57 protein-coding genes and 1 pseudogene (1 of these 58 running past the window's edge) are annotated in these 55,844 nt (G+C 72.8%); 22 read left to right on the top strand and 36 right to left on the bottom strand.

Annotated elements, in window-relative coordinates:
* A protein-coding gene (locus AB4880_RS09685; protein WP_367919135.1) for a heavy metal translocating P-type ATPase crosses the window boundary here: on the top strand, positions 1-849 show its final stretch. Its footprint begins 1,365 nt before the window's first position; the window shows 849 of its 2,214 coding nt (coding positions 1,366-2,214); its start codon lies off the left edge, out of view; its stop codon occupies positions 847-849.
* Between the two features lie 4 nt (positions 850-853).
* On the opposite strand, the gene AB4880_RS09680 is transcribed toward AB4880_RS09685, so the two are convergent.
* Positions 854-1,594, bottom strand: coding sequence for a DUF4241 domain-containing protein (locus tag AB4880_RS09680; RefSeq protein WP_367919012.1), 741 nt, complete (start codon positions 1,592-1,594; stop codon positions 854-856).
* Between the two features lie 344 nt (positions 1,595-1,938).
* On the opposite strand from AB4880_RS09680, the gene AB4880_RS09675 reads away from it, so the two are divergent.
* Entirely contained in the window at positions 1,939-2,610 is a 672-nt protein-coding gene (locus AB4880_RS09675; RefSeq protein ID WP_367919011.1) for a glyoxalase, read from the top strand.
* Between the two features lie 136 nt (positions 2,611-2,746).
* On the opposite strand, the gene AB4880_RS09670 is transcribed toward AB4880_RS09675, so the two are convergent.
* Positions 2,747-3,682 carry an aldo/keto reductase gene (locus AB4880_RS09670; protein WP_367919010.1) on the bottom strand — a complete coding sequence of 312 codons (936 nt, stop codon included), beginning with the start codon at positions 3,680-3,682 and terminating at the stop codon, positions 2,747-2,749.
* Positions 3,682-5,361 (bottom strand): 3-ketosteroid-delta-1-dehydrogenase, encoded by a 1,680-nt coding sequence (locus tag AB4880_RS09665; RefSeq protein WP_367919009.1) that lies wholly within the window; start codon positions 5,359-5,361, stop codon positions 3,682-3,684. Before AB4880_RS09665 ends, AB4880_RS09670 begins: the two co-directional genes overlap by 1 nt.
* A 97-nt stretch (positions 5,362-5,458) precedes the next feature.
* On the opposite strand from AB4880_RS09665, the gene AB4880_RS09660 reads away from it, so the two are divergent.
* The 8 genes from AB4880_RS09660 (at position 5,459) to AB4880_RS09625 (ending at position 14,103) form a co-directional block, all read left to right on the top strand.
* Entirely contained in the window at positions 5,459-6,040 is a 582-nt protein-coding gene (locus AB4880_RS09660; protein ID WP_367919008.1) for a TetR/AcrR family transcriptional regulator, read from the top strand.
* Positions 6,041-6,048: 8 nt separating this feature from the next.
* The gene (locus AB4880_RS09655; protein ID WP_367919007.1) at positions 6,049-6,492 is read left to right on the top strand and encodes a DUF5990 family protein; all 444 of its coding nucleotides are present in this window, start codon (positions 6,049-6,051) and stop codon (positions 6,490-6,492) included.
* Between the two features lie 156 nt (positions 6,493-6,648).
* Positions 6,649-8,298 (top strand): GMC family oxidoreductase, encoded by a 1,650-nt coding sequence (locus AB4880_RS09650; protein WP_367919006.1) that lies wholly within the window; start codon positions 6,649-6,651, stop codon positions 8,296-8,298.
* 11 nt (positions 8,299-8,309) lie between these two features.
* Complete coding sequence (locus AB4880_RS09645; RefSeq protein ID WP_367919005.1) at positions 8,310-8,711, top strand: gluconate 2-dehydrogenase subunit 3 family protein; 402 nt, start codon at positions 8,310-8,312, stop codon at positions 8,709-8,711.
* Position 8,712: 1 nt separating this feature from the next.
* Positions 8,713-10,167, top strand: a complete 1,455-nt coding sequence (locus AB4880_RS09640) for an aminobutyraldehyde dehydrogenase (protein WP_367919004.1) — start codon at positions 8,713-8,715, stop codon at positions 10,165-10,167.
* Between the two features lie 25 nt (positions 10,168-10,192).
* Positions 10,193-11,602: a purine-cytosine permease family protein gene (locus tag AB4880_RS09635; protein ID WP_367919003.1), complete on the top strand. Its 1,410-nt coding sequence runs from the start codon at positions 10,193-10,195 to the stop codon at positions 11,600-11,602.
* Positions 11,599-12,570, top strand: a complete 972-nt coding sequence (gene speB, locus AB4880_RS09630; protein WP_367919002.1) for an agmatinase — start codon at positions 11,599-11,601, stop codon at positions 12,568-12,570. The genes AB4880_RS09635 and speB overlap by 4 nt, the downstream gene beginning before the upstream one ends.
* A 9-nt stretch (positions 12,571-12,579) precedes the next feature.
* The gene (locus tag AB4880_RS09625) at positions 12,580-14,103 is read left to right on the top strand and encodes a PucR family transcriptional regulator (RefSeq protein WP_367919001.1); all 1,524 of its coding nucleotides are present in this window, start codon (positions 12,580-12,582) and stop codon (positions 14,101-14,103) included.
* Positions 14,104-14,130: 27 nt separating this feature from the next.
* On the opposite strand, the gene AB4880_RS09620 is transcribed toward AB4880_RS09625, so the two are convergent.
* The 14 genes from AB4880_RS09620 to AB4880_RS09555 all read right to left on the bottom strand — a co-directional run bounded on the left by AB4880_RS09620 (position 14,131) and on the right by AB4880_RS09555 (position 29,079).
* A complete protein-coding gene (locus AB4880_RS09620; RefSeq protein WP_379229244.1) occupies positions 14,131-14,355 on the bottom strand; it encodes a DUF4287 domain-containing protein in 225 nt (74 codons plus the stop codon).
* 2 nt (positions 14,356-14,357) lie between these two features.
* Positions 14,358-15,869, bottom strand: a complete 1,512-nt coding sequence (locus tag AB4880_RS09615) for an alpha/beta fold hydrolase (RefSeq protein ID WP_367918999.1) — start codon at positions 15,867-15,869, stop codon at positions 14,358-14,360.
* Position 15,870: 1 nt separating this feature from the next.
* The gene (locus AB4880_RS09610; RefSeq protein ID WP_367918998.1) at positions 15,871-16,548 is read right to left on the bottom strand and encodes a response regulator; all 678 of its coding nucleotides are present in this window, start codon (positions 16,546-16,548) and stop codon (positions 15,871-15,873) included.
* Positions 16,545-17,795 (bottom strand): sensor histidine kinase, encoded by a 1,251-nt coding sequence (locus tag AB4880_RS09605; protein ID WP_367918997.1) that lies wholly within the window; start codon positions 17,793-17,795, stop codon positions 16,545-16,547. Before AB4880_RS09605 ends, AB4880_RS09610 begins: the two co-directional genes overlap by 4 nt.
* A complete protein-coding gene (locus AB4880_RS09600) occupies positions 17,792-18,745 on the bottom strand; it encodes an acyltransferase family protein (protein WP_367918996.1) in 954 nt (317 codons plus the stop codon). The genes AB4880_RS09605 and AB4880_RS09600 overlap by 4 nt, the downstream gene beginning before the upstream one ends.
* On the bottom strand, positions 18,742-19,677 hold the full coding sequence (locus AB4880_RS09595) for a D-alanine--D-alanine ligase family protein (protein WP_367918995.1): 936 nt from the start codon (positions 19,675-19,677) through the stop codon (positions 18,742-18,744). Before AB4880_RS09595 ends, AB4880_RS09600 begins: the two co-directional genes overlap by 4 nt.
* Positions 19,674-20,831: an alanine racemase gene (gene alr, locus AB4880_RS09590; protein ID WP_367918994.1), complete on the bottom strand. Its 1,158-nt coding sequence runs from the start codon at positions 20,829-20,831 to the stop codon at positions 19,674-19,676. Before alr ends, AB4880_RS09595 begins: the two co-directional genes overlap by 4 nt.
* Complete coding sequence (locus AB4880_RS09585) at positions 20,828-21,451, bottom strand: M15 family metallopeptidase (RefSeq protein ID WP_367918993.1); 624 nt, start codon at positions 21,449-21,451, stop codon at positions 20,828-20,830. Before AB4880_RS09585 ends, alr begins: the two co-directional genes overlap by 4 nt.
* 228 nt (positions 21,452-21,679) lie before the next feature.
* Positions 21,680-22,933: an HNH endonuclease signature motif containing protein gene (locus AB4880_RS09580; RefSeq protein WP_367918992.1), complete on the bottom strand. Its 1,254-nt coding sequence runs from the start codon at positions 22,931-22,933 to the stop codon at positions 21,680-21,682.
* A gap of 122 nt (positions 22,934-23,055) precedes the next feature.
* Positions 23,056-25,611, bottom strand: coding sequence for a DUF4153 domain-containing protein (locus AB4880_RS09575; RefSeq protein WP_367918991.1), 2,556 nt, complete (start codon positions 25,609-25,611; stop codon positions 23,056-23,058).
* Positions 25,608-26,312, bottom strand: coding sequence for a response regulator transcription factor (locus AB4880_RS09570; protein WP_367918990.1), 705 nt, complete (start codon positions 26,310-26,312; stop codon positions 25,608-25,610). Before AB4880_RS09570 ends, AB4880_RS09575 begins: the two co-directional genes overlap by 4 nt.
* An 84-nt stretch (positions 26,313-26,396) precedes the next feature.
* Positions 26,397-27,803, bottom strand: a complete 1,407-nt coding sequence (locus AB4880_RS09565; RefSeq protein ID WP_367918989.1) for a polysaccharide deacetylase family protein — start codon at positions 27,801-27,803, stop codon at positions 26,397-26,399.
* Between the two features lie 62 nt (positions 27,804-27,865).
* A complete protein-coding gene (locus AB4880_RS09560) occupies positions 27,866-28,198 on the bottom strand; it encodes a YnfA family protein (RefSeq protein WP_367918988.1) in 333 nt (110 codons plus the stop codon).
* A complete protein-coding gene (locus AB4880_RS09555; protein ID WP_367918987.1) occupies positions 28,189-29,079 on the bottom strand; it encodes a sigma-70 family RNA polymerase sigma factor in 891 nt (296 codons plus the stop codon). The genes AB4880_RS09560 and AB4880_RS09555 overlap by 10 nt, the downstream gene beginning before the upstream one ends.
* 156 nt (positions 29,080-29,235) lie before the next feature.
* Between AB4880_RS09555 and AB4880_RS09550 the strand changes: the two genes are divergently transcribed.
* Both AB4880_RS09550 and AB4880_RS09545 read left to right on the top strand, forming a co-directional pair.
* A complete protein-coding gene (locus tag AB4880_RS09550) occupies positions 29,236-29,712 on the top strand; it encodes a carboxymuconolactone decarboxylase family protein (RefSeq protein ID WP_367918986.1) in 477 nt (158 codons plus the stop codon).
* Positions 29,713-29,794: 82 nt separating this feature from the next.
* On the top strand, positions 29,795-30,382 hold the full coding sequence (locus AB4880_RS09545) for a HutD/Ves family protein (protein ID WP_367918985.1): 588 nt from the start codon (positions 29,795-29,797) through the stop codon (positions 30,380-30,382).
* Between the two features lie 7 nt (positions 30,383-30,389).
* Here AB4880_RS09545 and AB4880_RS09540 read toward each other — a convergent pair whose 3' ends face one another.
* Entirely contained in the window at positions 30,390-30,578 is a 189-nt protein-coding gene (locus AB4880_RS09540) for a hypothetical protein (protein ID WP_367918984.1), read from the bottom strand.
* Positions 30,579-30,644: 66 nt separating this feature from the next.
* On the opposite strand from AB4880_RS09540, the gene AB4880_RS09535 reads away from it, so the two are divergent.
* The 3 genes from AB4880_RS09535 to AB4880_RS09525 are packed head-to-tail and all read left to right on the top strand — an operon-like array spanning position 30,645 to position 33,405.
* Positions 30,645-31,256 (top strand): DedA family protein, encoded by a 612-nt coding sequence (locus AB4880_RS09535; RefSeq protein WP_367918983.1) that lies wholly within the window; start codon positions 30,645-30,647, stop codon positions 31,254-31,256.
* A complete protein-coding gene (locus AB4880_RS09530; RefSeq protein WP_367919134.1) occupies positions 31,256-31,942 on the top strand; it encodes a response regulator transcription factor in 687 nt (228 codons plus the stop codon). The genes AB4880_RS09535 and AB4880_RS09530 overlap by 1 nt, the downstream gene beginning before the upstream one ends.
* Positions 31,939-33,405 carry a sensor histidine kinase gene (locus AB4880_RS09525; protein WP_367918982.1) on the top strand — a complete coding sequence of 489 codons (1,467 nt, stop codon included), beginning with the start codon at positions 31,939-31,941 and terminating at the stop codon, positions 33,403-33,405. The genes AB4880_RS09530 and AB4880_RS09525 overlap by 4 nt, the downstream gene beginning before the upstream one ends.
* Before the next feature lie 85 nt (positions 33,406-33,490).
* Here the strand turns inward: AB4880_RS09525 and AB4880_RS09520 are convergent, their stop codons facing one another.
* On the bottom strand, positions 33,491-34,489 hold the full coding sequence (locus tag AB4880_RS09520; RefSeq protein WP_367918981.1) for an enoyl-CoA hydratase/isomerase family protein: 999 nt from the start codon (positions 34,487-34,489) through the stop codon (positions 33,491-33,493).
* Between the two features lie 48 nt (positions 34,490-34,537).
* Here AB4880_RS09520 and AB4880_RS09515 point away from each other — a divergent pair, with 48 nt between their 5' ends.
* Positions 34,538-35,182, top strand: a complete 645-nt coding sequence (locus AB4880_RS09515) for a hypothetical protein (RefSeq protein ID WP_367918980.1) — start codon at positions 34,538-34,540, stop codon at positions 35,180-35,182.
* 15 nt (positions 35,183-35,197) lie between these two features.
* On the opposite strand, the gene AB4880_RS09510 is transcribed toward AB4880_RS09515, so the two are convergent.
* The 6 genes from AB4880_RS09510 to AB4880_RS09485 form a co-directional block, all read right to left on the bottom strand.
* Entirely contained in the window at positions 35,198-35,644 is a 447-nt protein-coding gene (locus AB4880_RS09510; RefSeq protein WP_367918979.1) for a carboxymuconolactone decarboxylase family protein, read from the bottom strand.
* Between the two features lie 85 nt (positions 35,645-35,729).
* Positions 35,730-36,212 (bottom strand): RrF2 family transcriptional regulator, encoded by a 483-nt coding sequence (locus AB4880_RS09505; RefSeq protein ID WP_367919133.1) that lies wholly within the window; start codon positions 36,210-36,212, stop codon positions 35,730-35,732.
* A gap of 101 nt (positions 36,213-36,313) precedes the next feature.
* Positions 36,314-36,556: a hypothetical protein gene (locus AB4880_RS09500; protein ID WP_367918978.1), complete on the bottom strand. Its 243-nt coding sequence runs from the start codon at positions 36,554-36,556 to the stop codon at positions 36,314-36,316.
* A 101-nt stretch (positions 36,557-36,657) separates the two neighbouring features.
* The gene (locus AB4880_RS09495; protein WP_367918977.1) at positions 36,658-37,431 is read right to left on the bottom strand and encodes a MerR family transcriptional regulator; all 774 of its coding nucleotides are present in this window, start codon (positions 37,429-37,431) and stop codon (positions 36,658-36,660) included.
* A gap of 5 nt (positions 37,432-37,436) precedes the next feature.
* A complete protein-coding gene (locus AB4880_RS09490; protein WP_367918976.1) occupies positions 37,437-38,225 on the bottom strand; it encodes an ABC transporter permease in 789 nt (262 codons plus the stop codon).
* On the bottom strand, positions 38,222-39,010 hold the full coding sequence (locus tag AB4880_RS09485) for an ABC transporter ATP-binding protein (protein ID WP_367918975.1): 789 nt from the start codon (positions 39,008-39,010) through the stop codon (positions 38,222-38,224). Before AB4880_RS09485 ends, AB4880_RS09490 begins: the two co-directional genes overlap by 4 nt.
* A gap of 58 nt (positions 39,011-39,068) precedes the next feature.
* Between AB4880_RS09485 and AB4880_RS09480 the strand changes: the two genes are divergently transcribed.
* Positions 39,069-39,575 (top strand): hypothetical protein, encoded by a 507-nt coding sequence (locus AB4880_RS09480; protein WP_367918974.1) that lies wholly within the window; start codon positions 39,069-39,071, stop codon positions 39,573-39,575.
* Here the strand turns inward: AB4880_RS09480 and AB4880_RS09475 are convergent.
* On the bottom strand, positions 39,559-40,080 hold the full coding sequence (locus AB4880_RS09475; protein WP_367918973.1) for a VOC family protein: 522 nt from the start codon (positions 40,078-40,080) through the stop codon (positions 39,559-39,561). The genes AB4880_RS09480 and AB4880_RS09475 overlap by 17 nt on opposite strands.
* A gap of 85 nt (positions 40,081-40,165) precedes the next feature.
* Here AB4880_RS09475 and AB4880_RS09470 point away from each other — a divergent pair, with 85 nt between their 5' ends.
* From AB4880_RS09470 to AB4880_RS09460, 3 genes are read left to right on the top strand one after another with little or no spacing between them, the layout of a single operon-like run.
* Positions 40,166-42,007: a polysaccharide biosynthesis protein gene (locus AB4880_RS09470; protein ID WP_367918972.1), complete on the top strand. Its 1,842-nt coding sequence runs from the start codon at positions 40,166-40,168 to the stop codon at positions 42,005-42,007.
* Positions 42,004-42,978, top strand: coding sequence for an ATP-grasp domain-containing protein (locus AB4880_RS09465; RefSeq protein WP_367918971.1), 975 nt, complete (start codon positions 42,004-42,006; stop codon positions 42,976-42,978). The genes AB4880_RS09470 and AB4880_RS09465 overlap by 4 nt, the downstream gene beginning before the upstream one ends.
* Positions 42,956-43,627 (top strand): HAD family hydrolase, encoded by a 672-nt coding sequence (locus AB4880_RS09460; RefSeq protein WP_367918970.1) that lies wholly within the window; start codon positions 42,956-42,958, stop codon positions 43,625-43,627. The genes AB4880_RS09465 and AB4880_RS09460 overlap by 23 nt, the downstream gene beginning before the upstream one ends.
* Here the strand turns inward: AB4880_RS09460 and AB4880_RS09455 are convergent.
* The 7 genes from AB4880_RS09455 to AB4880_RS09425 form a co-directional block, all read right to left on the bottom strand.
* Entirely contained in the window at positions 43,578-44,750 is a 1,173-nt protein-coding gene (locus tag AB4880_RS09455; RefSeq protein ID WP_367918969.1) for a glycosyltransferase family 4 protein, read from the bottom strand. The genes AB4880_RS09460 and AB4880_RS09455 overlap by 50 nt on opposite strands.
* A complete protein-coding gene (locus AB4880_RS09450; RefSeq protein ID WP_367918968.1) occupies positions 44,747-45,934 on the bottom strand; it encodes a glycosyltransferase in 1,188 nt (395 codons plus the stop codon). The genes AB4880_RS09455 and AB4880_RS09450 overlap by 4 nt, the downstream gene beginning before the upstream one ends.
* A 20-nt stretch (positions 45,935-45,954) precedes the next feature.
* The gene (locus tag AB4880_RS09445) at positions 45,955-46,518 is read right to left on the bottom strand and encodes an acyltransferase (RefSeq protein WP_367918967.1); all 564 of its coding nucleotides are present in this window, start codon (positions 46,516-46,518) and stop codon (positions 45,955-45,957) included.
* Positions 46,515-47,771, bottom strand: coding sequence for a lipopolysaccharide biosynthesis protein (locus AB4880_RS09440; protein ID WP_367918966.1), 1,257 nt, complete (start codon positions 47,769-47,771; stop codon positions 46,515-46,517). Before AB4880_RS09440 ends, AB4880_RS09445 begins: the two co-directional genes overlap by 4 nt.
* Positions 47,768-49,093 (bottom strand): hypothetical protein, encoded by a 1,326-nt coding sequence (locus AB4880_RS09435; protein WP_367918965.1) that lies wholly within the window; start codon positions 49,091-49,093, stop codon positions 47,768-47,770. The genes AB4880_RS09440 and AB4880_RS09435 overlap by 4 nt, the downstream gene beginning before the upstream one ends.
* Positions 49,090-50,184 carry a glycosyltransferase gene (locus tag AB4880_RS09430; protein WP_367918964.1) on the bottom strand — a complete coding sequence of 365 codons (1,095 nt, stop codon included), beginning with the start codon at positions 50,182-50,184 and terminating at the stop codon, positions 49,090-49,092. Before AB4880_RS09430 ends, AB4880_RS09435 begins: the two co-directional genes overlap by 4 nt.
* Positions 50,185-50,630: 446 nt before the next feature.
* Positions 50,631-50,837, bottom strand: coding sequence for a hypothetical protein (locus AB4880_RS09425; RefSeq protein WP_367918963.1), 207 nt, complete (start codon positions 50,835-50,837; stop codon positions 50,631-50,633).
* Positions 50,838-52,270: 1,433 nt separating this feature from the next.
* Here AB4880_RS09425 and AB4880_RS09420 point away from each other — a divergent pair.
* Together AB4880_RS09420 and AB4880_RS09415 are read left to right on the top strand one after the other, a co-directional pair.
* Positions 52,271-53,380: a hypothetical protein gene (locus AB4880_RS09420; RefSeq protein ID WP_367918962.1), complete on the top strand. Its 1,110-nt coding sequence runs from the start codon at positions 52,271-52,273 to the stop codon at positions 53,378-53,380.
* 47 nt (positions 53,381-53,427) lie between these two features.
* Complete coding sequence (locus AB4880_RS09415; protein WP_367918961.1) at positions 53,428-54,414, top strand: hypothetical protein; 987 nt, start codon at positions 53,428-53,430, stop codon at positions 54,412-54,414.
* Positions 54,415-54,520: 106 nt separating this feature from the next.
* Here the strand turns inward: AB4880_RS09415 and AB4880_RS09410 are convergent.
* The 3 genes and pseudogenes from AB4880_RS09410 to AB4880_RS09400 all read right to left on the bottom strand — a co-directional run.
* Positions 54,521-54,660, bottom strand: a pseudogene (locus tag AB4880_RS09410) (phosphotyrosine protein phosphatase); the annotation flags it as partial.
* Between the two features lie 45 nt (positions 54,661-54,705).
* Entirely contained in the window at positions 54,706-54,768 is a 63-nt protein-coding gene (locus AB4880_RS09405) for a hypothetical protein (RefSeq protein WP_367919132.1), read from the bottom strand.
* Positions 54,769-54,835: 67 nt separating this feature from the next.
* Positions 54,836-55,615: a DUF8608 domain-containing protein gene (locus tag AB4880_RS09400; protein ID WP_367918960.1), complete on the bottom strand. Its 780-nt coding sequence runs from the start codon at positions 55,613-55,615 to the stop codon at positions 54,836-54,838.
* Positions 55,616-55,844 lie beyond the last annotated feature (229 nt).

Here is a 55,844-nt window from a genome sequence, read left to right as displayed (position 1 = left end):
GGCGCGCTCGAGGACGCCTCCGAGCACCCGATCGCGCGGGCCATCGCCGACGCCGCCCGCGAGGCAGGGACGCTGCCCGCCGTCGAGGACTTCGCCAATGTCGAGGGCCTCGGGGTGCAGGGCGTGCTGGTCGACGGCGACGCGTCGCACGCCGTCCTGGTGGGGCGGCCGCAGCTGCTGGAGGAGTGGTCGCAGCACCTCTCCCCCGCGCTCTCGTCGGCGCTGGAGGCGGCTCAGCGGACCGGCGGCACGGCCGTCGCGGTCGGCTGGGACGGTCAGGCGCGCGGCATCGTCGTGGTCGCCGACGCGATCAAGCCGACCTCGGCCACCGCCATCGCCGAGCTGCGCTCGCTGGGCCTGCGGCCCGTCCTGCTGACCGGCGACAACGCGGCCGTCGCGCGGACGGTGGCGGCCGAGGTGGGCATCGACGAGGCGGACGTGTTCGCCGACGTACTGCCGGCCGACAAGGTCGACGTTGTCAAGCGGCTGCAGTCCGAGGGCCGGGTGGTCGCGATGGTCGGCGACGGCGTCAACGACGCTGCCGCGCTCGCCCAGGCCGACCTCGGCCTGGCGATGGGCACCGGCACCGACGTCGCCATCGAGGCGAGCGACCTCACCCTGGTGCGGGGCGACCTGCGGGTGGCGGTCGACGCGATCCGGCTCTCGCGCCGGACGCTGGCGACCATCAAGGGCAACCTGTTCTGGGCGTTCGCCTACAACGTCGCCGCCCTGCCGCTTGCCGCCGCGGGCCTGCTGAACCCGATGCTCGCGGGTGCGGCGATGGCGTTCTCGTCGGTGTTCGTGGTGTCGAACAGCCTGCGCCTGCGGGGCTTCAAGGCGACGGCCTGACGCCTCACGCCGCACGACCCCTGCCCCGCGCGCCACGGCGTGCGAGGTAGGGGTCGGTCACGACCAGAAAGTCGGTGACCACGACCGCGACCTCGCCGGACGCGTCGCGCCCGAGCCAGGTCGGATAGCAGCCGTCCCCCCAGCCGGACGGGAACGCCGCGAGCGGCATCCCCGCCACCACCTCGACCAGGACGCCGCCCACCGGCTCCTCCTCGCCGAAGAGCGCCTGCGACAGCCGGTCCTGCAGCCGCCCGTCGTCGGCCTCCAGCACCGGCCCGATCCGCTTCGCCGACGGCATCCCCACGAAGCAGCCGGCGCCGCTGTCGACGCCGTACCCGAGGTAGGAGTCCCAGCGCAGCCCCGGCTTGGCGCCCGCGAACCCCGCCGGCTCCCACGAGACCACCGGTCCGTCGCCGCTGACCAGGAGCGCCGCGGCGGTGCGATGGTGGCCGAGACTGATCTCGACGTCGGCGGCCACGACGTCGTACGGCGTGACGCGCAGGGTCTGCGCCATCGGTCGCGGGTGCGCGCCGATCAGGTAGGGATCGGCCAGCACCAGCTGCCCGAACGGGAACACCATCCGCCCCAGCGGGTGCAGGGTGACCGGCATCGGCCCCTCGCCCGCGTGCTCGCGGTGGTCGGTGAGCTCGCCGGCGCAGAGGCCGTCGTACAGCCAGGCGGCGCGGCGATGCCACCACCGCCCCCGCCGCGCCCGGCGGACCTTGGCGTCCGGGAGCCTGGTCATGGATTCACGCTAGCGAGGCAAGGCGGGGTGCGTCATGGCGCAGAGAGGTGATCGGCGGGGATCCGGTGAACCTGATCGATGCAATCCGCGCCGATGATCGACCCGGCAGAAGTTTCCGCCGGGTCAGCGCGTTTCGCGAGCCAGTTTGTGACGGGTCGGCGACGTGGGCGGCCGACCAACCCCGCGACACACCGCCGCCAGCAGAGTCGTGTGCCTGAGAACCCGCCCACAGGCGTTCTCAGGCACACGACTCCCGCCCGACCAGCCCGGCACACCAACCCCGGCACACCAACCCGTCAGGAATCAAGAAGTCCCGACCCACCCACCCGGCCTACGGTCAAGACATGAGCAACATCAACACCCTCGTCCTCGAGGTGGCCGACCCGGCCGCCGCCCGCACCTTCTACACCGAGGCCTTCGGCCCCGACCTCCCGCTCGACTTCCGCGCCGGCAGCACGCCGTCCGAAGGGTTCCGCGGCTTCCACGTCTCCTTCGTCATGGCCCAGCCGGCGGACGTCGACGCGCTGGCCGAGTCCGCGCTGGCCGCGGGCGCGACGATGATCAAGCCGGTGAGTAAGTCCTTCTGGGGCTACGGCGGCGTGCTGCGCGCGCCCGACGGCGCGATCTGGAAGGTCGCCAGCTCGTCGAAGAAGAACACCGGCCCGGTGAGTCGCTCGTTCGAGAGCATCGCGCTGCTGATCGGCGCGGCGGACGTCGCCGCCAGCAAGCAGTTCTATGTCGACCGCGGCTTCGGCGTGGGCAAGAGCTTCGGCAAGAAGTACGTCGAGTTCACCGCCGGCACCGGCCGCGTCACGCTCGCGCTGCTCAGCCGCAAGGCGCTCGCCAAGGACGCCGGCGTCCCCATGGAGGGCAGCGGGTCGCACCGCCTCACCATCGTCGGCGGCGCCACCGCGGCCACCGACCCGGACGGCTTCCCGTGGGAGCCGGAGGGTCAGCGCCAGTCGTCGGAGACGACCTCGTCGAGCGCGGAGTCGATCAGCTCGAGCAGCGACTGATCGTCCGCGCCGAGCCAGCGGCGCTAGGCGTACTCGCCGCGCTCGACTGCGTCGGCACCCCCGGTCGCACCCGGCAGATCTGCTGTCGAATCGGCGAAATCGGAGCAGTATTGCCGGGTGAGACGGGGACCAGCCCCTAGGAGGCCAGCGCCGCCTCGACCGCGGCCAGGTCGTCGGCGTCGAGCTGCCACGCGGCCGCGGCGGCGTTGGCGGCCACCTGCGCGGGCATGGTCGCGCCGGCGATGACCGACGTGACGCCGTCCTGGGCGAGCAGCCAGCCGAAGGCGAGCGAGACCAGGTCCCGTCCGCGGTCGGCCGCGACCTTGGCGAGCCGCTCGACGGCGGCGAAGTTGGCGTCGGTCGCGACCGCCGCGAAGTAGGGCATCGTCGCGAGCCGCGAGCCGTCCGGGAAGGGCCGGCCGGCGGCGTACTTGCCGGTGAGCAGGCCCGACGCGAGCGGGAAGTACGGCACGACGCCCATCGACTCGGCGCGCGCGGCCGGCACGATCGACTCCTCGACCGCGCGGGCCAGCAGGTTCCACTCGATCTGGACGCCGGTGAAGGTCGCCAGCCCGCGCGAGCGGGCGGCGGCGTTCTGATCGACGATCTGGGCGGCGTCGACATTGGACGTCGCCACGTGCAGCACCTTGCCCGCCCGCACCAGCTCGTCGAGGGTCTCCACGACCTCCTCGACGGGCGCCTCGGCGTCGGGATAGTGCTGGTAGTAGACGTCGATCCGGTCGGTGCCGAGCCGGCGCAGGCTGCCCTCGGCGGCCTCCCGGATCCGGCGGGCGAGGGCGCCCGGGGCGAACTCCTCGCCGTCGGGGCGCGGGAGGTACTTGGTCGCGATGACGGCCTGGTCGCGACGTGCCCCGAGGGCCGCGCCGAGGAACTCCTCCGACTTCCCGCCGCCGTACATCTCGGCGGTGTCGAAGTGGGTGATCCCCTCGTCGAGCGCGGCGGCGACGACCTCGCGGGTCTGCTCGGCGTCGAGCTTCATGCCGAAGTTGTTGCCGCCCAGACCGACGACCGACAGCTCGGGGCCGCCGGCGCCCAGCGCACGCGTCCGCATCAGGCGACGCCCGCCGCGGCCTTCGCGCCGGCGGCGTGCCGCGCGACGATGTGGCCGAACACCAGGCCCTGGCCGATGGTCGCGCCGGCGCCCGGATAGCTGCGCCCGAAGACGTTGGCCGCCGTGTTGCCGATCGCGTAGAGACCCTCGATCGGGGTCCCGTCGGCGCGCAGCGGGCGGCCGAGCTCGTCGGACTTGATGCCGCCGCAGGTGCCGAGGTCGCTGAGGACGACCTTGACGGCGTACAGGTCGCCGCTGTCGAGCGGGCGCAGGTTGGGGTTGGGGCTGACCGTCGGGTCGCCGTAGTAGCGGTCGTAGGCGCTCTTGCCGCGGCCGAAGTCGTCGTCGATGCCGGACGCCGCGAGCGCGTTGAAGCGGGTCAGGGTCGCGGTCAGCTCGGCCTCGGGCAGGCCGGTGGCGGCGGCCAGCGCGGCGGCGGACGACGCCTTGTGCGCGATGCCGGCGTCGTACCACTCCTGCGGGATCGCCATCCGCGGGAACAGCGAGCCCGCGAGGACGTAGCTATTGCGGTAGGCCTGGTCGAAGAGCAGCCACATGTCGCCGACCGGCGTGCCCGCGCGGTCCTTGGCGAGCACGGTCTGGCCGAAGGTCATGTAGTCGGTCGACTCGTTGATGAACCGGCGACCGCTGCCGTCGACGATGATCGAGCCGGGCAGCGAGCGCTCGGCGAGCAGCACCTGCGGCGAGCCGCCGGGCAGCGGCGCGACGGCCGGGAACCACCAGGTCTGGTCCATCAGGTCGAGGTCGGCGCCGAGGCCGGCGGCGAGCTTGATCGCGTCGCCGGTGTTGCCGGTGTTGCCGAGGCTCCACTCCTGGAGGAACTCGGCCTGGTAGCGGTGGCGCATGTCCATGTCGTGGTCGAAGCCGCCCGCCGCGAGGACGACGCCCTTCCGGGCGAGAACGGTCTCCCGCGCGCCGTTGCGCTCGACGACGGCGCCGACGACGCGGTCGCCCTCGGTGACCAGCTCGACGAGCGAGGTCTCGCGCCAGATCGGGATGCCGGCACGCAGCGCGCCGGCGAACAGGCCGGCCGCGAGCGCCTGGCCGCCGGCCAGGTAGTGGCGGCCGATCAGCTTGCCGCCGATGCCCTGGGCCGCGCGGCGCATGATGAGCGGGACGCCGCGGCGCGGGACCCGGGCGACCAGGTTCATCCACTTGTAGTCGGCGCCGGTGACCGGCATCGGGACGGGCGCCTCGACGACGCCGGGCCGGAGCAGCTTGCGCGACTTGCCCAGCACCGACGCGTTGAACGGCCGGCTCTCGATGCTGCGGCCCTCGGCGTCGCCGCCGGGGAGCTCGGGGTGGTAGTCGGAGTAGCCGCGGGCCCACATCAGTTTGAGGCCGGTGGTGCGCTGCAGCATGGAGATGGTCTCGGGGCCGTGCTCGAGGAAGGCCTGCCAGCGCGCCTTCGGGGCGCTGTCGCCGACGACGGCCTCGAGGTAGGTCTCGCCGCGCTCGAGGGTGTCGGTCGAGCCGGCGGCGGTGAGCGCCGGGTTGGCGGGGATCCAGAAGGCGCCGCCGGAGCGGGCGGTCGAGCCACCGACGTACTCGGTCTTCTCGACGACGAGGACGTCGAGGCCCTGCTCGCGGGCGCTGAGCGCGGCGGCGAGGCCGGTGCCCGAGCCGATGACGAGGAGATCGACGGTGGTGTCGGACATGGGATCTTCCCTTCGGAGATAACTAGCCGTTCGGCTAGTTATTCTAAGCTTGCTGGCAGGGGAATCACGAGCATGAACGATGGGCGATGATGCGGGCATGACAAGTGCCGTTGTGCGGGAACGCGGGAGCCGTCCCGGTCGCGCCGGCATCCTGACCGCGGCGACCGGGCTGTTCGCCGTCCAGGGCGTCTCCGGCACCTCGCTGCAGCAGATCGCCGAGGCCGCGGGCATCACGAAGGCGGCCGTCTACCACCACTTCCCGACCAAGGACGACGTCGTGGCCGCCGTCCTCGCGCCGGCGCTCGACGCGCTGCGCCAGATCGTCCGCACCGCCGGCGCCCACCAGGATCCGCGCGGCCGGATCGAGGCCACGATCATCGGCCTCGCCAACCAGGCCGTGCAGCACCGCCTGGTCTGGTCGGTGCTCATGCAGGACGCCGGCGTCGCCGACCACGTCCGCAACGACCCCACCCACGAGGAGCTCTTCGACGGGCTGCAGACGCTGCTCTCCGGCCCCACGCCGTCGACGTCCGACCGACTCCTGGTGTCGGTCTTCCTGTCGGGGCTGCTCGGGCCGCTGCTCGACCCGCGCTGCGCCGACATCGGCGACGACGACCTGCGCGAGGGCATCGTCCGCGCCGGGCGTCGGCTGCTGCTCGACGCCACTGACGCGGCCTGAGGCCGGCGATGGCCGAGACCGAGATCGCGCTCGAGATCCACGGCCACCACCTGCCCGGTCGCACGTGGTGCCCCGCCGACGCGCCGCACGGCAACGTCCACGTCGGGATCCAGGTCGGCCGCGAGCCGGCCGAGCTGGTGCCGGGTGACACCGACGCGGCCCAGTGGTCGCTCACCGTACGACGACGCGAGCTCGCCGACGGCGCCGTCGACTTCCGGGGCCCGGCCGTGCAGGGCCGCCGCGGCGCCCGCTTCGTCTACCTGACCTGGGGCGACGTCGACCCGGACGGCGGGTTCCACATGTTCCGGCGGGCCAAGCTGATGCTCGACGACCTGCTCGCCGTCCCCGGCGCGCCGACCCGGATCGTGGCCGCCGTCCATCTCACCGACGACCGCGGCGGCCCCCGCTGCGCCCGGCTCGCGCCCCCGGCGCTCCAGCTCCGCCCCGCCTGACCCGCCCGGCACCCCGCGGACGGCGATCGTCCGACACCGTTGTGCGATTGCTCAACGCGCCCCGCCGCGGTTGTGGCGGATGGACCGGCGCGCGCCACCCCGGCCCGGATGCATGCTGACGAGGTCAACGTGATCCAGGGCACAGGGGGGAACGCCGTGAGCGTGCACGAGCAGCAGGAGCAGCGGCCGGACGACGGCCGGCCGGCCGACGTCCTCATCGTCGGAGCCGGGGCCTCGGGCGGCGTGGCCGCCCTCGAGCTGGCCGGCCGCGGGTTCCGCGTGGTCTGCCTCGAGCAGGGCGACTGGAACATCCCGGACGACTTCACCGGCAACAAGCCGGAGTGGGAGCTCACCAAGCTCAAGCAGTGGAACCCGGCGCCCAACGTGCGCCAGGGCGCGGCCGACTATCCGGTCGACACCAGCGAGACCCCGATCGAGCCGCTCATGTTCAACGGCGTCGGCGGCTCGACGATCATGTTCTCCGGCCACTGGGTGCGCGCGATGCCGTCGGACTTCAAGGTCCGCACGCTCGACGGCGTCGCCGACGACTGGCCGTTCACCTACGCCGACCTGGCGCCCTTCTACGACGAGGTCACCGCCCACATCGGCGCGTCCGGCCTCGAGGGCGACCCGGCCTACCCGGACCCGCACACCTTCCCCAACCCGCCACTGCCGCTCGGCAAGTACGGCCTCGCCGCCGCCAAGGGCATGGACAAGCTCGGCTGGCACTGGTGGCCGGCGCCCAACGCGATCGCGTCGAAGAACTTCCGCAACCGCCCCGCCTGCCAGCGCTTCGGCGCGTGCGAGTCGGGCTGCCCGACCGGCGCCAAGGCGAGCACCGACCTGACCCACTGGCGCGACGCCATCGACAAGGGCGCCCGCCTCATCACCGGCGCCCGGGTCCGCCGGCTGACCGTCGACGCCCAGGGCCTCGTCACCGGCGCCGAGTACGTCGACCGGGACGGCGTCGTCCGGCACCAGGCGGCGGGCGTGACCGTCCTCGCCGCGAACGGCGTCGGCACCCCGCGCCTGCTGCTCAACTCGACGTCGTCCCTCTTCCCGAACGGCCTCGCGAACTCCTCGGGCCTGGTCGGCAAGCGGCTGATGGTCCACCCGTACGCGTCGGTCTACGGCACCTACGAGGAGGAGATGGAGACCTGGCTCGGCCCGGCCGGCCAGGCGCTGCAGTCGCTGCACTTCTACGAGTCCGACCCGTCGCGCGGCTTCATCCGCGGCGCGAAGTGGAACCTGATGCCGACCGGCGGCCCGCTGCGCAACACGCTGTGGGAGCCCGGCCAGGACTGGCGGACCGCCTTCGGCCCGGCCTTCCACGACCGGCTGCAGAACACCTTCGGACACACCTCCGAGTGGGGCATCACCACCGAGGACCTGCCCGAGGAGCACAACGAGGTCGTCCTCGACCCGACGCTCACCGACGCCGACGGCATCCCGGCGCCGCGGATCCGCTACACGATCAGCGAGAACACGCAGCGGATGATCGACTTCAACGTCGCCCGCGCGGTCGAGGCGCACCAGGCCGCCGGCGCGATCCACGTCGACCCGATCCCGGTGGTCCGCGAGAGCGGCTGGCACCTGCTCGGCACGGCACGGATGGGCGACGACCCGTCGACGTCCGTCGTCGACCAGTGGGGCCGGGCGCACGACGTCCCCAACCTGTTCGTGATCGACGGCAGCGTCTTCGTGACGTCGACCGGCATGAACCCCACCGCGACCATCATGGCCGTCGCCCTCCGCGCGATGCGCCACCTCGCCGACCACCGCAGCGACCAGCAGTTCGCGGGCTGAAGGAGCGCATGATGAGCCTCACCACCGACCAGCGGGCGACCTTCGCGGCCGTCGCCGACGTCCTCATCCCGGGTGCCGGCACGCAGCCGTCGGCCACCGCCGCCGGCGTCCCGGAGCGCCTGGACTGGGCCCTGACCCATCGCCCCGACCTCGCGTCCCCGCTCGCCGACGCACTCGACCGGTGCGCCGCCGCCGGCGACCTGGAGTCCGCCCTCGACGCGCTCGCCGCCGACGAGCCGCACCTGCTCGAGGCGCTGACCGTGCTCACCGCGGGCGCCTACCTGACCACCCCCGCGGGCTTGGCGGGCCGGCCGTACGCCGCCGCGCCGCGCAATGTCACCGACGAGATCGACAGCTACGTCGATCTGCTCGAGGTCGTCGCCGAGCGCGACTTCGAGATCCGGGGCGTGTGACATGTCGGCACTTCCTGCGAGCAACGCTCCCCTGCTCCTGCACATGGTCGGCGGCCGCAGCGTCGCCGGCTCCGGCACCTCGACCCACCCGGTCGTGAACCCGGCGACCGGCGCCGTGATCGCCCGGGCCACCAACGGCACCGCCGAGGACGTCGACCAGGCCGTCGCCGTCGCGACCACCGCCTTCGCCGCCTGGCGCCGGACCACCCCGGCCGAGCGGGCCGACGTCCTGCTCCGGGCGGCGGGCGTCGTCGAGGAGAACGGCGACGAGCTGGCCCGCCTGGAGTCGGCCAACGCCGGCAAGCCGCTGGCCCTGGCCCGTGAGGACGTCGCCGGCACCGTCGACACGCTGCGGTTCATGGCCGGCGCGGTGCGCGCCCAGCAGAGCCTGGCCGCCGGCGACTACCTGGCCGGCAAGACGTCGATGATCGTGCGCGAGCCGGTCGGCGTCGTCGCCGCGATCACGCCGTGGAACTACCCGCTGCTCACCGCCGCCTGGAAGATCGGCCCGATCCTCGCCGCCGGCAACACCTGCGTGCTCAAGCCGTCGGAGCAGACGCCGCTCACCACGATCCGGCTCGCCGAGCTGCTCGCGGACGTCGTCCCGCCGGGCGTCCTCAACATCATCCTGGGCGAGGGACCCGTGGTCGGCGAGGCGCTCGCGACCCACCCCGACGTCGCGCTGGTCTCGGTCACCGGCAGCGTCCGCAGCGGCCAGGCCGTCGCGCGCGCCGCGTCCGACTCGCTCAAGCGGGTGCACCTCGAGCTCGGCGGCAAGGCGCCGGTCATCGTCTTCGCCGACGCCGACCTGGACGCCGTCGCCGACGGCATCGCGTTCGCCGGCTTCGGCAACTCCGGCCAGGACTGCGGCGCCGCCTGCCGGGTGCTCGTCGAGGAGTCCGTCCACGACGCCCTCGTGGAGCGACTCGTCGCCCGCGCCGAGGCGCTCGTCGTCGGCGACCCGGTCGAGGGTGAGGCCGTCGAGATGGGCCCGCTCGTCTCCGAGGCCCACCGCGACAGCGTCGTGGGCTTCCTCGAGCGCGCGTACGCCGAGGGCGTGCGCGCCGCGGCCGGCGGCGGAGCCCCCGACCGAAGCGGGTTCTTCGTCTCCCCCACCGTCCTGGTCGACATCCCGGCCGACGCGGAGTGCGTGCGCCAGGAGATCTTCGGCCCGGTCGTCACGGTCGAGACGTTCGCCGACGAGGAGGCTGCCGTCGCGGCGGCCAACGACACGGCGTACGGACTCGCGGCGTCGGTCTGGACCGGGAACGCCCGCCGGGCCGCCGCCCTGCCCGGCCGGCTCGACTTCGGGACGGTGTGGGTCAACGACCACCTGTCCTTCGCCACCGAGATGCCGTGGGGCGGCTTCAAGGCCTCCGGCTACGGCCGCGACCTGTCGGCCTACGCGCTCGACGACTACTCCCGCACCAAGCACGTCATGGTCAATCACGGGTGACCCTCAGCAACGAAGGAACCGTCCCATGTCGAACGAAAACACTCTCGTCGAGGGCCTGACCATCCAGCCGGTGCCGGAGGATCAGCGCACCGGCAAGGTCCAGCACCTCTTCTCCTTCTGGTTCACCGTCCAGATCATCCCGCTGGCCGTCGTCACCGGCTTCCTCGGACCGACCGTCTTCGGTCTCGACGTCGGCTCGACGATCCTCGCGATCGTCTGCGGCAGCGTCGTCGGCGCGGTGTTCATGGCGCTGCACTCCGCGCAGGGCTCCCAGCTCGGCGTGCCGCAGATGATCCAGGCCCGCGCCCAGTTCGGGATGTTCGGCTCGGTGCCGCTGACCGTGATCGTGGTCCTGATCTACGTCGGCTGGATCGTGTCGCTGATGGTGCTGGCCCAGCAGACGCTGGGCGCGGTGCTGACCGGGCTCGGCCACACCACCGGCCTGCTGCTGAGCACCGCGGTGACCCTGTTCGCCGTCGTGGTCGGCTACCAGCTGATCCTCCGCTTCAACCGGATCATGGTCTGGCTGTCGGGCCTGGCGCTGCTGCTCACGCTCGTCTACACCGGCATGAAGGCCGCCGACGGCGGCGTGAGCCTGGCCTCCGCGGGCGGCGCGTTCAACTGGGCCGGCTTCCTCGGGATGGCCTCCGTCGTGGGCGTCTGGCAGCTGTCGTACGCGCCGTACGTCTCCGACTACTCGCGCTACCTGCCCTCGAACACCACCACCCGCTCGGCGTTCTGGTACACCTACGCCGGCACCGTGCTCGGTGTCATCGGCTCGATGACGGTCGGCGCCTTCCTGGTCGCCGGACTGGGCGCGAACGGCGTGCTGGCCGACCTCGACAACATCATGCCGCACCCGGTGTTCGTCTTCGTGATGCTCGCGTTCTTCCTCGGCGCGATCGACGCCGGCGTGATCAACATGTACGGCTCGTCGCTGTGCGTGCTGACCTGCCTGCAGACCTTCCGGCTGAACTGGGCGCCCCGCTCCTCGGCCCGCCACCTGGTCGCCGTGACCCTCGCGATCGCCGTGTTCGTCGCCTCCACGACCGTCACGGACAACTTCATGGCCGAGTACACCAACTTCATCCTGGTGCTCGCCTACCTGCTGGTGCCGTGGAGCATCATCAACCTGGTCGACTACTACCTGGTCCACAAGGGCGACTACGACCCGAACTCGTTCAGCGACCCGAACAGCGGCTACGGCGCCGTCAACGGCCCCGCGCTCCTCAGCTACGTCCTCGGCTGCATCGTCCAGATCCCCTTCATGTCGACCACGCTCTACGTCGGGGCGATCGCCAAGGACACCGGCGGCGTCGACACCTCCTGGATCGTCGGCAGCATCGCGACCGGCTTCATCTACCTCGGCCTGCTCCGCCTCTGGCGCCGGCCCGCGGCCCACGTCCTCACCCCTGAAACGGAGATCTCCGCATGAGCAAGCACCAGCCGATCGGCGCCCTCGAGGCGACGAAGATCCCGCGATACGCCGGCCTCGGCACCTTCGCGCGGATCCCGTTGATCGAGTCGGTGCCCGACTACGACGTCGCGATCCTCGGCGTCCCCTTCGACGGCGGTACGTCGTACCGGCCCGGCGCCCGCTTCGGCCCGATGGGCATCCGACAGGCCTCTCGCCACCTGCGGCCGCGCTTCCACGTCGAGCTCGACACCGCGCCGCTGGAGGAGATCCAGGTCGTCGACGCCGGCGACGTGCCGTGCACGCCGTACAACATCGAGGAGGCGATGGAGCAGATCGAGGACATGGCCCGCGACGTCCTCGGCACCGACGGACGGCGGATCGTGACCCTCGGCGGCGACCACACCGTCGCGCTGCCGATGCTGCGCGCCGCGCACCGCCAGCACGGGCCGATCGCGCTGGTCCACTTCGACGCGCACCTCGACACGTGGGACACCTACTTCAAGGCGCCGATCACCCACGGCACCGTCTTCCGCCGGGCCTTCGAGGAGGGCCTGCTCGCCGAGGACAAGTCCATCCACGTGGGCATCCGCGGCCCGATCTACGACCGGATGGACCTGGTCGACGACGCCAAGTTCGGCTTCCGGATCATCCGCGCCGGCGACCTCGACTTCCTCGGCATCGAGGGCGCGGCCGACGCGATCCGGCAGCGGGTCGGCGACGCGCCGGTCTACGTCTCGATCGACATCGACGTGCTCGACCCGGCGTTCGCGCCCGGCACCGGGACGCCCGAGATGGGCGGCCTCAACAGCCGCGAGCTGCTGCACGTGCTGCGCCGACTGGACGGGCTCAACATCATCGGCGCGGACGTCGTCGAGACCGCGCCCGACTACGACCACGCGGAGGTCACCTGCGTCGCCGCGGCGACCGTCGCCTTCGACCTGGTGACGCTGATGAGCAAGAACGCGCCCGCGCAGTCGCCCGCGTAGTCTTCGCACATGGCGATCACGGTGCGGGATCTGCTCGAGATGCCGCACCTTCGGCTCCGCCTGCACTCCGGTGCGGGCGGAGTCGACCGCGCGGTGTCGTGGACGCACACCTCCGACCTCCCCGAGCCGTGGCGGTGGCTGACCGGCGGCGAGCTGCTGATGACCAACGGGATGTCCTTCCCGTCGTCCGGCGCGGACCAGGCCGCGCTCGTCGCGCAGCTGGTCGACGCCGGGGCCAGCGCCCTCGCGATCGGCGAGCGGATGTACTGCCCGCCACTGACGCCCGAGCTCGCCGCCGCCAGCGAGGAGCTCGGGCTGAGCGTGCTGATCATCGCCTACCCGATGCCGTTCGTGGCGATCTCGCAGGCGGTCGCCGCTGCCAACCTGCTCGAGCAGTCGGACCGGCTGATCCGCACCGAGCGGATCTACCGGACCCTGCAGCGGATGGTCAGCCTCGAGGTCGACAGCTCGCTGCTCTCGCGGGACCTCTCCCAGCAGCTGGGCTGCGCGGTGCACGTGTGCCACCGCGAGTCGAGTGAGCCGTGGTATCCGCACGACCCGCGCTTCGACGACGTCCTCACCGACGCGCTGCGGGGCGGCGCCGGCGGCGCGCGTCAGCTGCGGGCCGGTGCGTTCGCCGTACCGCTGGCGGACGGGCGCGAGCTGCGCCTGGTCGACGTGCCGACCCAGCCGGCCGCCGTCCTGGCGCTGGTGTCGGAGCCGCACCACGTCCTCGACGCGATCCTGGTGCAGCACGCGGTCACGGTGATCGCGCTCGAGCTCGCGCAGTCGCTGATGCGCGTCGAGCAGGACCGCCGGCTCGGCTCCGAGCTGCTCGCGCAGCTGATCGAGGGACAGGTCGACCCGCGCGCCGGCCGCCGACAGCTGCAGTCGCTCGGCCTCGACATCTCCGAGACGACGCTCTTCGCGATCTCCTCCGACGACCTCGAGCGGCTCCGCGACCTCCACGTCGCGCTGTGGCGCAACGACATCCGCCACCTCGTCGTCCACCGGTCCGGGCTGCTCTACGTGCTGTGCGTCGAGCGGCCCGAGGTGCTCGCCGTCCTGCGCGCGCACCTGGGCGACGCGGCGACCGTCGGCATCAGCGGCCCGGTCGCGACGCTCGACCGCGTGCCCGAGGCGGTCCGCGAGGCCGCCTGGGCGATGCGCGCCGCGGCCGACGTGCCGACGCGGACCTTCCGCTACGGCGACGCGACCCCCATCCTCGGCATCGCCGCCCTCGACGACGCCGGCGCCCTCGCGACCCGCGTGCTCGGGCCGCTGGTCGAGCACGACCAGGTGCACAACGCCGGGCTGCTGCACACGCTGGAGGTCTTCTTCGCCCACCAGCGCTCGTGGCAGAAGACCGCCGACGCGCTGCACGTGCACCGGCAGACGGTGCTCTACCGGATCCGCAAGGTCGAGCAGATCACCGGCTTCGACGTCAACGACACCGCCGACATCGCCCAGCTGTGGCTGGCGTTGCAGGCGCACACGCTGCTGAGCGGGCCGCCGCGGGAGCCGCGCGGCTGATGCTCAGCGGCTCAGCCAGTCAGCGGCTCAGCCGCGGTCCTCGCGCAGGGTGTGGGCGACGAGGGCGTTGGCATGGCCGTGGCCGAGGCCGTGCTCGGTCTTGAGGAAGGTCACCAGCTCGCCGTGCTTGGCGCTCGCATAGCCCGGGTGGGCGCGCAGGGTCTCCTGCCAGTGGGCGATCGGATGGCCGTAGGTCTTCTCGATCGAGGGGAAGTACGACGCGGGGCCCTTCACGGCGGGCGGCTTGCTCACGGTCATGACTCCTTCGACTCAGCGTCGGGCGCAGATTCATCGGTGCCCGGCTCATCGGTGCCCGGCTCATCGGTGCCCGGCTGATCGGTCGGGACGGCGAGCGCCCGGGCGTAGATCGCGCGCACCACCGCCTCCTTGCGGGCGTTGTACTGCATCGAGTGCTCCCCCTCCGCGGCAGCCGCGGCCGCCGCCTCGCGCTTGGTCGAGGCGTAGCGCGCGACGTCGTCGGGGTGGGTGCGTAGCCAGTCGCGGAACCGCCGGTGCCGCGCGATCTCCGGGCTGTCCGGCCCGAACACGTGCAGGTGGCACGACGGGTCGCTGCCGCGCAGCAGCCGGTGGCCGTTCCACCACGGCTCGCGGACGCGCAGCTCGAGGCCGAGCGCCTGCAGCGCCGGGACGTACGCGTCCTCGTCGTCCGGGTCGGCCACCACCAGGTCGATGTCGATGATCGGCTTCGCGGCGAGGCCCGGGACCGCGGTGGAGCCGACGTGCTGGATCAGCAGCGCCCGGTCGCCGAGAGCGCCCCGTACCTGAGCCGCGAGGCGGTCGAAGGCCGCCGGCCAGGCGGGATCGGCGTCGACGAAGCGGACGTCGGTGCTCGGCCCGGCGCCGTCGACCCAGGGCGACGGCAGCGGCCCGGTGTGCCGGGCGATCGCGTCGACGAGCACGCCCCACAGCGGGCGCGGCCGGTCGTGGCCCATGTCGGGGACGAGCAAGAGGTGGGCGCCGGGCACCAGCTCCGCCGTACGACGTCCACCGCTCGGGTCGATCAGCGTGTCGTCGAGCCCGTGGACCACGAGGGTCGGCACGTCGAGCGCGGCCAGCTCGGGCGCACGGGATCCGGCGAGGACCATCGCGGCGAGCTGCCGCGGGACACCCGCCGGGTAGTAGGCGCGGTCCCAGCTCTCCCCGGCGAGTGACCGCAGGGCGTCGACGTCGGCGTAGCGGCGGGAGGCCCACACCAGCTCGCGATCCGCCGACGCAACATAGCCGTCGCGGTCGGCCGGACGCGGCGCGAAGAGCGCCTGCTGCGCCTCCGGCGACGACTGCCCGACCTCCGGCTCGCCGGTCGACGACATCATCGAGGTCAGCGACGCCACCCGCTCGGGGAAGGCGATCGCCATCGTCTGCGCGATCATCCCGCCCATCGACGCGCCGACCACGTGCGCGCGGTCGATGCCGAGCGCGGTGAGCAGGCCGATGCCGTCGGCGGCCATGTCGCGCAGTGAGTACGGCGCCATCGCCAGCGCCGCCGCGACGTCGCCCGTGCTGACCGCGGCGATGAAGTCGCCCAGGTCGACCGGGTGGTCGTCGTACCGCGTGGAGAGGCCACAGTCGCGGTTGTCGTAGCGGATCACGTAGCGGCCGCGGTCGGCGAGCATCCGGCAGAGGTCCTCGTGCCAGGCGATCAGCTGCGCGCCGAAGCCCATCACCAGCAGGACCGGCGGATCGGCGGGATCCCCGAACGTGTCGTAGGCGATCGAGACGTCCGGTGCGACCTGCGCGATCGGCACGTCAGACCAGCCCGTGCTCGTGGGCGAACACCACGATCTGCACCCGGTCGCGCAGCCCGAGCTTGCGCAGGATCGCGCCGACGTGCGTCTTCACCGTCGACTCGCTGAGGAAGACGCGCTCGGCGATCTCCTGGTTGGACAGGCCCTTCGCCACCGCGCCGAACACCTCTCGCTCCTTGTCGGTCAGCCCCAGGTACGTCGCCGGCGGGGTCGCCGCGGCCTGGAACTGGCTGTCGAGCAGCGTAGAGAGATCCGTCGGCGCAAGCACCGCATTTCCCGAGTGGACGGTGCGGATCGCGTCGCGCAGCATGATGGGCGTCGTCCCCTTGAGCAGGAAGCCGCTCGCGCCGTACCGGATCGCGGCGGCGGCGCGGTCGTCGAGATTGAACGTCGTCAGCACCACCACGCGCACCGGCCGCTCGCGGCGAGCCGCCCGGTCGGGCAGGAAGATCTGCCGAGTCGCTTCGACGCCGTCCATCTCCGGCATCCGGATGTCCATCAGCACGACGTCCGGCTCCAGGTCGTCGACGAGCTGCACCGCCTCGAACCCGTCGGCCGCGGTGCCGACGACCGTCATCCCCTCCTGCGCCTCGACGATGACGCGGACGCCCTCGCGGAAGAGGTCCTGGTCGTCGACGAGCAGTACCCGGATCGGCCCGTCGGCCTCCGCGGCGGTCACCGGGACCTCACCGGCACCCACGCGGTCGCGGTGAACGTGGGCGGGTCGACCCGCCGCCGTACGTCGAGCCGGCCGCCGACCGCCTCGAGCCGTCGACGCATCCCGTCGAGCCCCTGCCCGCCGTTGCCGACCAGGGTCGGCGGCGCGGCCGGCGGTCCGGCGACGGCTATCGGCTGGGTCTCCGCCAGCGGCGGAACATCCGTCGGCACAGCGTTCTGGACCTCGATGCGCAGATCGCCCTCCCAGTGGCGTTCGACGGTCACCGGTCGGTCGCGGCGGCCGTGCTTGATCGCGTTGGTGAGCATCTCCTGCAGCACCCGGAAGGCCACCACCTCCAGCTCCGGCGGCATCGGCTGGGGTGTGCCGACCTCCGTCGTCACCACCTCGTGCCCACTCGCCCGGACGCCGTCGATGAGGCTGTCGAGATCGACATGCCGCGCCGGCGGGGCGGTCGCGTGCTCGGACGTCGACGCGAGCACCTGGCGCACGTCGTCCAGCGACGAGCGCGCCGAGGTGACGATATTGGCCATCGTCACCTTGAGGCCCTGGGTGTCGGCGTCCTCGAGATACTGAGCGGCCTCGGCCTGCGCGAGGATCACCGCCAGCGAGTGCCCCACGACGTCGTGGACGTCGCGCGCCAGCTGGGCCTGCTCCTCGCGGAGCCGGGCGATCTCCTCGGCCTGGTCACGCTCGGCCTCGGCGGCGACCTGCGAGCGGCGGGAGTCCTCGGAGCGGGCAGCGAAGCGCAGCGCCAGGCCGAGGAGCCAGGGCGTCGCCAGCAGCGTGATGCCGAGCAGGGCGCCGAGGATCCGCCAGTCGACGCGGCCCGAGCGGTAGGCGTCGGCGGCGAAGCTGCCCACGCCGAGGAGCTGCAGGGACTCGTAGAAGGTGTACGGCGTCAGCCACAGCACCGCGAGCGCCGCGCCGATCGGGATCGAGAGTCCGCTCAGCCACACCGTCGCGATCCGCCCCCAGCGGGCGCAGCCGAAGGCGACGACCGCGAACAGCACCTCGGTGAGCATCGGGTGCGCATCGGTCACGATCTGGAAGAGCGCGGTGAGCCAGGCGACCGCCAAGGCGGCGCCGGGCAGCGCGCGGGACAGACCGACCGCCACCGCCAGCCCGGTGATGACGACGAGGGGCGTCCACGGGTGCACGTAGTAGTAGCGGTTGATCTCCACCAGGCTGATCAGCAGGATCGCCAGCCCGGCGAGGGCGTCGGGCAGCCACCGCAGCAGGTGTCTCACGCCGGAACCGCCACCCGCTCGGGGCTCCAGCGACGCTGGAGCGGCGCCTCGACGTACCGCCACGACAGGGCCGCCGCGACCAGGGTCAGCAGGACCGCGGGGAGCGGCGGGAGCCAGAGCGACAGCGGGTAGTTCCACAGGTACGCCGCGTACGACACCACGCCCAGCGCGACCACCGCGCGCAGCGGCCCGGTGATCGTGGTCCATCGGCGCCAGGCGAGGATCAGGACACCGGTCAGCGCGGCGATGGCGGGGCCTCCTGCCAGGTAGGTGAGGGCGTGTCCCCGCAAGGGAACCACACTCAGCACCGCGAGCGCGGCCAGGGCCACCGGCACCGCCCAGGACGGCAGACGGGGAGCCAGCCGGTCGCCGTACAGCCGGACGGCGGCGCCCACCACGAAGCAGAGCGCCCAGCTGGTCGGCAGCGAGTAGGCGAGGTCCGGGTCCTCGGCGAGCCACCAGGTCGTCGCCAGGCACGCGAGCGCCGTCGCCGCCCCGGCGAGGACGAGCGCGCGGCCGCGACCGAGCAGGAGCAGGGCGGCCGGCCAGAGCAGGTAGAACTGCTCCTCGGTCGCGAGCGTCCAGAGATGGAAGGTCGCGTCGCTCGCATGGCCGAACGGCAGGTTGCCGGTCCAGGTGAGCGCCCAGAGCACGGTCCAGCCGAGCTCGCCGCGGTCGCCGAGCGGGTCGAGCAGGAGGGTCACCACGACGACGCCCGCCACCAGCACGAGCAGCGGCGGCACCAGCCGCTGCGCCCGGCGCCGGTAGAAGGACCGGAGCGGCGGCCGCCGTTCGAGGACACCGGTGATCAGGTAGCCCGACAGCACGAAGAAGACGACGACCCCCACGACGCCCGCCCCCGGCGCGAGATCCGGCAGCGCGTGCCGGAGCATCACCAGGCCGACGGCCAGCCCGCGGAGCAGGTCGAGGCCGTCGATCCGGCCCCTCACCGGTGCGCGCCGTGGACGAGCTCGTCGAGCAGGACGGCGTACGGCATGCCGGCCGCCGCGAACATCCGCGGCGCCTGTGAGTGTGCGGTCATGCCCGGCATCGTGTTGACCTCGTTCAGGACCGGGCCCACCTCGGTCAGGAAGAAGTCGACCCGCGCCACGCCGTCGCACCCGAGCGCCTCGAACACCCGGACCGCAGCGTCGGTCAGCGCCTTCGCGTCGGTCTCGTCGAGCGCAGCGGGGATACGGAAGTCGGCCTGGCCGCCGTACTTGGCGTCGTAGTCGAAGAGCCCGTCGACCACGATCTCCAACGCCGGCGGGACGAACAGGGTCCCGTCGGCTCGCCGCAGCACCGCCACGTCGATCTCGCGACCGACGACGACGTCCTCGACGAGCACCCGGTCGTCGAGCGCCAGCGCGGCCTCCAGCGCCGGCGCCAGCTCCTCGGCCGACAGCACCTTGCTGACGCCCTGGCTGGACCCCGCCGACACCGGCTTCACCACCACCGGGTGGGTCCACCGCAGGCCGGGCGCCGTCGCCGCGGTGACCAGGACCCCCGTGGCCGTGGGGATTCCGACCGCCTGCGCGACCAACTTGGTCGCCCACTTGTCCATCGCGAGCGCGCCCGGGCGGACGCCCGAGCCGACGTACGGCAGGCCGGCGAGCTCGCACAGCGCGGCCAACGCGCCGTCCTCGCCGCGCGGGCCGTGCACGACGGGGAACACGACGTCGCACCCCGCCAGCACCGCGGCTGCGCCGATCAGGCCGATCTCGCGCCCGTCGAGGTGCCAGCCGCCCTCGCGGCCGATCGTGAGCCGGACGACGTCGTAGGCCGTCGGGTCGAGCGCGTCCGCGACCGACGCCGCCGACGCCAGGGACACCTCATGCTCGCAGTTCGCGCCGCCGCCGATGACGGCCACCCGGATGCTCATGCCCGGCTCCCCGTCTCGATCGCCCGCAGGTACGACGCGGCGCGCGTGCGCCGCGGCACCCGCGCGCCGATGCCGGTCACGATCTCGTGCTCGATCGTCCCCGCCCAGGCGGCCCACTCCGCAGCGCTCGGCGCACCCGGTCCGCCTAAGACGGTCACCGTCTCCCCCGCGTCGGCACCCTCGGCGCCGAGGTCGACGACGGCCTGGTCCATCGAGATCCGCCCGACGACGGGGTGGCGGACGCCGCGGACCAGCACCTCCGCCTGGCCCGACGCGATCCGCGGCAGACCGTCGGCGTACCCGAGCGAGATCAGGCCGAGGTGAGTGGCGGTCGGCGTCCGGTAGGCGTGGCCGTAGCCGACGGCCGTCCCCGCGCGGACCCGCCGTACCTGCACGAGCGGGGCGGTGAGCGTCATCGCGGCCTCCAGGTCCGTCGTACCCGAGGGGTCGATGCCCACGAGACCCGCACCGATGCGAGACATCGTGTGGTGACTGCGCGGGTCGGTGAGCGTCGCCGCCGTCGCGGCGAGGTGTCGGTCGCGCGGCCGGAGGCCGGCTCCGCGGGCGACGTCGACAGCCCACGCGAAGCGGGTCCTGCCCAGGGCGTTGCAGGCGTCGTCCGGGTCGTCGGCGCAGCCGAGATGGCCCATCACGCCGACGACCTCGAGCTCACCGCGTTGCTCTGCCCGACGGGCAGCCCGGCACAGGGCTCCCCAGGACGACGGCTCCGCACCGTCGCGCGCCATGCCCGTGTCGATGTGCAGGTGGACGCGCGGTCGCCCGGCCGCCGCCGCGACCCCGGCAAGGTGGGCGAGGCTCGGCACCGCGACCTCGACGTCGCGCGCCGCAGCTGTGGCGAAGTCGGCGTCGACCGGATTGAGCCAGCTGAGGATCGGCGCCACGAGACCCGCATCCAGCAACGCCCACGCCTCGGCCAGGCAGGTGACGCCGAGGCGGGTCGCGCCGTGAGCGAGGGCGGTCCGCGCGACGTCGGCCGCGCCGTGGCCGAAGCCGTCGGCCTTCACCACCGCCATCACCTCGCCGGTGGTGGCCGCGGCGATCCGGGCGGTGTTGCGGCCGATCGCGGCGAGGTCGACGGTGAGCTGCGGCCCGCTCGAGACCGCGGCGCGGGGCTGCACCGCCAGCCGGCTCATGCCGCCACCGCCGACGACAGCGGCCCGTAGAGCGCGTGGGAGGCACCGGTCGCCAGCGCCCAGTAGCGGTCGCCGAGGCTCCAGTGCCACCACTCGGTCGGGTAGTTCACCAGTCCCTGCGCCCCCAGCACCTCGGCCAGCAGGGTCCGGTGCGCCCGGGCGTCGGCGCCGATCCCCGCGGCAGCGAACCAGCACCGGCCGTCGCTCTGCTCGGGCGTCGCATCGATCGGCGTACCGAGGTCGAGCTCCTCACCGCACACGTCGACCAGCGTCAGGTCGACCGCGGCCCCGGCCACGTGGGGCGCCACATCGATCGGCGACACGAACCGGCTGGTCAGCCGCTCCAGGTCGCAAGCGGCGATGCCGGGGTGGAGGGCGGCCAGCTCGGCGGCGTACGAAGTGATGATCGCGCGCTGCTGCGCCACCGTCCGGAAGCCCTCGACCACCCGCAGCCGGACGCCCGCGGGCAGCTGCCGGTCGGCGGCCACCAGCCGTTCGACGAGCCCCGCCCGGGCCACGGCGCCGGCGGGCGAGAGCTCGCGCGGCAGCCGGACCAGCGGCTCGCCGCACTCGACGACGGGGACGGCGCGGACCCGCGGGTCCGACAGGAGGATCGTCATGCCATCCACGCTAGGAATGCGGATCCCTCACCGACCTCCACCTGAGGTGCCGGTCGGTGGTCCCCAAGTGCCGGGGTTGTTGGTTGGCACGGTGCGGCTTTTGCTCCTGATGGCGTGGGGCGCGCCGCTGTGGTGGAGGTGGTTGGTTGCGGGTCGCGTGTTGCTTTGCGGTCGCTTCCGGTCAGCCCCTGTCCGGCGGTGGATAGGTGGGTGCGCTGCTTGCGTGTCTCATGTTCGGAGTGGGTGGGTGCCGCGGTGGTCGACCTGCCAGAGGAAGCCGTTGGGGCTGGTCCAGGTGTAGGTGCCGGGCTTGGTGACCTTGTAGCGCCAACGCGAGTGGGTCTTGGCGCGGTGGTGCCGGCGGCAGAGGGGGACCAGGTTGCAGGGGCAGGTGGGTCCGCCCTTGCCGTGAGGGCGAGCGTGGTCGAGGTCGCAGGTCTTTGCCTTGCGGCCACAGCGCGGGAAGCGGCAGGTGTGATCGCGCAGCTCGACACTCACACGGTGGCGATCGGGGATCTCGTAGGAGTCGACCGGGATGTGGTCGGCCAGGTCGATGACCGGGCGGACCACGACCGTGGTCGCGGTGGCGAGCCACTGACGGACCTGCTCGGTGGAGATGGGGCGGTCGTTCCAGCGGGCGACGGGGTTGTCGCCGGTCAGGGTGGTGTCGGTGATGTGGACGTTGATCGTCGCGCGCTTCGCGGGGCTGCCGTCGAGGTCGAGTGCGAGGTCGGCCCGCGCCAACTCGCCGAGGGCCTGAGACCTGCGGACGTCGAGCGACGCTTCACCGCCGAGGGCGCCCAGGCTGCCCAGGCTCCCGAGGAGGGTGGCGCGGCGGACGATGGCGTCGTGGAGGTCGCGGGCGTCGGCGGCGTCGAGGAGTCCGGAGATGTGCGCCAGGCCCTGGGCGTTGGGTTCGTCGATGTCCAGGTACCGCTCATCGGCCGCTGCCGCACGTTCCGCCTCGGCCCGTACGGGGTCGAACCGAAGAATCGCTTCGGTGATGAGGCGTTCGAGCTGGGCCCAGCCGACGCCGGAGGCGTTGAACAGGTTGCGGTCCACGAACGCCGCGGCCTCGGCTGAGAGCGGTGCGACCAGGTTGGCGATCCGTACGGCGCGCCACGGCGCCAACCGCCCCGCCATGACCGCGGCCCAGACGTTGGGCAGGCGCCAGGCGCAGCCCAGGACCTTCGCGACGTAGGCGCGGCCGCCGGCGGGTGAGCGGCCCAGGACCGCGATCAGCTCCATGAGCGCGAACTCCGACACCAACGGAGCGCCGTCGCCGGCGATCGGGAGACCGGTGTCGACGAACCCGTCGCCGGTCGTCGCCGGACTCTCCGCGGCCACGACCACGTTGGCTTCAGCCCAGGCCGCGATCGTCGCCCACTCCCGGATCAGCGACGCCTCACGGCCCTCGATCTCGGCGCGCAGCGAGGCCAGCATCGTGCTGATGCCGGTGTCGGGAGCGGTCGCCTGAGCCATGCCGCCATCCCAACACCACCTCCCGACCCCGCCAACCTTGAAGCAGCAGCCTGTGGACAGAACCCGCTAGAAAACAGGGCTGTGGATGGTTTCTGGACGATCGACTGCGCGGCCGAATACACCTAGTCGGCCGACCCGGCGCACGACAGGTCAGGCGCCGCCGGGCTCGCATGGCGCAGGGCCTGCGCGGCGCGCGAGCGGCCGAGGTTCCACTCCAGCCAGTCGTCATCGGCGGGGCGGCGCCGGTCGAGGGTGCATGCGCGTTCGGCCGCGGGCAGCTTCGCGAGCACCGGGACGGCGTCGTCGGACAGGCCCGAGAGGTAGGCCCAGTCGACCTTGCCGGTCTGCTCCCACCGGTCGATGTTGTGGCGGGCGATCCACGCGTCCGGGTTGATCGCGGCGAGGCCGAGCAGGCCGACCGCGCCGGTGATCAGGGCGAAGCGCGGCAGCCAGGCTCCGCGCAGCGCGATCCCGCCGGCCGCTACGGCGAGCACCAGCAGGCCGAGCCAGCCCTCGAAGACGTCGACGAGCAGTCGGAGCCGGGTGAAGCCGTAGGCCTGCTGGTAGACGTCCATCCGGTACAGCGCCGACGCCACCACGACCAGGGTCTCGACACAGAGCGCGCCGAGCGCGCCGCGCAACCAGAGGCGGTCGGCCGCCGTGGCGCGCGGCGCCTTCCGCCCGGCCGCCCAGATGACGAGCAGGGTGAGGGCGGTCGCGACGGTGAGCTGCGCGAAGCCCTGGTGGACGTATTCGGCGTAGGTCAGGCCGGTGGTCCGCTGCAGGTAGGCGTGCCCGCCGAAGACGACGGTCGCCTGCGCGACGAGGAAGACCGCGAACATCGCGACGACCACCAGCACCGGCGCCAGCCACTCGTAGCGGCGGGCGACCGTGCGGGCCGTCGTCCCCTCGCGCTCGAGGCGGGGCGGGTTGAGCGCGAGGTACGCCGCCGCGAGCACGGTCCCGCCGACGGCCACCGTCACGAACGCCCGCAGCACGAGCGTGTCGACCGTCAGGTCGGGCAGCACCGCGCCGAGCCACTCCGCGACCAGCGCGTCGGCCGAGGCGAAGAGGACGCCGAAGACGATCAGGCCGAGCACCGACCAGAGCAGGGTCCGCAGCAGCGCGGCGCCGTGGCCGATGACGGGCACCGCGGCGATCGTCCGGCCCAGCCAGGGCAGTCCGCGCAGGCCGGCGAAGGGCCACATCAGCCCGGCCACGAGGAACGCCCCCAGGCTGCGGCCGCGGGTGACGCCGCAGATGCAGAGCGCGGCGCCGGCGAACAGGCAGAGGACGACGATCCACTGCGCGTCGCGGACGGCGGCGACCGACGCGAGCAGGACGCACAGGCCCGCGCAGGTCAGGGTGAACGGGTCACGCCGGTCGCGGCTCGCAGTCAGGACGACGGCGCCGCAGGCCAGCAGCACCACGAAGGTCCCGATGCCGAGAGCCCGCTCGGGCAGCACGATCCCGCCGAGCAGCCCGGCGCCGAGGGCGCCGAACAGCAGGCCGACGCCCGCGGGGACGCCGCGCTCGGGCCAGAGGCCGCCGAAGAGCTCCTCGGTGACCGAGCCGGACGACGGCGCCGCGGCCCGCGCGGGCGCGGGAGGTGCCGGGAGCGGTGCAGGTGGGGTGGGCATGACCTTCTCCTCGGTTCGGGGAACGGGCTGGAGCGGGAGGTCGACGCGCACGCGCGCGCCCGTCTCTCCGGCGACGGGATCGACGAACCCGATCGAGCCGCCGTGCAGATCGGTGACCCAGCGGGCGATGGCGAGGCCGAGCCCGGTGCCGCCGGTGCCGGCGCCGGTCGCGGCGAAGGTGCCGAACGGCTCGAAGACCCGCTCCCGCGCCTCGGGCGGTACGCCGGGCCCCGCGTCGCGGACCTCCAGCACCCACCGCTCACCACGCTGCGCGGCCGTCACCAGGACGGTTCCGCCGGCGGGGCTGTGCCGGGAGGCGTTGTCGAGCAGGTTCGCGACCAGCTGGTGCAGCCGGGCGGGGTCGGCGGTGACGGTCAGCTCGCCGAGCACCCGGACGTCGTAGGAGACGCCGCGGCCGAGGGCCTCCGCCTCGGCGACCGCGTCGGCGAGCAGCGCGTCGACGTCGACGCGACGGGGCGAGAGCGGCGCGCGGCCGGCGTCGACGCGGGCCAGGTCGAGGAGGTCCTCGACCAGGCCGCTCATCCGCTCGGCCTGGGCGAGCGCGGTGGCGAGCACCGCCGGATCGTCCGGTACGACGCCGTCCACGACGTTCTCGAGGACCGCGCGGAGTCCGGCGAGCGGCGTCCGCAGCTCGTGGCTGACGTTGGCGACCAGATCGCGCCGCTGCCGGTCGACGCCGGCCAGGTCGTGGGCCATCGTGTTGAAGGCGCGGGCCAGGTCGCCCACCTCGTCGCGCGAGGCGTCGGCGACGCGGACGTCGTAGTCGCCCGTCGCCATCCGCTGCGCCGCGGCGGTCATCTGCCGCAGCGGCGAGGTCATCCCGACGGCGAGCAGCTGGGTCAGCGCCAGCGCGAGGCCGACGGTCACCGGGATGCTCAGCCAGGCAGGGACGCCGCCCGCGCTGCCGATCACGCCGACGGCCGCGGCGACGGTGGCACTGATCGCGACCAGCAGGCCGAGCTTGACCTTGATCGAGCGGACGCCGCCGAGCGGCTGGCCCGGCCCGTCGCCGCTCACGGCGTCCCGCCGGTCTCGAGCGCGTAGCCGACGCCGTGCGCGGTGCGGACCAGGTCGGCGCCGACCTTGGCGCGCAGGCCCTTGATGTGGCTGTCGACGGTTCGCGTCGTGCCGGCGGCGTCGTCCCAGCCCCAGACCTCGGCGAGCAGCTTCTCCCGGGTGACGACGGCGCCCGGCGTCGCCGCGAGGCAGAGCAGGAGGTCGAACTCGGTCGGCGTCAGCCGGACCTCCTCCTCGCCGCGCCACACGCGTCGGGCGGGGCCGTCGACGCGCAGCTCGCCGAGCTCGAGCGCACGGCGGCCGGCGAGCTCGGCGGCGCGGTCGACCCGCCGCAGCAGCGCGGAGATCCGGGCGACCAGCTCGCGCATCCGGAACGGCTTGGTCAGGTAGTCGTCGGCCCCGACCCCCAGCCCGACCAGGACGTCGGCCTCGTCGGTGCGCGCGGTGAGCATCAGGACCGGCACCGGCCGGTCGGCCTGGATCCGTCGGCACACCTCGTGGCCGTCGAAGCCCGGCAGCATCACGTCGAGGACGACGACGTCCGGCTCGCTCGTCGCCGCCACCGCGACCGCGTCGGGTCCGTCCCACGCCCGGAGCACGTCGTACCCCTCGGCGGCGAGCCGGTCGGCGACCGCCTGGTTGATCACCGGGTCGTCCTCGACGACGAGGACGCGGCGGCGGGCGGTCGGAGTCTCGGCCATGGTTCGAGGCTAGGACCGCGAGCGGCCGGATGGCGGGCACGACCTGTGCAGGTTCTGTGCAGATCGCCCCGCCGGGCGGGGGAATCAGCGCTGCGAGTAGCTCTGCCCCGGCTGCGGCGCGCCGAGCAGCTGGCTCACCGTCACCAGCCGATAGCCCTGCGTGCGCAGCACCTTGATCACCCTCGGCACCGCGTCGACCGAGGTGCGGTGGATGTCGTGCATCAGGATGATCCGGCCCGGGCGGGCGCTGCGGCGGACCTCGCGGACGGTCGGGCGGACCGCGAGCGTCTTCCAGTCCAGGGTGTCGATGCTCCACAGCACCTGGGCCATGCCGAGCCGGCCGGCTGTCCGCAGCACGTGGCGGTCGCTGGCGCCGTACGGCGGGCGGAACAGCGTCGGCCGCACGCCGGTCACGTCGGCGACCTCCTGCTGAGTTCGGGCGAGCTCGGCGAGCATCCGGCGCGGCGCGAGGGTGGTGAGCTGGCGGTGGTCCCAGGTGTGGACGCCGATCTCGTGGCCCAGGCGGGCCGCGCGGGCGACGGTGTCGGGGTACATCTGCACCTGCTGGCCGAGCACGAAGAAGGTCGCCGGGACCTGCTCGCGACGGAGGATCCGCAGCAACCGCGTGGTGTCGGCGACCGGGCCGTCGTCGAACGTGAGCGCGATGCACTTCTCCCTGCGGCAGTCGACGTTCTGCGCCGGCGGGGCCGGCGGCACGGGCGGGGCAGGGGGCGTGACCGGCAGGCTCGGGCTCGCGCTGGCGGAGGGAGCGACGGCCTTGCGCGCGATCAGCCCGAACGGCGTCAGCAGGTCGCGCGTCGCGGCATCGTCGAGGACGACGGTGACGACGCCGCTGCTGCCGGGCGCGACCTCGTACTGCGCGAACCGGATGCGCAGCCGCCCGTCCGTGGTCAGGTCGAGGTCGCCGATGCCGGCGGCGATGCTGGTCGCGACCAGCCCGCGGTCGACGTCGTGGTCGGCCGAGGGCGCCTGCAGTGCGGCGAGGACGGCGTCCCGCAGCGCCTCCGGGCTCGTGACCAGCGCCGCGTTGGGGCGCAGCCGCCCGGCCGCGCGGTCGTACCACCAGGTGTGGCCGGACGTCTCGCCGTTGGCGCCGGCGAACCGGTAGCGCTCCAGCCGGACGCCGACGATCGCCTTGTCGTCGGCGACCAGGCGCCAGTTGATGTTGAGCTCGGGCGCGGCCGTGCCCCCACCGCGCGTGCCGTCCTCGGCGACGAACCGGCGGACCTGCGCCGCGACGTACGCCCCGAGCGCGTCGGTCAGCGGCTGCGCACCCCGGACCTGCGGCCAGGTCGCGTGGTAGCGCGGGTCGTTCGAGCTCACCGAGCGGGTGTCGACCTCGGGCTTGCCCGGGTGGCGGACCGCGCTCGGGCGGGCGGCGCTGATGCCGCACGCGGCGAGCGCGGCCAGGAGGACGAGGAGCCCGGCAAGGAGCCCGGCGAGACGGCGACGGTGGGGGGAGTGCTGCACATCGGGTGTGACGCTCGACGGGCCTGCGAGGTTGCCCCGATCGGTGTGATCTGCGACCGAGATCAGCCCGAGCGCGGCGCGTACATGATGACGGCGACCCCGACCAGGCAGACCAGGGCGCCGACCACGTCGTACCGGTCGGGGCGGAAGCCGTCGACGACCATCCCCCAGGCCAGCGATCCGGCGACGAAGACGCCGCCGTACGCCGCCAGGATCCGGCCGAAGTGCGCGTCCGGCTGGAGGGTCGCGACGAAGCCGTAGGCACCGAGCGCCACGATCCCGAGCCCGATCCAGAGCCAGCCGCGGTGCTCGCGCACGCCCTGCCAGACCAGCCAGGCGCCGCCGATCTCGGCGAGCGCCGCGAGCACGAAGAGCACGAGCGACTTCAGGACCATGGGCCGAAGTCTCCCAGCCGCGCCAGCTGCTCGGGGTCGGTGTAGACGTCGATCTCGACGACCCGGCCGTCGGCGACGGTGAACGCCATCACGCTGAACAGCGCGCCGTGCAGCGTGATCACGACGCCCGCCTGGCCGTTGACGAGCACCGGGTGCACGACCCGGTCGGGGTGGGCGAACATCAGCGCATTGCCGGCGATCCTCTCGGCGCCGCGGTATTCGGTGATGCCGGCCAGCGCGCCGGCGTCCGAGCGCAGCACGACGTCCGGGTCGAGGACGCCGAGCAGCCGGGCGAAGTCGCCGCCCTTGGCCGCGGCGAAGAAGGCGTCGACGACCTCGCGCTGCCGGCGCGGGCTGTCCGGCGGCGCGTCGGGGCCGCCGGCCGTGCCACGGACCCGGCGCCGGGCCCGGCTCGCCAGCTGGCGGGTCGCGGCGGGCGTCCGCTCGACGATCGGCGCGATGTCGTCGAAGGGGACGCCGAAGAGGTCGTGCAGCACGAACGCGATCCGCTCCGCCGGCGCCAGCTGGTCGAGGACGACGAGGAGCGCGAGACCCACCGAGTCGGCGAGCAGCGCCTGGCTCTCGGGCGCGCTGCCGTCGTCCAGGACGACGACCGGCTCGGGCAGCCGCTCGACGCGCTCCTCCAGCGAGTCCTCGCGACGAGTACGGCGCGAGCGCAGCGTGTTGAGCGCGATCCGGCCGACGACGGTGGTGAGCCAGCCGCCGAGGTTGTCGATCTCCGCTGCGTCGGTGCGGTGCAGGCGCAGCCACGCCTCCTGGACGGCGTCCTCGGCCTCGGACACCGAGCCGAGCACCCGGTAGGCGACGGTGGTCAGGTGGCGGCGGTGCTGCTCGAAGGCGGCGGTGAGCTCGTCGGTCATGGCGGTCCTCTCGTGGGGGTCGTGGGGGTGACCCCGCGCGGGGCGCCGGTGTGACCGATCCGGAGATTCTTCGAGGTTCTTCGCGAGATCCGGTCACACACCGCCAGCCTCGCGGGTCAGGGACGCCGACAGCAACCCGATCGCAAGGAGATCACCATGACCACCATCGAGCGCCGCATGCCCAACCCCGCCCAGGTCCTGCCCGACGCCTATCGGGGCATCGGCAGCCTGCTCACCGCCGTCGCCAAGGGCGGCGTGCCGACGTCCACCCTCGAGCTGGTGGCGCTGCGGGTCAGCCAGCTCAACGGCTGCAGCGCGTGCGTGCAGGGCCATCTCGAGGCGCTGCAGGGCGTCGGCGAGTCGGTCGACCGGATCGTCGGCGTGGGCGCGTGGGGCGAGTCGCCGTACTTCGACGAGGCGGAGCGTGCCGCACTGGCGCTGACCGATGCGTTGACCCGCCTGGCCGACAGCCACGACGCCGTCCCGGACGAGCTGTGGCGCGAGGTGACCAAGCACTACGACGAGAAGCAGGTGTCGGCGCTGATCCTGCAGATCGCCACGCTCAACCTGTTCAACCGGGTCAACGTGGCCGTCCGCGAGCCCGCCGACCAGCCGAGCTGGAAGCAGGGCTGAGCCGGCGAGTGTCTGGCATCCGAGACGTCGATCGGGAGCCGGCCGTTCCGCCGGAGCCCGATCGCGCGGTGTAGTGGAGGGCATGAGCTTCCAGGTGCACCGCCGCGAGGGCCACGTGACCATGCCGTGGGCCAATGGCGCCGGCACCACCCGCGAGGTCGCCAAGGCGGCGTCGGGCGAGACGGCCTTCGACTGGCGGCTCAGCTTCGCCGACGTCGCCGCGAGCGGTCCGTTCTCCGCGCTGCCCGAGGTCGACCGGGTGATCACTCTCGTCGAGGGGACGTCGATGACCCTCGACGTCGACGGCGACGAGCACGTCCTGGTGCCGTTCGAGCCCTACCGCTTCGCCGGCGAGTCCGCCGTCGACTGCTCGACCGACCGCCCCACCGTCGACTTCAACGTGATGACCCGTCGCGGCCGCTGGACCTCCGCGGTCGAGAGCCGCGCCCTGCCGGGCGACGTCACCGTCATCGACGGCGCCGCGCCGGACGCTGGCGGCGAGCGCTTCGTCGCCGTCCTCGACGGATTCCCCGGCGTGATCGGGCCACGCGGCGTGCTCATCGTGCTGCGCCCGTACGACGTGGTCCGGGCCGGCACCGAACAGCTCACGCTGTGCGGCACCGGCCACGTCGTGGTGGTCGACCTCCGGCCGACCCCGACCCCGGTCTAGGTCCCGCTCAGAACGGCCGACGGCGTCCGCGCCACGGCGGCGCGTAGACCAGCGACAGCACGATCGCCAGGATCCCGGCGATGATCAGGATCAGGCCGAGCGGCTGCTCGTGGACGTACCTCATGTTCACGGTGATCACGTCCAGCCGGAAGATCAGGCCGAGGACCAACAGCACGATGCCCAGTCCGATGTACATGGACCGGCGGTACCCGCGCGCACGACCTTCACCCCCACTTCATCCGGACGTGCCTACGGTCGAGTCATGACCGCGCTCATCGAGCACCTGCTGACCGTGCCCACCTGGCTCGCGGTGCTGGCGGTGTTCGTACTGCCCGCGCTGGAGTCCTCGATCTTCCTCGGCTTCGTCTTCCCCGGCGAGATCGCGCTCCTGCTCGGCGGCGTCCTCGCCGGCCAGGGCCACGCCCCGGTGGTGCTGATCGGCGCCGCGGGCATCGCCGGCGCGATCGTCGGCGACGCCATCGGGTACGTCGTCGGCCGCCGCTGGGGCCGCCGGATCCTCGACTCGGCGGTCGGCCGCTTCATCAAGCCCCAGCACCTCGACAAGGCCGAGCACGCGCTGAGCGACCGCGGCGGCTGGGCGGTCCTGGTCGGCCGCTTCACCGTCGCGCTGCGGGTGCTGGTGCCCGGCCTGGCCGGCATGGGCCGGATGCCCTACCCCCGCTTCGCGCTCTCCAACGTGGCCGGCGCGATCGTCTGGGGCAGCATCATGGTGACCGTCGGCTATCTCGCCGGCGCGAGCTGGCGGCACGCCCAGCACCTGGTCTCGATCGGCGGCATCGCCTTCACCGTCGGGATCGTCGTGGTCCTGATCGTGCGCCACGTGCACCGCCGTCGCACTACCGTGGAGCTGTGATGCGCGTGCTGGTGGCCGAGGACGACGTCCGGCTGGCCGACCTGCTCGAGGAGTCGCTCACCGAGTCGGGGTGGCAGGTCGACGTCGTCCACGACGGCCGGGTGGCCTACGACCGGCTCCTCACCGGCGGCGAGTACGACGTCGCGCTGCTCGACTGGATGCTCCCCGGCCGCGACGGCGTGTCCGTCGCCCGGCAGCTGCGCGACATCGGGCTCGCCGTCCCGATCCTCATGCTCACCGCGCGCGGCGACGTCCGCGACCGGATCGAGGGACTCGACGCCGGCGCCGACGACTACCTGCCCAAGCCGTTCGACCTCGACGAGCTGCTGGCCCGGCTGCGCGCGCTCTACCGCCGCAACAGCTTCGCCGGCGTGGCGCCGGTCCAGGTCGGCGACCTGGTCGTCGACCCGGTGTCGCGGCGGGTGACCCGGCGCGGCGACGAGATCACGCTGTCGGCGCGTGAGTTCGACATCCTGCACCTGCTGGCCGCGCACGCCGGCCAGGTCGTCACCCGGCTCACCATCCTCGACGAGGTCTGGGACGGCGAGACCGACCTGCGCAGCAACGTGATCGACGTCCACCTGGCCGCGATCCGCGCCAAGATCGACCGGCCGTACGGCACCCAGACGATCACCACGCTGCGCGGCGTGGGCTATCGCCTCGACCCCGCGCCGGGGGCGCCGTGAGCCGGCTCCGCACGCGGGTGGCTCGGCTCCCCCTGCGGGTCCGGCTGGTCGCCGGCTTCTCGGCCGCCACGCTCGTCGTCCTGATCGCGGCGGCCGGCTTCGTCTACTGGCGCGTCGAGTACGCCCTCGACCGCGGGCTCGACGGCGAGCTCGAGCAGGCCGGCGGCACCATCGCGCCGCTCGTCAGGGCGTCGGGCATCGTCGGCGACCGTGACGCCGCCGACGCCACCGGGGTCGACTGGCAGGTGATCGGCGAGGGCGGCGTGCTGCTCGACCACAGCGGCCCCACCGACACCGACCCGATGCTCGGCCAGCACCAGCTCGCCCAGATCGGCGCCACGCCCCGCACGCTCAACATCGGCGACTTCCTGCCGGGCGGACGGGCGCCGTACCGGGTGCGGGCGATCGAGACCGGCAACGACCAGTACCTCGTCGTCGGCGTCCGGCGCGACCACCGTGACGAGGCGCTGCGCGAGCTGGTCCTGCAGCTGCTCGTCGCCGGGATCGGGTCGCTGATCATCACCGCCTTCGTCGGCGACCGTCTGGCCCGCGCGGCGCTGCGGCCGGTCGAGCGCTACCGGCAGCAGGCGGCGGCCATCGCGGCCGGTGCGGCCGAGCTGCGGCTCGACGTACCGGACCTGCGCGACGACGAGGTCACCCGCCTCGGCCACACCTTCAACGACATGCTCGCCGAGCTGGAGCGTGCGCTCGACCGCGAGCGGCAGTTCGTCAGCGAGGCGAGCCACGAGCTGCGGACGCCGATCACGCTGCTCGCCGGGCGGATCCAGCTCGCGCGGCGGAGGCGGCGGACGGCCGAGGAGCACGAGCGGATCCTGTCCGAGCTGGAGATCGACGTCGACCGGCTGGCCCGGCTCGCCGACGGCCTGCTGGCGCTCGGCACCGCGAGCCCGGTGGGCGCGGCCGGCACGGTCGCGACCGCCCATGTCGAGCACGCCGACCTCGCCGTCGTCGCCGCCCGGATCGTCAACCAGCGCCGGCTCGTCGACCCCGGCCACGCCGGCGACGTGACGCTCGAGCTGCTCACGCCGCACGCCTCGGTCGCACTCGCCGACCTGGCGCTCGAGCGGATCCTCACCAACCTGCTCGACAACGCGGTCCGGCACGGCGCCGCGCCGGTGCGGGTCGTCGTCGACCGGCCGGCCCCCGGTTGGGCGCGGCTGCTCGTCGCGGACGCCGGCCCCGGCATGCCGCCCGACCTGCTGCGCACCGCCACCCAACGCTTCGCCCGCGCCACCGAGGCCCGCACCCGGCCCGGCGCCGGCCTCGGGCTCTCCCTCGCGAGCGCCCTCGTCGGCCAGGGCGGCGGCCAGCTCCGGCTGTGCCACGGCGGCGAGCACGTGTCGTTCCCGTCGGCGTCACCGGAGGGCGCGGTCGCGATCGCCTGCGAGCACGGGCCGGAGATGACGGCGACCGTGCTGCTGCCGACCTACTCCGGCTTCTGACGCTCTCACCCGGCAGATCTGCTCCGATTTCGACCGGATGTCGACCGATCTGCCGGGTGCGACCGTCAGCCCGGGCGGCCGGGACTCATCGGACCGGCGTGCTCCACGCCGGCGCGTGGTCCTTGTCGACCAGGACGGCGCGGACACCCTCGACGAAGTCGGCCGACGCGATGACCTCGCGAGCCGCGGCGAGCTCGGCGTCGAGGCACTGCCGCAGCGTGCGCTCCCGGCCCTCGGCGAGCAGTCGGTCCGTCACCGCCAGGCTGTACGGCGAGGCGGCGTCGAGCGCCGCGCGGGTCTCCTTCGCCCACAGCTGCACGGGCGCGTCGGCCGGCCCGTCGGTGAGCTCGGCGAGGCGGGCGAGGATGCCGGCGAGGTCGGGGGCGGTGAAGACCCGGTCGATCTCCGCGCGCACCGACGCCAGCGGCCCCGACTCGGCCGCGGTGGCGGGCGCGAGGGTGCGGAGCAGGGCCTCGATCGGCCCGTCGTACGACGCGAGGAGCTCGGGCAGCCGGGCCAGGTCGGCCGCGGAGCAGGCGTGGGTGGCGATCCCGAAGGCGAGCGCGTCGGCCGCGTCGGCCCGGGCGCCGGTGAGGCCGAGGTAGCGCCCGACGGCGCCGGGGAGGCGCGGCAGGAAGAACGAGCCGCCGACGTCGGGGAAGAAGCCGATCTTCGTCTCCGGCATCGCGAAGGAAGCGCCCGGCGCGACCACCCGGAAGGCGCCGTGCACGCTGAGGCCCATCCCGCCGCCCATGCAGATCCCGCCGACCAGCGCCACGACCGGCACGGGATGGCTGCCGAGGAGCGCGTTGACGTCGTACTCGGTGGTGAAGAAGCGCAGGCTCTCGTCGTGGGCGCCGGAGAGCGAGTTCGCGCGCACCTGGCGGATGTCGCCGCCCGCGGAGAACGCCCGCTCCGACGCGCTCTCGATCGTGACCGCGCGCAGGCCGGCGTCGCGCCAGCCCTCGAGCGCGTCGCGGATCGCCGCGACCATGTCGAGGGTGAGCGCGTTGAGCGCCCGCGGCCGGTCGAGGACGATCCGTCCGACCGCGCCGAGCCGCTCGATCCGCACCTCGTCCGTCATCGCCACCTCCTGATCGGCCAGCAGTCTCTCAGTGGGAGGCTGGACTCCGTGAACCAGGACGCCGACCACGCCCAGCTCGGGGACCGCCTCGCCCAGTGGCTCGAGGGCCTGGGGCTCGCCGACCAGCTGGCCGCGGCCGGACTGCCCAGCTTCGAGCGCGACCTCGGCGGCGTGGCCCGCTGGCGCGACCCCCGCACCGGTCTGGCGCTGACGGCGGAGCAGCTCGCCGACCTCGACCGGGTCCTGCACCAGGACGGCGACGAGCCGGCGCACGCCGTACCGCTGGCGTTGGTGCAGCTGCGGCGCAAGGCCCAGGTCCGCGCGGCCCTGCTGGCGAGCCCGTGGCACGGGTACGCGAGCCTGGCCGAGGTCCGCGGCGCGTCCGAGAACGCCACCCGCTTCGCCGTCCACAAGGCGGCCGAGCGGCACGCGCTGCTCGTCGTCCAGCACGAGGGCGCGACGCTGGTGCCCGCCTTCCAGCTCGCCGAGGACGGCGAGCTGCGGCCCGAGCTCGGCGCGGTCCTCGAGCCCCTGCTCGCCGCGAAGATGGACCCGTGGCAGGTCTGGAGCTGGCTGACCCAGCCGGCCGGGCTGCTCGGCGGGCAGGTCCCCCACGAGGCCGCCCGCGACCCCGAGGAGGTCGCGATCGTGCGGCACGCGGCGGTCCGGCTCGCCGAGCGGGCCCAGGGCTGAGGTCCGCCGCCCGGCTCAGGCCGGCGCGAGCTCGCCCGCGGGCTGCAGGTGGGTGGTGACGCCCGCCATGTTCCAGGTGTTGATCGTGCCGACCGCGACGATCAGGTCGGACCGGCGCTCCTCGCCGAGCAGCCGGCCGGCCTCGTCCCACAGCGCGTCGTCGATCGCGCCGATGCCGCCGGTGAGCCGCTCGGTGAAGGCGAGCGCGACCCGCTCGGTCTCGTCGAAGAACGGGCTCTCCTGCCACGCCGCGACGCCGTGGAGCTTGCGGCTCGGCGTACCCCGCCGCTCGAGGTCGGTGGCGTGCATGTCGACGCAGTAGGCGCAGCCGTTGAGCTGCGAGGCGCGCAGCTTGACCAGGTCGTAGAGGACCGGGCCGAGGGACTTCTTCATCCGGCCGTCGAGCGCGAGGAGGGCCGCGAAGGTCTCGGGGGACGCGTCGCGGAGGGGAGTACGGGTCATGGCTGGTTCCTCTCTTTAGTGGATATCAGATATCCAGTTTTGATGGGACGGGCGGGCGGATGGCCCGTCGCCCGGGTCAGGTCGCTCAGGTGGCGCGGGCGAAGTGGCGCCGCGCATCGTTGGCGACGTTGCGGGGCGTGGCGGCGGCGAGGTCGAGGATCGACGTCGCGGCCAGCTCGCGGCGCCAGGCGAGCTCGGCGCCGCGCATCGCGTGGGCGATGCCGCACGGCTTGGCGAACTCGGTCGCCGGGCGCTCCTGGTTCATCCCGCGCTGCCGGATCTCGGTGCAGGCGAAGGCGTCGTCAGGACCCTCGATCGCCGCGACGACGTCCATCAGCGTGATCCGGTCGGCCGGGCGGGCCAGCCGGACGCCGCCGTTCTTGCCGGGCACCGACTCCGTGATCCCGGCGCGGGTGAGCGCCTGCACCTGCTTGACCAGGTAGGGCGCGGGCAGCTCGTAGGCCTCCGCAAGCCGGGCCACGGGCACCGGCGCCGGAGCGGCCTGCTCCTCCTGCAGCCAGTGCAGCAGGACGCAGACGTGGGCGGCCCACTCGACACCCTCGTTCATCCGCACGGCACCGCCTCCTTGATCTGGACACAGGTTATCCAGATATAGGATGAGACGCAACCGGCCGCCGCGCAGGACACGGCGGCCGGGCCGAGGTGAAGTCAGCGGACGGGCAGCCCCGGCACCCGGATCGCGGTGTCGCCGGGCCGGTTGCCGGCCTGCCACTCCCCGATCGTCGTACGCGCCTCGAGATCGACGTCCGGGTTGGCCCGGGCGTAGTCGGCGACGACCCGCTCGGGGTCGATCCGCTCTCCCTTGATGATCAGCCGGCCGTAGGCGACCAGCTGACGCACCGGATAGGTCCGCGATCCGTCGATCGCCGGCCGCTCAGTGCTCGATGCCATGCGTTCCCCCCTGTATCCATGATCCCGAGTCATGCGGAGAGGCTAACCCGCACTCCCTCGGCCCGGAACGGTCAGCACCCCGTCGAGACGGTGCCCCTGCGTCACCTGAGGGACGGCAGCCGCTCCAGCCTGGTCCAGCCGGTCCAGCCCCGGTCCTCGAGGAGACGCAGCAGCCGCGGGGCCATCGGCACCAGGTCGAGGAAGACCGAGTCGAGCAGCGCGACCAGGTCGTCGGGGATGGCGAACTCCTCCCACGCCTCCCGGTCGACCTCCTCCTCGGCCTCGAGGGTGGCGACCAGCTTGTCGGCGAGGCCGGGCAGTCGTGGGTCGTCGGGCGACCACCCGATCGCGTCGCCGAGCTCGCGGTAGAGCTCGTCGGTGGCCGGGTCGTCGAGCTGGACCTCCTTGAGCGCCATGAACAGCGGCATGTGCTCCGGCATCTGCGCGGCGACGAGGATCCAGGCGTCGCGCTCGCCGGCGATCATCAGCTCGGGATAGCCGAGCCGGCGCATCCGGTCGAGATAGGCGACGGCCTCGGGCGGGAGCGCCAGGTTGTCGCCGGCGGCGAGCTGGGCGATCCGCGCGCGGTGCCGCTGCCGCTCGCGGATCTCGGCGCGCAGCCGCTGGTCGATGTCCGCGACGGCGGCCGCGAACTCCGTCTCGTCCGCCGCCAGCAGCTCACCGACTCGAGCCAGCGGTACGCCGGCCTCGGCCAGGGTGCGGATCTTGATCAGGTCGGCGACCGCGCGGGCGTCGTAGCGCCGGTAGCCGGAGTGGTCGCGCTCGGGCTCCGGGAGCAGCCCCTTCGCGTGGTAGTGGCGGACGGCGCGGGTGGTCACCCCGGCGTACGACGCCAGCTCGCCGATGGTCAGCACAGCCCTCAGCCTGCCCGAACCTGCGCGAAGAGGCGACGTGCCCACGCGAACGACACGAGGGTGATGGCGACGCACCAGCCCAGCGCCCACCACAGGTCGGAGCCCGGGTCGTGCCCGGCGAGGAAGGCGCGCAGGGTGTCGATGATCGGCGTGAAGGGCTGGTGCTGCGCGACCCAGGCCAGGCCCGGCGACATCGAGTCGGTCGGCACGAAGGCGCTCGAGAGGAACGGCAGGATCAGCAGGAACATCGGGGTGTTGCTCGCCGTCTCCACGCTCCCGGCGGCGAGGCCGAGCGCGACGCACAGCCAGGTCAGCGCCAGCGCGAGCAGCGCCAGGACGCCGATCGCGCCGAGCCAGCCGCCGATGCCGGCGTCCGGCCGGAAGCCCAGCGCCACCGCGATCGCCAGGACGACGGCGACCGCCAGCGCGGTCTGGACCATCGCCGCCCCCACCAGTCCGGAGAGCACCGACGACCTCGCGATCGGCATGGTGCGGAAGCGGTCGATGATCCCCTCGGTCGCGTCCTTCGCCGCATGGATCGCGATGCTCAGCGCCACCGAGGCGACGGTGATGATGAGGATCGAGGGCGAGACGTAGCCGAGGTAGGCGTCGCGACCGCCGCCTCCGGGCAGGCCGGCGCCCATGGTGCCGCCGAAGACGTAGACGAACAGCAGCAGGAAGAGCACCGGCTGCGCGATGAGCATGATGGTCAGCGACGGGTAGCGCAGCATGTGCAGCAGGTTGCGGCGCAGCATGGTGCGGGTGTCGCGCACGGCGTAGGTCAGCGTGGTCATCGGACCGGCTCCTTCTCGGTGTCGTCGGCGGTGTCGTCGGCGGGGGTGGCGGCGTGCCCGGTGAGCGCGAGGAAGACGTCGTCGAGCGTCTCACCGCCGGCCTGCGCCTTGAGCTCGGCGGGCGTGCCCTCGGCGACCAGCCGGCCGCCGTCCAGCAGGCCGACGGTGTGGGCGAGCTGGTCGGCCTCCTCGAGGTACTGGGTGGTGAGGAAGATCGTCACGCCGTCGGCCAGCAGCTCGCGCACGATCTGCCACAGGTCGCGGCGGCTGCGCGGGTCGAGGCCGGTGGTCGGCTCGTCGAGGAAGATCAGGCGCGGCCGGCTGACGAGGGTCATCGCCAGGTCGAGGCGCCGCTTCATCCCGCCCGAGTACGTCGCCGCGCGGCGCGCCGCCGCGTCGGTCAGCCCGAACAGCTCGAGCAGCTCGCTCACCCGGGCCTGCGCCTCGGCCCGGCCGAGGTGGGCGAGATCGGCCATCAGCCGGAGGTTCTCCCGGCCGGTGAGCAGCTCGTCGATCGCGGAGAACTGACCGGTCACGCCGATCGAGCGCCGGACCGCGTCGGCCTCGCGCCGGACGTCGTACCCGGCGATCCGGACGTCGCCCGCGTCCGCGGCGAGCAGCGTCGAGCAGATGTTGACGGTGGTGGTCTTGCCGGCGCCGTTGGGGCCGAGCAGGGCGTAGACGGTGCCGCCGGGGACGGTGAGGTCGACGCCGTCGAGGACGACCTGGTCGCCGTACGACTTGCGGAGGCCGGCGACCTCGATGACGGGGGTGTGAGGGCTCATGCCCACAGCGTCGAACCTTGACCCTGCGTCAAGGTCAAGCCCTAGTAGCCTCGACCCTGTGATGATCGCGCGCCTGGTCGAGGAGCTGTCCGCCGTACTCAGGGAACCGGAGGCCGAGGACGATTTCGCCTACGGCCTGGCGCACCTGCCGGCCGCCGACGCCGACGTGATGGTCAACGTCGACCCCGAGCTCGAGGACCGCGCCGGCGACGACGAGGTCGAGGTGTCCGACCTGGTCGCGCGGGTCTCCGCCTTCCTGGCGATCACGCCCGAGCAGTGGGAGCGGATCGTGGCGCAGACGGTCGCCGAGATCGAGGATGCCGCCGGCGAGACCATCGAGCCCACCGCGCTGCGCGACGACCTCGACCTGACCTCGGTCGTGGTCTTCATCGACGCGGTGCTGCTCGCCTTCGTCGCGCCCCTGCAGCTGCCCGACGGCGTGGTCCGCGTGCAGCTCGACGCCGACTTCGCGTTCGAGGACATCGAGGTCGAGATCGAGGGCGTCGAGACGATCGCCTTCGACGGCATGGACGAGCTGCTCGACCACCTCAGCGAGGAGAGCTGACCGCCTTCGCCTTGATCTCGGCGAACACGGCCCGGAGATCGGGCGAGATCTGCGCCAGCTCGACGTACGCCGCGCCGGCGGCCGAGGCGTCGAGGTAACCGAAGCTCATCAGCCCGCCCGCCATCGTCCCCTCCTGGACGACGTCGAAGCCGTCGGCCCGCGCCTGCGTCAGCGCCGCAGGGAGGTCCGGTACCTCGCAGCACACGTGGTGCAGTCCCGGCCCGCGCTCCCGCAGGAACTCGCTGTAGATCGACTCCCCCGCCACCGGCCGGATCAGCTCGAGCTGCAGGTCGCCGGCATAGCTGAGCGAGATGTCGGCGACGAAGTCCGCGGGCTCGTCGCGGTAGCGACAGGTGTCCGGCTCGAACCGGACGCCCGGCATCCGCGCCCACTCCCCCGCGCCGAGCGTCGCGCCGAGCGCCTGCTCGGTGGCGTCGAGGTCGTCGGTCACCCACGCCAGCTGGGTGACCGGTCCGAAGGGGGCGGGTGCGGTGGGGGTGGTCATGGCCGCCACCCTGTCAGATCCTGCCCGCGCCGGGGTCCACCTCGATGGGCACGCGCGTCTGCCGCGCGCCCGGGGGGAGGAGCCGATGGAACGCAGGCATCTCGGTGGGGCACCGCTGGTGACCGCGCTGGCCGCGAGCGACGCGCTGGCCTGGGTGGTCGCCGTCGCCGTCTTCTGCGCGCTGCGCCTCTCCGCCGTCGCCGGTACGACGGCCGAGGTCGACTGGCCGCGCGTCCTCGCCGTCGGCGCCGCCACCGGTCTCGCCCACCTCGTGCTCGGCTCCGGCCTCCAGCTCTACCGCCGCCGCGCGGCGCTCGGCAGTCTCGACGAAGCCTTCCTGCTCGGATCCACCGTCGTGGTCACCGGCACCGCGCTGACCCTGGTCAGCATGGTCGTCGTCGAGCCCTTCCTGCCCCGCTCGGTGCCGATCGCCGCCGCCTGCCTGACCCTCGCGCTGACCGCCGCGGCCCGCGCCGGACTGCGCCGTGCTGCGGAGCGTCGCCAGGAGCGTCGCGCCCGCTGGCAGGCGACCCCGACCCTGATCCTGGGCGCCGGCCGGTCCGGGCGCACCGTGGTCGAGGCGATGCTCGCCGGGCTCGACCACGGCTGGCGCCCGGTCGGCTTCCTCGACGACGACCCGCGGCGCAACAACCTGCGCATCCGCGGGGTCCCCGTCCTCGGCCGCACCGACGACCTGGCGCGCGTCGTCCGCGAGACCGGCGCCGAGGCGCTGGTCGTCGCCGCGCCCCACGCGCCGGCGAGCACGCTGCGCGCCTGGGCCACCGCGGGCCGGGCGGCCGGCCTGCAGGTCAAGATCCTGCCGGCGATCACCGACCTCCCCTCGGGGGCCGCCGACATCCGCGAGCTGCGCGACATCCGGGTCGAGGACCTGCTCGGGCGCCACGTCATCGACACCGATCTGCCCGCCGTGGCGGGCTATCTCGCCGGCAAGCGGGTGCTCGTCACCGGCGCCGGCGGGTCGATCGGGTCCGAGCTGTGCCGCCAGATCAAGCAGTTCGCGCCGAGCGAGCTGATCATGCTCGACCGCGACGAGTCGGCCCTGCACGCCGTCCAGCTGTCGTTGGAGGGGCGCGCGCTGCTCGACACGGCCGACGTGGTGCTGGCCGACATCCGCGACCAGGAGGGTCTGGTCCGGCTCTTCGAGGAGCGCCGGCCCGAGGTCGTCTTCCACGCCGCCGCCCTCAAGCACCTGCCGATGCTGGAGCAGTACCCCGGCGAGGCGGTGCAGACCAACGTCTGGGGCAGCCTGGCGGTGCTCGAGGCGGCGGCGGCGGTCGGCGTCGAGCGGTTCGTCAACGTCTCCACCGACAAGGCCGCCGACCCGATCTGCGTGCTCGGCTACAGCAAGCGGCTGGCCGAGTGCCTGACCGCCGACGTCGCCGCGCGGGCCGACGGCGTCTTCTTGTCGGTGCGCTTCGGCAACGTCCTCGGCAGCCGCGGCTCGGTGCTCAGCACCTTCGCCAGCCAGATCGCCGGCGGCGGCCCGGTCACGGTCACCCACCCCGACGTCACCCGCTACTTCATGACCATCCCGGAGGCCGTGCAGCTCGTCATCCAGGCCGCGGCGATCGGCGAGCGCGGCGAGGTGCTCGTCCTCGACATGGGCGAGCCGGTCCGCATCCTCGACGTCGCCGAGCAGATGATGGAGATGGCCGGTACGACGGTCCCGGTCGAGTTCACCGGCCTCCGCCCGGGCGAGAAGCTGCACGAGGACCTGCTCGCCGCGGGCGAGCCCGACGCCCGCCCCCGTCACCCGCTGGTCTCCCAGGTTCCGGTGCCCCGGCTGGCGACCGACGCGGTACGCCGGCTCGACGTCCGCGAGGACCCGGCGCTCCTCACCCACCGCCTCGCAAACACCTGCGCGTCGCTCCGGCCGCAGCCCTCGGGGATCCAGGTCGGCGCGTGACCCACGTCCTCATCACCTCCGCGGGCCAGCGGGTGTCACTGGTGCGCGCCTTCCAGCACGAGCTCCGCGAGCTCGACCCGGACGGCCAGGTGCACACCTGCGACCTGCGGCCCGCGCTGAGCCCGGCCTGCCAGATCGCCGACGACACCTTCACCGTGCCGCGCGCCGACGACCCCGCGTACGTCGACCGGCTGCTCGACCAGTGCGTCCGGCGCGGCATCTCGGTGCTGGTGCCCACGATCGACACCGAGCTGCAGGTGCTCGCCGACGCCCGCGACCGCTTCCTCGCGCACAAGGTCGAGGTGGTGGTCTCCTCCCCCGAGCTGGTCGCGACCTGCCGCGACAAGCGGCGCACCAACGAGCTGTTCCGCGCACGCGGGATCGAGGTGCCGCGCGCGATCGACCGCGAACGGCCGACGTACCCGCTCTTCGTCAAGCCGTACGACGGCAGCCGGTCGGCCGACGCCGCCGTGATCCGGCGCCCCGACGAGCTGCTCGACCGTCACCTCCGCGACGAGCGGCTGATGTTCATGGAGTACCTCGACGGCGACCGCTACGAGGAGCACACCGTCGACCTCTACTACGACCGCGGCCACGTGCTGCGCTGCGTGGTGCCGCGGCGACGGCTGCAGGTCCGCGCCGGCGAGGTCAGCAAGGCCCTCACCTGCCGCAACGCGCTGGTGCCCTTCCTGACCGAGCGACTGGCTCGGCTCGACGGCGCGGTGGGCTGCCTGACCGCACAGTTCTTCCTCGACCCGGCGTCCGACCGGATCGTCGGCATCGAGATCAACGCCCGCTTCGGTGGGGGCTTCCCGCTCAGCTATGCCGCCGGCGCCAACTATCCGCGCTGGCTCCTCGACGAGTACGTCCGTCGGCTGCCCGTCGCTTCGTACGACGGCTGGCGCGACGGGCTGCTCATGCTGCGCTACGACCAGGAGGTCGTGCTCGATGCGGCTGCCGCTCGGTCCTGACAGCTGCCTGGTCGTCGATCTCGACGACACCCTCTACGCCGAGATCGACTTCGTCGCCTCCGGCTTCCGCGCGGTCGCGCGGATGCTGACGCCGCTCGTCGGCGCCGACCTCCTCGTCCCGATGTGGTGCCGCTACCGGAGCGGCGAGAACGCCTTCGCGTGGGCGGCCGAGCAGTGCGGCGCGCGGGTGGGCGTCGACGAGCTGCTGCGGTGCTATCGCGAGCACCGGCCGTCGATCACCCTCGGGCCGGGCGTCCGGCGGGTCCTCACCGACGCCGTGGCCCTCGGCGCGGTCGTCGGCGTGGTGACCGACGGTCGCAGCGTCACCCAGCGCAACAAGCTCGCCGCGCTCGGCCTCACCGGCCTCCTCGACCACGTCGTCGTCTCCGAGGAGATCGGCTCGGAGAAGCCGGATCCCCGCAACTACGGGGTTTTCGTCGATCGCCACCCCACGCGCCGGTTCGTCTTCATCGGCGACAACACGCGCAAGGACTTCGTCGTCCCTGTGCAGCTCGGCTGGCTGACGATCTGCGTGCGCGACACCGGCCGCCACATCCACCGCCAGGACGACGATCCGCGGCCGCGCCCCGACCACATGATCAGCTCGTTCGAGGAGATCGAGGTGGTCGCGGCAGCTGCCGCGCCATGATCCGGTCGTAGATCGCGGCCACCTCGCCCGCCGTACGGTCGACGTCGAGGAGCTCGCGGGCGAGCACCCGGCCGGCGGCGGCGTAGCGGGCCGCGCGCTCGCGGTCGGCCAGCGCGTCGCCGATGGCGGCCGCCAGCGACACCGGGTCGCGCGGCGCGGCGAGCCAGCCGGTGCGGCCGGGCCGGACGACGTCGGGGAAGCCGCCGACCCGCGTCGCGACGGTCGGGACGCCGGCGAGCAGCGACTCGGCCGCGCCGCCGAGGTTCTCCGACGCCGACGGATGCACCGCCAGGTCGGCGCTGGCATAGATGGCAGGGATGTCGTCGCGCAGGCCGAGGAAGGTGTGCCGCCCCGGCAGGACGGCGGCCGCCAGCGCCCGCACCTCGACGGCGTACGTGTCGGCGCCGTCCCACGGCCCGCCGGCGAACACGACGTGCAGGTCGTGCCCGGCGCCGACCAGCCGGGCCGCGGCATGGATCAGGTCCTCGTGGCCCTTGATGCCGCGGGTCTGGCCCAGATAGCGCTTCGGGGCGTAGAAGTGCGCCACCATCGCGATCAGGGCGGTGGACGGCGCCAGCCCGAGCTCGGCGCGCAGCGAGCCGGCGCCGCCCGCGACCGCGAAGCGCGCGGTGTCGGTGCCGTAGTGGCTCAGGTGCACGCGCCTCTCGGGCAGGCCGCTGCGCAGGTAGCGCTCGCGCACCCACCCGCAGCTGGCGATCCAGTGGTCGCGGTCGGTGGCCGTCGCGAGCTCGATCCACCGGGTGGGGGCACGCTCGAGGTGCAGCGGGCCCGGCACCTGGAACACCCGCGGCGGGCCGGACGCCCACAGCGCCGCCCGCATCGCGAGCGTGGTGTCGACGAAGTGACTGTGCACCAGGTCGGGGCGGATGCGGTCGACCAGCTCGCGGACCGTGCGGACCGCGACGGGCCAGGTCGACGGTCGGGTGGGCACCAGCCCCGGGCTGGTCGGATGGACCGCGATGCCCGACGCGCGATAGTCGGCCGCGCGCGGCCCGTCGGGCAGCGCGACGTGGACGTCAACGCCCATCCGGTGCAGGACCTCGATCTGGCGCTGCGCCCACACCGCCCCGACGCCGGTCTTCACCAGGTGCAGCACCCTCACCGTCGGCCACCGACCTCGGCGCGCAGCGCGGTGAGCAGGAGGTTCCGGCGCCGCTGCAGCTGGTCGGCGGCATAGCCGCGCGCCTTGTCCTGCAGCGCCCAGGCCTGCCGCATCGCGGCCGCCGGGTCGCGGATCAGTCCGTCGACGAGCGCGGCCAGCCCCACGGCGTCCCCCGGCCGGCAGCGCGCGGCGGCCGGCAGCAGCTCGGGGATCCCGCCGACGTCGGTGCCGACGCAGGGCAGGCCGGCGGCCATCGCCTCGAGCATCGCGCGCGGCAGTCCCTCCGTGCGCGAGGCGAGCACGAAGGCGTCGGAGGCCGCCAGCACCTCGCGTACGGCGGCCGGCCCCGGCAGGTTGCCGGTGAAGGTCACCCGCTCCGCCAGCCCGAGCGCCCTGGCCATGGCGACGAGCTCGGCGCGGAGCCGTCCGTCGCCGACGACGGTGAGCGTGACGTCGTCGGGCAGCCTGGTGAGCGCCCGGAGCAGGACGTCGACGCCCTTGTAGGGCTGCTCCAGGCTGGTGACGGTGACCAGCGCCCGCACCGGCCGCGGCTCGGCGCGGGGGACGAGGAAGCACTCCGGGGTCAGCGAGACGCTGGAGTAGGTGGCGACCGCCCGGGCCCGCGGCGCCGGGTAGCGCTCGGGCAGCACGACCGAGCTGACGTAGCCGACGACGGTCGCGTGCTCGGTCATCCGGCGCAGCGTCCCGGTCGTGGAGCGGCGGATCATCGCGCGGGCCGGATGGCGGCTGGCGCCGCGGCGGAACACCTCCTCCGGGTCGCCGACCACCTCGACGCCGTACGGCCGGCCCAGGAGGGCCCGGTGGGCGGCCTGCGCGACATAGCCGGGTGCGCGGAGCATCGCCGCGTCAGTCCCGTCGACCGCGCCGCGCGCCAGCCGGGCCACCTCACCGCCGTGGCGCGCCGTGCCCAGCGCACCGCGGTAGTCGGGCAGGGGGTGCACCCGCACCCGCTCGTCCTCGACCAGGCTCGCGGCGCCGGGCGGCTCGGGCAGGTCGGAGCTGCCGACCCGGGCGAGGACCCGTACCTCGTCGAAGACGGTGAGGTAGCGGTCGAAGAAGCGGCGGCCGTAGAGGCCGTCGGTGTAGATCCGTTCGTCGCGGGCCCGGAAGAGGCGCGCCTCCGTGGCCACCAGCAGTCGCACATGGTTCAGGACCGGGGCCACGACGATTCGTGACGCGGCGCTCATCGACGCCCGATCGGGCGCGCCGGTACGCCGGCCACGGTCTCGCCCGGAGCGACGTCCCGCGTCACCACCGCACCGGCCGCGACGGTCGCCCCGTCGCCGATGGTGACGCCGGCGAGAACCGTCGCCTTGCAGCCGATCCAGACGTCCGCGCCGATGTGGACCGGGGCGGAGACGAACACCCTCGCCCGCAGCGGGACGGTGTGGTCGTGGTCGGCGTCGCGGATCGTGACATGCTCGGCGATCTTGGTGCCGGCGCCGATCACGACGCGCTCCCGGGCGACGATCATCACCCCGGGGCCGACGTAGTCGGCACGGACGACCAGCTCGGCACCGGGTGCGGTCGCCAGGGTCGCGCCGCGGGCGAGGGAACAGCCCTCGACGACCAGCACGGACCCAGGCGCGGCGGTGACCCGGCAGCCGCGCTCGAGGAGGATCCGCCCGAGCAGCCGAGCATCCGGGTGGCGCAGCCGGATCGACAGCACCCGCCACCGGCTCGCGAGCAGCAGACCCCCGTGGCACGCGCCGCGGGCTCCCTTCGCCACGGCGTGGCGCACGCTCATCGGCGCCCCGTCAGCGCGCGGTGCCGAGGCTGCCGGCGCTCCAGCCGCGGTCGGAGCACGGTGACGAGCACGACCACGTGCCCCACGCCCAGGACGACCTGGGTGACGACCGTCGACCAGGCGGTGCCGATCAGGCCGCCGTCGCGGGTGAGCGTCCAGCCGGCGACGATCGCGGTGAGCAGGCCGAGGGCGGTCAGCGGCGCCTGCACGCGGAAGGCGCGCACCGCGTCGACGGTCGTGCCGACGAAGACGGCGGCGTACTGCAGGGTCGCCGCCACCATCAGCACGACGAGGACGTCGGCGTGGGCGGCGTACTCGGGGCCGAAGACGATCCGCAGCACCGGCGCGGCGAACGCCCAGCTCGCGACGACGCCGAGCAGTCCGATCGCGGCGCCGGTCATGACCAGCCGCCCGAGCAGCCGGCTCATCGCGCCGAGCTCGCCGGCGGCGTACTGGTTGGCGAGGCGGGGACTCGCCGACTCGGCCACCGCCTGCACGACGGTGCCGGTGGTCGCGGTGACGTAGGCGAGCGCCGCGAAGACACCGACGGCCGACGGTCCCTCGAAGTGCTGGAGGAGATAGCGCGGGACGTTGGCGAGGACCGACCCCAGCGCCACCGAGACGCCGAGGGGCAGCGCGAGCCAGGCCAGCGAGCACAGGGCTGCCGGGGAGAGCTCGGGGCGGACCGAGCGGCCCTGACGTCGTACGACGGCCGCGGTGGCACGGGAGACCAGGACGTTGACCGCCGCCAGCGCCAGCGCACCGGCTGCCGCGGACCCCGTCGCCGCAACCGCGGCGACGAAGGCGACCAGACCGAGGGTGGACCGCGCGACCTGCGCCCGCGCGACATTCGTCATCTGCTCATGCCGCTGCAGGGTGCCGAAGAGCGAGTCGAGCTGGCCCTCGGCCATCTTGTTGAGCGCGACCGCGGTGACCGGGCCCGGCGGCTGCCCGGCGACGAGCGCCACTCCCACCGAGGCCACCAGGGCGAGCACCGACATCACGATCCGCAGGCCCAGGAACTCCCCCGGGGTGTTGCGCCCGTGGACGTCGGTGACCTGCACCTGCCGCAGCTTGAGCCCGGCGAAGAGGAACAGCGGCGCCGTCACGCCGAGGGCGAGGGCGTAGCGCCCGACCTCGGTGCTGTCGGTGAGCCGGGCGAGCGCGGCAAGCATCGCGAACTGGCAGATCGCATAGGCGCCGTTGCCGACCACGACGGCGGCGACATTGCGCCGCAGCGAGGCGCCGGTCATGTCGGCACCCGGTCGCGGGCGCGGGCGCCGGCCGAGGCCAGGACGACGAGGAGCGACCCGATCAGCCACTGGGCGGGAATCGGCGCGAACGAGTTGCGGGTGCCGATCAACAGCGGCAGCAGCAGGACGACGCCCCACAGCGTGCCGCGACTCCCCTGCCCGCGCGCCGCGAGCCAGAGCAGGACGCCGATCGCCGCCATCAGCACGACCACGAACGGCAGCCCGCCGTTGCGGATGGCCTCCGCGATCGGCGAGCCGCCGATCGGCCCCTGCCGGTCGAGGATCTCGACGTTGAAGAGGCGGTGATCCTCCTTCGCGGGAGGGGCGCCGCCGCCGAAGAGGCGGGCGAGGAAGCGCAGCGGGACGGCGATCAGCGTGACGCCGTGGCGCGGCTCCTCGCCGCCGTCCATCCAGCGCTGCACGACGACGACCGGATAGATCGAGTAGCCCAGCTCGGCGAGGCCGTGCCACGGCGAGAAGTCGCCGTCGCCCGCGAGCAGCGCACGGAAGCCGCCCAGGCGGGTCACCCGGATCACCGAGGTGACGCCCAGCCCGAGCACCGCCACGATCACCGCCGAGACCGGGCGGACCCGACGTCGGCGCCCGACGGCGTAGACCATGGCGAGCACCGGGAAGAGGACGGCGCCGCGGCTGCCGAGCACCAGCAGGACCGACCCGACGACGCCCATCGCCACCAGCCCGAGCGTGCGGTAGCGGCCACCGGCCACGACGAGGAAGGAGCAGCCGTAGCCGACCAGCAGGACGCCGTACCCGTAGGTCGAGGTGGCCGCGGCCTCGAGGAAGTCGCCATAGCCCGACCCGAGACCGATGCCGCCCTGGCCGAGGGTGCGGAACACGATGCCGGCGCCGACGACGACGGCGACGAGCCCCACCACGCCGACGCGGTCGGCGGTGGGCTGGCTGTCGTGCGGGGGCGCGACGGGCGCGAGGTGGCGGGCGAGCAGGTAGCCGACGACGAGCGCCAGCAGTCCGGTCAGGACCGCGATGACCGGGCGGAGCAGCGTCTGCGGGTCGACGAACCGGTTGTCGCCCTGCCCCACCAGCGCCGAGTCGCCGATCGCCACGTAGCTGACGATCAGCCCGGCATGGAACATCCCGAACACCGCGAGATAGAGCGTCGGCGCACCGCCCGCGCCGGCCGTCGGGTCGTACGTCGCCACGAGCGCGCCGGCGAGCCCCACCAGCAGCCAGCACGCCAGCCCGCCCATCGTCGGCTCGGTCATCCCGGTCATCCCGGTGACGGAGAAGAGCGCCGCGCACAGCAGCACCAGCCCGACCACCGCCCGGAGGCCGCTGCTCACCAGCCCACGCCCCACACGTCCTGCCAGCGCAGGGCGTTGGTGCGGAGGTCGAACGGGGACGCGTCGAGGGAGCGCTGCAGCTCGCATCGCTCGGCGGCCGGCAGGCGGGCGGCGTCGACGACCGCCCGCGCCCACGCGTCGACCGGGTCGTCGAGGGAGAGGACGCGGACGCCCGGCAGCTGGGCGGCCAGCGACGTCGCGGCGCCGATGTCGGACGCGACGACCGGCACACCCGAGGCCAGCGCCTCCAAGGCCACGGTGGGCAGCCCCTCCCGGACCGACGGCAGCACCAGGACGTCGGCGCGACGCAGCAGCTCCGGCACGTCCCGCCGCGCGCCGAGGTCGTCGATCCCGGGATGCTCGCCCGGCAGGTCGACCTCGGTCCCCCCGCCGACCACCCACACCCGGCTCGGGGTCAACTCGGCGAGCGCCCGGGCCAGCGGGGGGAGGAACGCCCTGTTCTTCGCGGGATCCGGGCGCCCGACATGGAGGACGACGACCTCGCGCCCGCCGCGCTCGGCCGGGCCGCGGAACCGCTCGAGATCGATGCCATTGGGCAGCACGCCGTACGGGGCGCGGGCGGGGCGACCGTCGCCGAGCGCGAAGGCGAGCGCCCCAGGTGACACCGCGAGGACGTCGGTCGCCACCGCCGCCATCAGCCGGCGCGCCAACGCGCGGTAGGCCTGCCGGCACCACGTGTCGGCCCGCCCGTCGCCCTCGGAGTGCATGCGGGCGATGCGCCGGCGCACGCCGTACAGGCGGCCGGGCAGGAGGAAGAGCGCACTCGCCATCCCCAGGTGCGACTGGAGCACGTCGGGCCGCTCGCGCCGCAGGTCGGCGGCCAGCCCGACGAGCGTGCGTAGCACTCCCCCACGCCCGTAGACCCGGACCTCCGCACCCGCCGCCTCGAACTGGGGAGCCAGCGCCCCCCGCCGTCCCGACGCACAGACGAACACCTGCCGCACCCGCTCCGCCGGGATCGCCCGGCAAAGGTCGAGCGCCACCGTCTCCGCGCCGCCCCGATCCAGCGACCCGATCACGTGGACGACGCTCACCGGCCGGCGCGACGGCGCGGCGTCTTCGAGGGGCATGGGGCGAGTGGTTCCTTCTCGTGCGACCGAGGGACCCGGTCACCGGCCCCACGGTGACGGACCGGTCCGCTCGTACTTCGTGACGGAATCGCCGACTCCGGCGCAGGTCGCCGCCACATCGCCTTGTCACGCGCTCGACGGAGCGCCGGGGTCGCCGCCCCAGTCATCGACCGGGACGGCGACCGCCGCGTCAGGCCGCGATCAGCAGCGACCCCCTGCGGACCGACTCCTGATAGTGATCGCGGAGCTCGCGCTCGGCGAGTTCGCTCAGGTCAGGGGGAAGGATGCATCCACCGCCGCCCGGTCCGTAACCCGGCCCGGCATCAGGCGAGCAGCGAAGGTTCGGGTGCACCTCACGGTGGACCACAATGCACACCTCGTGAGAGTGGCCGGATCGGCACACCACCACGGCCTTTACGCGGTGACCCGCCGTCGGGCCGGGCACGTCACTTCCCCTTCTTGCCGTAGGGGGATTGATTGGTCGGCTTGAGGCTGACCCCGAGATCGGCAGCGTGCGACTGCACCGCGCCCGGCGTTCGACCGAGCTTGATGCCCATCACCCGCGTCGGAGTGTTCTCCTTCGCCAACTGGCGCAGTGCCTTGTCGTCAGAGGGGCTCCAAGGCTTCTGGTGGTTGGTCGGGTGCTTCGTCATGACATCTCTTTTCTCCGGAGACAGACATGCGAGCCGACGACATCACAAGCCACCGAGGCCCCGCTCCATCTGGGAGCGAGACTTGTGTGGCTGCTACGGTGCCCAGACAAGTTTGCCGCTTGTATCCAGGCCCCGATCGTTGGCTCAGCCCGCGGTCGGGGCTTGCTGTTTCAGGTCGTTCGTCGGCCACCCGGGAACTACATCCCTGTAACCGACTGGCTCTGATCGTAGTGAGAAGGTCCGACACAAATTGGCGCTCATCCACAGGCATGACCGCCGGAGGGCACCCTCGCCTCCACTGCTGCGGTCGGCTCTCACCGCCGGCTGCCGGTGACGTGGCCGAAGAGCGTCGCATCATCTCGCCGAGGTTCTTGCCGACGATCCCTGAGTCTGCAATCAGGTCACGCTCAGCGACGACGAGTTTGGAACACTCACCGTCGCGAATCTGCAACACGCGTTCGAGATACGCGCCCTCTAACGCTGGCGTGCGGCCGGCGGCGCCGCTGAGCTCTCGAGTGCGCGGCACCGACTTCTCGGTCGCGCCGCTTGTTCTTGGGATCGACCTTGGCTTGCCGTGCCTTCGCCTGCTCGTCCACGTCGTAGAGATCGGGCCTCTGACCATTGCGACGCTGATCGACGCAACCCTCCGGTAGGCCTGCCCCTGCCCGCTTGTCACCAACCTGACCGCATGCCCGGCGACGAGCTCAACTGTCGCGGCCCGGTCGACGATCTCGTCATCGGCAATTGGGAGCCCTCGTCATCGGCAATTGGGAGCCGCTGGTATGTGCCCACGGCCGACATTGCCACTTGCGTCGATGAGCTGACGGCGCGAGGCGTCATCGAGATGGGCGTCGTGTCCGCTCTGCTCCCTACCTAAGTACCAGCCCGTTTCGGTTCGGGGTTGCCGTCTGTCATGGATTCCGTTCCTGTTCAGCGTTCGAGAGCAATAGATTTCGGTCCGGCCGACATCGGTTACAGCCTGTCCACCGTTGACCACACCCTCAGCCTCAACGGGGGTCAGAGTGGCCGACGACGCTCAGGGCGGGCTGCCCGCGCATGCCCCCGGCCGTCCGGCGCTGGGGCCGACGGTAACGACGTCACTCAAGAAACATCCATCTGCTCTACGACCGACGCTTGGTCCCAGTAGCGGCGGGTGGCTCGACCAGCTGCTGCTCGATGCGCTCCCGCTGCGCTTCCTGCATTCTTCATCAAGGCGCAGGGTCTACCCGCCGACCGGTGCTCGTCCGTCACAGTTCAAGCGACCCTTCACAGTTCTTCACACTTCTGGCGACGGTTGCCAGGCCCATTCGGACCCGGCACCAACGGGCATGGCGCTAGTCTCCCGACCTAGCAGCGCTCGGATGTGCAGGCGAGGCGCAGGACCGATACTGGCAATGGACCGCCCCAGCGGGGGACGAGCGGGAGGGAAGGCGATGGCGAAGGCCGCGTACGGCACCACTCCCGCCCGCCTCGACACGCTCCTGTGGGAGCAGGCCGCATCCGGGGACATTGCGCCACTGGCTGACGTAGTCGCCGCTGTCCAGGGCAAGCCCGCCGAGCACGTGGTGGTCGAAACGATCATCGCGGAGGACGCCAACCCCCTCGATGTCATCCATCCCAAGAGCGAAGCGGACTACGAGGTCCGAACCGTGGGTGGCGTCTCGGTCATGCGGGTCGACGACGAGAAGGGTCCCTTCGTGCTGTCGGCCTGGCCGACGACCTTCGGAGGTGTCTTTCACCTGATCGGGTCCATCCCCGCGACCGACTCGCGGTGGGACAAGGTCGACCGGTGGATCAACAACGCAGCACCGCATGCAGTGCGCTGCTTCCTGGACCACAACGACTTCACGGCCATCGGTACAGCGCTGTCTGAGCACGATCAGGTTGAGGTGCAGCGCGTCACGGGCCGTGTGCATGCTGACCGGTCCTCGTGGTCGCGTGGCTTCCCCGCCCTGGTGGGCACGCTTCGCCCCGACCACCACAGCGTCGTCGAGGAGGCGGAGTCCATCGGCGCCTCGCTGCGCACCTTGCATCTGCACGTCGGGGACGTGATGGATGTGCTGCTGCGCCGCATTGCCGGAGCGACGTTCTACCGGGGCGACTTCGAGGTCTTCCAGGCGCGGGTCCTGGCTCGTCTCGCCGTCGCCGCCCACCGTCGCCGCGAGTTGATGTCGAACCGTCAGCGGGTGGTCAACGAGCCGCCGAAGAGGCCGATCGAGGTGCGGCTGCCGGAGCCGCTGCTCATTGACGCGAACGCGACGGGTGAGGTGCTGCGGAGCCTGGCCGAGGAGCGCGACATCACCTTCTCGGTCTTCCACCGCAACCCGTACCTGCACGTGGCGGTCACCGACAACGCCGACGGGTCGAACTATGACCTGTTCGTCACGAGTCCGGACGCCATCGAGATTCACCCGGGCTTCCGGGCGAGCCTCGGGTCGTTCACGCGCATCGCCCAGTCGCTGAGCCTGCACTTCGAGGCCACCGGCCTGCGGGAGACGCCCGAGCCCCAGCCGGTCTCGCTCTACGACCTCATCAGCGACTGAGGCCCGGATTGGCCGCCGGGGATGCTGCCGCTAGCAAAGCGCAGCGGATGCTGGGGGACTTTGCCACCTACGACGCGTACGTCGACATCGTCTCCGCGTTCGAGTGGCTCTTCGTGCACTCGGGGCTCTTTGCTGGCCGGGTCCGCCACTTCGAACGGTTCCCGAAGATCGTCATGGTGGACGCTGAAGGACACCAGGTGGAGTCCACGCCCGACTTCACCCTGGTTTTCAACGACGACACAGGCCTCGTGGGGGAGATAGCGAAGTTGGCGCTCCACGAGAACAGCGTGGACAAGGCCGTAAAGCAGATCGGGAAGTACGACCGGCTGGACCGGCTGCCCATCGACTCCAACGGCAACTGCGTGCCGGTGACTGACATTAACGTCATGCAGATCGTGCCGTTCCGGGACGGACTGGACGCGGTGCGCCGCATCATCGTGGAACGCATGCTCAGCAAGGAGCACTTCTACAAGCCGTCGAAGGCTCCGATCATCGTCCAGTACGACCGCGACGACGTGCGGTACACCTTTCAGCGGCTACAGAACTCCGAAAACGGGAAGCTCCCGGCCGTCGAGGAGCCGGTGACGTTGGGCTGGCTGCTGGACCGAGGCTTGAAGGTGCGCATCTCGCACATGGTGGGCGTCAAGGCCACCCGGAAGTTCATGAACGACCCGATCGACCCGCTCTACCTGGCGACCCACCTGTGGAGCCAGCACTGGCCGACGCAGTTCCCCAACATCTCAGCGGACGTGACCGTGGTCCCCAACGAGATCGCGGAGGTGCTGCGGGACCGGTTCGGCAAGTGCCGCACGGACGAGGTGAGACACGCCTTGGGCCTGTTGCAGTCCGCTGGGCTGGCCGCCGATAACCGGGACGGCACTTGGGAGGTCTCGCGCAAGAAGTTGCGACTGACCGGGGAGAAGGACGAGCACCGCATCATCGCGCTCAAGGCGGCGAAGGAGGCCAAGCCGGTGGTGAAGGCCCGCTCGGTGGAGCCGCGTCCGCCGCAGTTCAGCCAGGACACTCTCTTCTAGCGCGGCCTGGCCCGGGCCCGCCAGTCCTCGCTGACTGTGCCGGGGAGGGCTACGAACCCGCTAGTGAGCGCGTAAAGCACGTACCTCGCGTGGTCGGCTCAGGCGGTCACGAGGGGGAGATGAGGGCCTGGACGCGGCTCTTGATCTCGTCGCGGAGGGGTCGAACGGCTTCGATGCCCTGTCCGGCGGGGTCGTCAACTTCCAGTCCTCGTAGCGCTTGCCGGGGAAGTATGGGCACTCGTCGCCGCTGGTACCAGGTATGCCCTTTGGCCCTCTCGCCGAGCGTGCGAGTCACAACCCAGCCAGGAGTGGGATGCCGATGAAGACGAGCACGGACTTCGCGATGCCCCACATCGAGACGTCGAGGCCGGTTGTCTTCGTGAGGCCGAGCCAGCCGGGGAGGACTTAGGGTGGAGCGCCGCTACGTCGTGGGCGATACAGGGCCGCGCGCGTCATTCACAGCCTTCGCCCGCGCATCAATGTCCGGCCCGATGAACTGAGCATGGAACGCCTCGTCGAGGATCTCGACGCCCTTCAACACCTCCGAGACAGTCAACGTAGACAGGCTGTGCGTCCCGGCGTTCCCGATCCACTTCACAGCCAGCAGCAGGTCAGCGACACGGTCCCGACCCGTCGCGCCCTTCTTCCACGTCTTGATGCGATCGTCGGCGCTGATGAAGCCGCCCGTCGGGCGCGTAGCCGCAATCCCCTCACTCGTCAGGAACTGCTCCACCACCAGCCGAAGAGCCGTTGCCGCGAGCCCCGGGTCCGTGAACAACACCGCAGCCGCACGCTCCACACCCTCCTGGATCGGCTCTGGAGTCGTCTCCGGCAACCGCATCAGCACCAAAGGCGGGTAGACCTGCTTGACCGAATAGAAGGCCGAGTACGGAGGCCCCGACTCCGTGTACTCGTCATGTGGGCGCTTCTTGGCGTAATCAACCTCGTACGTACCCGTCGCTACCGCTGGCTGCTCGCACTCTGGGTTCTCACAAGCCCCAGACGCCGTGAACACGCCCCTGATCCACTCTGGCTCCCAGTAGTCATCCTGGCGCGCACGCTTCGACTCACCATGCTCGACCTGCACCGGCTCATCGAAGCGTAGATGTCCAGCCAGACAGTGCGGACAGAACGGTCGAGGCCAGCCAGTGCCCTCCTCGATCACGGCACCAAGGCGACCCAGCGCGACATCAAAGACCATGACGTCAGACTATTGGCCCCGCCGCCCTCAGGGTTCTTGGCGAGACGAACCGCCTGGCCCCGCCGCCGTCAGGTTCATCGGAAACCAGGCACCTTGAATCGCCCCGGGTCTGATGGAGGCTCTCAATCCATGGAGGATGAGAGTCATGGCAGCACCCAGGAAGTACCCCGATGAGTTGCCCTGTGTCAACCTCCGCTGTTTCAGGCGGCGTTGAGCGAGTCCTCGTTGA

Origin of the sequence: Nocardioides ginsengisoli, assembly GCF_039537225.1 — a bacterium.
Lineage (GTDB): Bacteria > Actinomycetota > Actinomycetes > Propionibacteriales > Nocardioidaceae > Nocardioides > Nocardioides ginsengisoli.
The sequence above is the reverse complement of the archived record's forward strand: the minus strand, read 5'-3'. Positions and strand labels throughout refer to the sequence as shown.

Bases quoted from the DNA above. Each gene is read 5' to 3' on its own strand.
- AB4880_RS09680 (WP_367919012.1), bottom strand. From the start codon at position 1,594: ATGACCAGGCTCCCGGACGCCAAGGTCCGCCGGGCGCGGCGGGGGCGG.
- AB4880_RS09675 (WP_367919011.1), top strand. From the start codon at position 1,939: ATGAGCAACATCAACACCCTCGTCCTCGAGGTGGCCGACCCGGCCGCC.
- AB4880_RS09670 (WP_367919010.1), bottom strand. From the start codon at position 3,682: ATGCGGACGCGTGCGCTGGGCGCCGGCGGCCCCGAGCTGTCGGTCGTC.
- AB4880_RS09665 (WP_367919009.1), bottom strand. From the start codon at position 5,361: ATGTCCGACACCACCGTCGATCTCCTCGTCATCGGCTCGGGCACCGGC.
- AB4880_RS09660 (WP_367919008.1), top strand. From the start codon at position 5,459: ATGACAAGTGCCGTTGTGCGGGAACGCGGGAGCCGTCCCGGTCGCGCC.
- AB4880_RS09655 (WP_367919007.1), top strand. From the start codon at position 6,049: ATGGCCGAGACCGAGATCGCGCTCGAGATCCACGGCCACCACCTGCCC.
- AB4880_RS09645 (WP_367919005.1), top strand. From the start codon at position 8,310: ATGAGCCTCACCACCGACCAGCGGGCGACCTTCGCGGCCGTCGCCGAC.
- AB4880_RS09640 (WP_367919004.1), top strand. From the start codon at position 8,713: ATGTCGGCACTTCCTGCGAGCAACGCTCCCCTGCTCCTGCACATGGTC.
- AB4880_RS09635 (WP_367919003.1), top strand. From the start codon at position 10,193: ATGTCGAACGAAAACACTCTCGTCGAGGGCCTGACCATCCAGCCGGTG.
- speB (WP_367919002.1), top strand. From the start codon at position 11,599: ATGAGCAAGCACCAGCCGATCGGCGCCCTCGAGGCGACGAAGATCCCG.
- AB4880_RS09625 (WP_367919001.1), top strand. From the start codon at position 12,580: ATGGCGATCACGGTGCGGGATCTGCTCGAGATGCCGCACCTTCGGCTC.
- AB4880_RS09595 (WP_367918995.1), bottom strand. From the start codon at position 19,677: ATGAGCATCCGGGTGGCCGTCATCGGCGGCGGCGCGAACTGCGAGCAT.
- alr (WP_367918994.1), bottom strand. From the start codon at position 20,831: ATGAGCCGGCTGGCGGTGCAGCCCCGCGCCGCGGTCTCGAGCGGGCCG.
- AB4880_RS09585 (WP_367918993.1), bottom strand. From the start codon at position 21,451: ATGACGATCCTCCTGTCGGACCCGCGGGTCCGCGCCGTCCCCGTCGTC.
- AB4880_RS09580 (WP_367918992.1), bottom strand. From the start codon at position 22,933: ATGGCTCAGGCGACCGCTCCCGACACCGGCATCAGCACGATGCTGGCC.
- AB4880_RS09570 (WP_367918990.1), bottom strand. From the start codon at position 26,312: ATGGCCGAGACTCCGACCGCCCGCCGCCGCGTCCTCGTCGTCGAGGAC.
- AB4880_RS09560 (WP_367918988.1), bottom strand. From the start codon at position 28,198: ATGGTCCTGAAGTCGCTCGTGCTCTTCGTGCTCGCGGCGCTCGCCGAG.
- AB4880_RS09555 (WP_367918987.1), bottom strand. From the start codon at position 29,079: ATGACCGACGAGCTCACCGCCGCCTTCGAGCAGCACCGCCGCCACCTG.
- AB4880_RS09550 (WP_367918986.1), top strand. From the start codon at position 29,236: ATGACCACCATCGAGCGCCGCATGCCCAACCCCGCCCAGGTCCTGCCC.
- AB4880_RS09545 (WP_367918985.1), top strand. From the start codon at position 29,795: ATGAGCTTCCAGGTGCACCGCCGCGAGGGCCACGTGACCATGCCGTGG.
- AB4880_RS09540 (WP_367918984.1), bottom strand. From the start codon at position 30,578: ATGTACATCGGACTGGGCATCGTGCTGTTGGTCCTCGGCCTGATCTTC.
- AB4880_RS09535 (WP_367918983.1), top strand. From the start codon at position 30,645: ATGACCGCGCTCATCGAGCACCTGCTGACCGTGCCCACCTGGCTCGCG.
- AB4880_RS09530 (WP_367919134.1), top strand. From the start codon at position 31,256: ATGCGCGTGCTGGTGGCCGAGGACGACGTCCGGCTGGCCGACCTGCTC.
- AB4880_RS09520 (WP_367918981.1), bottom strand. From the start codon at position 34,489: ATGACGGACGAGGTGCGGATCGAGCGGCTCGGCGCGGTCGGACGGATC.
- AB4880_RS09510 (WP_367918979.1), bottom strand. From the start codon at position 35,644: ATGACCCGTACTCCCCTCCGCGACGCGTCCCCCGAGACCTTCGCGGCC.
- AB4880_RS09505 (WP_367919133.1), bottom strand. From the start codon at position 36,212: ATGAACGAGGGTGTCGAGTGGGCCGCCCACGTCTGCGTCCTGCTGCAC.
- AB4880_RS09500 (WP_367918978.1), bottom strand. From the start codon at position 36,556: ATGGCATCGAGCACTGAGCGGCCGGCGATCGACGGATCGCGGACCTAT.
- AB4880_RS09490 (WP_367918976.1), bottom strand. From the start codon at position 38,225: ATGACCACGCTGACCTACGCCGTGCGCGACACCCGCACCATGCTGCGC.
- AB4880_RS09485 (WP_367918975.1), bottom strand. From the start codon at position 39,010: ATGAGCCCTCACACCCCCGTCATCGAGGTCGCCGGCCTCCGCAAGTCG.
- AB4880_RS09475 (WP_367918973.1), bottom strand. From the start codon at position 40,080: ATGACCACCCCCACCGCACCCGCCCCCTTCGGACCGGTCACCCAGCTG.
- AB4880_RS09470 (WP_367918972.1), top strand. From the start codon at position 40,166: ATGGAACGCAGGCATCTCGGTGGGGCACCGCTGGTGACCGCGCTGGCC.
- AB4880_RS09460 (WP_367918970.1), top strand. From the start codon at position 42,956: ATGCGGCTGCCGCTCGGTCCTGACAGCTGCCTGGTCGTCGATCTCGAC.
- AB4880_RS09445 (WP_367918967.1), bottom strand. From the start codon at position 46,518: ATGAGCGTGCGCCACGCCGTGGCGAAGGGAGCCCGCGGCGCGTGCCAC.
- AB4880_RS09440 (WP_367918966.1), bottom strand. From the start codon at position 47,771: ATGACCGGCGCCTCGCTGCGGCGCAATGTCGCCGCCGTCGTGGTCGGC.
- AB4880_RS09430 (WP_367918964.1), bottom strand. From the start codon at position 50,184: ATGCCCCTCGAAGACGCCGCGCCGTCGCGCCGGCCGGTGAGCGTCGTC.
- AB4880_RS09425 (WP_367918963.1), bottom strand. From the start codon at position 50,837: ATGACGAAGCACCCGACCAACCACCAGAAGCCTTGGAGCCCCTCTGAC.
- AB4880_RS09420 (WP_367918962.1), top strand. From the start codon at position 52,271: ATGGCGAAGGCCGCGTACGGCACCACTCCCGCCCGCCTCGACACGCTC.
- AB4880_RS09415 (WP_367918961.1), top strand. From the start codon at position 53,428: ATGCTGGGGGACTTTGCCACCTACGACGCGTACGTCGACATCGTCTCC.
- AB4880_RS09400 (WP_367918960.1), bottom strand. From the start codon at position 55,615: ATGGTCTTTGATGTCGCGCTGGGTCGCCTTGGTGCCGTGATCGAGGAG.